Below are 57671 nucleotides of genomic sequence, written 5' to 3'. Positions count from 1 at the left end.
CGACACGAGCCGGCCACCCGCCGAAAGATTTATGGAAAAAATGCCTCCAGCCCCTCCCGGACAAGCGCAAGCAGCTCCTGAAAAGATAGCAACTAACGCGCCGACCGGTGCTGCAGGGACCCGCGCCGTGATGCCCATGCTGCAAAAAAACGCCTGCATTGCCTGCCATGGCATGGACAGCAAGATGGTGGGTCCCTCGTTCAGGGATATAGCCAACAAATATAAAGACCACGCTGACGCGTTGAATTACCTGTCGGGCAAAATCAAGGCTGGCGGACAAGGCGTCTGGGGCAATATCCCGATGCCGCCGCAGGCCCTGAGTGAGGCGGAATCCAGACGGCTGGCCCAATGGCTGGTCAAGGATTTTTGACATGGAACAGGTGTCTGGCGTGGTTGCGGCTCGGATAAATACCTGTCCTCGACCCGCGTTTTTGTTTCCAATCGTGTTCAAGTTTTAAATAAGCTGAAGTTATATTCAAAGGAGTTCAGACCATGGAACGTCGTCATTTTCTAGCCACTGGTTCAGGCGCCACTGCACTGGCCCTGGCCGCCTCGGCCGGGCTGTCGCCGGCCCAGGCGCAAACCGCTGCCGCCTGGAACAAGCTCGCATTTGAGAGCAAGACGCTGGCCGAAGCCGCCAAGGCCATGGGCGCGACAACTGCGCCGGTTGAAAGCAAGGATCTGATCCTGCAAGCGCCGGAAATTGCCGAAAACGGCAGTGTGGTGCGCGTCGGCGCGCAGAGCAACATCGCCGGCACCACGCAGCTGGCGCTGGTGGTCGAGAAGAACCCGAATGCTCTGGCCGCTTTGTTCGACATTCCTGCCGGCACCGATGCCAATGTGTCGACTAACGTCAAGATGGGGCAGTCGTCCAATGTGTATGCGCTGGCTAAGGCTGGCGACAAGTTCTTCTACTCGGTCAAAGAAGTGAAAGTGACTTTGGGCGGTTGCGGCGGCTGACCGGCTGCGCCTGCAAGTGCTTTAACTCAAACTTCAAGGAAAAATCATGTCAGATCCAATGAGAATCCGGGCCCAGGCCCAAGGCGACAAGACCACCGTTCGCGTACTGGTCAGCCACGAGATGGAAAGCGGTCAACGCAGGGATGCAGCCGGGAAAATCGTGCCGGCCTGGTTCATCCAGAACATCACTGCCACCCACAATGGCAAGACCGTGATGAGTGCCCAGTGGGGGCCGGCTGTGTCGAAAAATCCGTTCATGCAGTTTGCCTTCAAGGGTGCCAAGGCGGGTGAAAAAGTCATTGTTAGCTGGACCGACAGCAAGGGCGAAAAACGCACCGACGAAGCCGTCATTTCCTGAACGGCCGTTGGTGCGTTCATAACAACACGAGGAGCAAGCGATGAAATGGAAACTGGTGGGTCTGGCTGCCTTGGGCCTGCTGCCCATGCTGGCGGTAGCGCAAAAAACCACGGCCGAGGGTATTGCCGAATACCGGGCCATGCTGGCCGATGGCAACCCGGCCGAGCTTTTTGAGGCCAGGGGCGAAGCCCTGTGGAAACAGGCCCGCGGTCCCAAAAACGCCAGCCTCGCGCAGTGCAACCTCGGCAAGGGCCCTGGCGTCGTCAAGGGCGCTTTTGTTGAACTGCCGCGTTACTTTGCCGACACGGCGCGGGTGCAGGACCTGGAGTCGCGTCTGCTGACCTGCATGGAAACCCTGCAGGGCTTCAGCGCCGAGACCGTCGCCAAAACGCCGTTCGGCAGTGATGAGCAAAAAACCATCGAGTCGCTGGTGGCTTTTATTTCCGGCGAATCGCGCGGCATGAAGTTCAACCTGCCGCAAGCGCACTCCCAGGAGAAGCTGATGTACGCGGTCGGCAAGCAGGTGTTTTACCAGCGCGGCGGGCCCTATGACTTCTCCTGCGCGTCCTGCCATGGCGAAGACAACAAGCGGGTGCGTTTGCAGGACTTGCCCAACCTGACGAAGAACCCCGGCGCCGGCGATGGTTTTGGCGCCTGGCCGGCCTACCGGGTCTCAAGCGGTGACCTCTGGAGCATGCAGCGCCGCCTGAACGATTGTTATCGCCAGCAGCGTTTTCCGTTCCCCGGCTATGCCTCGGACGTGACCATTGCGCTGGGCGTGTACATGGGTGTGAACGGCAAGGGCGGTGTTTCCACCGCGCCCGCCCTCAAGCGTTGAATTGAGCAGGACATCATGATGAAAAAATCTTATCAACAAACGGGCTTGCTGGCCCTGACGGTGCTGCTGGCCAGTTGCGCCACCGGTCCTTCGCCGCAGGATGTGGCCGACGCGACGCAAAAAGTGCTGAAGTCTTCGTTCCGGGACCAGGGCATCGCCAAAACTGCCTGGCTGGACCAGGACGCCTCCAACAAGAACTGCTCGGAAGCCCAGGGCGCTGCGCTGGATGAAAAACTGGCCAAGGCCATTGAAGAAGCCAACTTCAAAACCTTGAAGATGCCCTCTGATGGCAAATTTATCGGCGACTGGCGAGAGGGCGAAAAAATCGCCCAGAACGGCCGTGGTATGACCTGGAGCGACGCCGCCGGCTCGGCCAACGGCGGCAGCTGCTACAACTGCCATCAGATCAGCAAGGAAGAGCTTTCCTTCGGCTCAATCGGCCCCAGCCTGTACAACTACGGCAAGTTGCGTGGCGTAGCGGACCCGGCGGCGGCGGCCAGCAAGCCCATTGTCGATTACACCTGGGGCAAGCTCTGGAATGCCAAGGCCTACAACGCCTGCTCCGGTATGCCGCGTTTTGGCCATGCCGGTATCCTGAATGAAGCCCAGATGCGCCATGTGATGGCGCTGCTGCTGGACCCGCAATCACCCGTGAACAAGTGATTATTACGGGAATTTAGTGCTCATATCTGCCTGTAGCCCATGACCAGCGGGCTTAGGTGGCTATCAAATTTATAGTAATTCTATATGCCTGGCGTGCCGGGCAGGATCGGCATCGCCATGAATCTGTCCCGCCGCGAGTTTTCTTCTGTCCTGACTGCTGCTGCCGTTGCTGGTTTCCCATTGATGCGCGAGGCCAGCGCCAAAGAGGCTGAAAATCTTTACAACGTGCCTAAAACGGGCAACGTGCATTTGCTGCACATGACCGACTGCCATGCGCAGTTGTTGCCCATTTATTTTCGCGAACCCAATGTAAACCTGGGCGTAGCGGGCATGCGTGGCAAGGTGCCGCATTTGGTGGGGGAGCATTTGATCAAATATGCCGCGCTCAAAGCGGGCAGTCCGTTAGCACACGCACACACCTACGTAGACTTTGAAAAAAGTGCTAGGCAGTACGGCAAGGTGGGCGGTTTTTCCCATCTGTCCACTTTGGTCAAACAGTTGCGTGCCAGCCGCCCTGGTGCCTTGTTGCTCGATGGGGGTGACACCTGGCAGGGAAGCGCCACCAGCCTGTGGACCAACGCGCAAGACATGGTGGATGCCTGCAAACTGTTGGGTGTGAACGTGATGACGGCGCATTGGGAATTTACTTATGGTGAAGAGCGCGTCAAAGAGATTATCGAAAAGGACTTTGCCGGCAAGATAGATTTCGTTGCGCAAAACGTCAAAACCAAAGACTTTGAAGACCCGGTGTTCAAGCCCTACGTCATTAAAGAAATGAATGGCGTGTCGGTGGCCATTGTTGGGCAGGCCTTCCCCTATACGCCCATTGCCAACCCAAGCTGGCAAGTGCCCAACTGGACTTTTGGCATCCAGGATGAGCAGATGCAAAAAGTCGTCAACGAGGCGCGTGCCAAGGGCGCACAGGCCGTGGTGGTGCTGTCGCACAACGGCATGGACGTGGACTTGAAAATGGCCTCCCGCATCACAGGCATTGATGCTATTTTGGGTGGCCACACGCACGATGGCGTGCCAGTGCCGACGATGGTCAAAAATGCAGTCGGCCAAACCTTGGTCACCAATGCAGGCAGCAATGGCAAGTTCCTGGGTGTGCTCGACCTGGATGTGCGAGACAAAAAAGTTGTCAACATCAACTACAAGCTTTTGCCTATCTTTGCCAACTATTTGCCCGCCGACAAAGAGATGGCTGCATTGATCGACAAAGTACGCGCACCTTACAAAAGCAAGCTTGAAGAGAAACTGGCTGTTACCGAGGGCTTGCTGTACCGTCGTGGGAACTTCAACGGCACGTTCGATCAGCTCATCACTGATGCGCTCATCAATGTGCGTGGTGCGCAAATTGCGTTCTCGCCCGGCTTTCGCTGGGGTACATCGCTGCTGTCTGGTCAGGCCATCACACGCGAGCATGTGATGGACCAAACGGCCGTTACCTATCCTTGGACAACGCTCACCGATTTGTCGGGCGAAACGATCAAGATCATCTTGGAAGACGTGTGCGACAACCTGTTTCACCCCGACCCTTACTACCAGCAAGGCGGTGACATGGTGCGCACCGGTGGCATGAGTTATACCTGCGATCCGACTGCCAAGGCCGGTGCCCGCATCAGCGACATGCGCTTGGGCGGCAAGTTGATCGAAGCGAGCAAAACCTACAAAGTAGCAGGCTGGGCTCCCGTGCAAGAAGCCAGCAAAAACGCAGGCCCCCCCATCTGGGATGTGGTGGAGACCTACCTGAAGGACAAGAAGGTCATCAAGCCGATCAAGCTCTACAACCCCAAGTTGCTCAATCTCGATGGCAACCCCGGAATTATTCTTTGACGCTTGCGCGAAAAATTCCAGACCTCTATTTCCCTTAATGAAATTACGATGTATTCATTTTCAGCACTGAGAGTTTTGACCACCACATTTGCCGTTTTGGCTCTGCACCTCAGCGTCTCTTTAAGCGCACTGGCGCAAGTCGATGAAAGCAAGTTGGTGCCCGAGAAAAAGACCAAATTGGAGCTTTATCTGGATGCCAAATCCACACCTGATTTTTTGAAAAAAATGCGGGCCGTGTATTGTTTATTGATGTGCGTACTCGAACCGAGGCAATGTTTGTTGGTATGCCTAGCGCAGTAGATGCTTTGGTTCCCTTTGTAGAGACGGAAGACCTCATGACGACATGGGACAACGCAAGATCCGCATACAAATTGGAACCGGTACAAGATTTTGTGCCGGAGATAAATCGCCGCTTAAAAGAAAAGCAGCTCACCAAAGAAGACATTGTGGTTTTGATTTGCCGCTCTGGCGATAGAAGCTCACGCGCAGTCAACCGCTTGGCAGAAGACGGATTCAAGCGCGTGTATACCGTGGCTGATGGTTTCGAGGGTGACATGTCTAAAGATGGCCGTCGCAATGTCAATGGATGGAAGAATGCCGACCTCCCTTGGTCTTACAAGCTGGACAAAAGCAAAATGTATTTTGCAAAGTAAAGAGGATTCCCTGATTTTTAAACTTGCTACAAGGAGTCAGATATGAAATATTTCTCTAAATTCTTTTTGATGCTTGCGATGTTTGTTGCGAGCACAGGCTTTGCCTTGGCACAGGACAAAGCGGTGTACCACATTGACCATGCAGAGGCACAGGCGACGAAAGGCCTGCGCAATGTACGCAACCACCTGGACGTTGCTCCCGACACGAAAATCGTCGTCGTTACGCACGCCAATGGCGTTGATTTTTTGATGGAAGGGGCTAAAGACAAAGCCAACCCCAACGTCGACTATTCCTCATTGGTGAGTGCCCTGAAGGCGCGCGGGGTCAAGTTTGAGGTGTGCGAAATCACGTTGAAGAACCGCAATCTGAACAAAAACCAGTTCATTTTGGATGCCGAATTCACGCCGTCCGGTGTTGCCAGAATCGGGCAATTGCAGTCACGTGAAAAGTTCGCTTACATCAAGCCTTGATGCTTTCGTTGGAACGTGTTCGATCTCTGGTGATTCGAGCTATTGCAGTCGTTGGCTCTGTGTTGGCCGTAGTACCTGCTTGGGCTCAAAGTGAAAGTGCAGTCAACTTACAACCCCAGAAGGTAAGTCCTTCAGTGTGGTACGTGCAGGGCGCGAGTGCCCTGGGTAGCCAAGCCAATAAAAACTTTATTTCCAATGCGGCCTTCATTGTGGGAAAAACCGGGGTGGTTGTGGTGGATGCCCTGGGTTCCCCCGCGCTGGCGAAGGGGTTGATCCAGGCCATTGCAAAAATCACACCCCTTAAAGTTACCCACGTCATCGTCACTCACTACCATGCTGACCATATCTATGGCTTGCAAGAGTTTAAAAAAATTGGCGCGAAAATTATCGCCCATCCTGCAGCCAAAGAGTACCTTCATTCTGACACCGCCAAGCATCGGCTGGCGGCATCGCGCGCCGAGCTGTTTCCCTGGATTGACGAGAACACCACGCTGATTGAAGCCGACACTTGGATTGACAGAGATGTAGCCCTTAATCTGTCCGGCGTGGACTTGCTTATTAAAAAAGCTGGGCCTGCACACACACCCGAAGATTTGATTGTTTTTTTCGATGGCGAGAAAATTTTGTTTGCCGGTGATTTGGTGTTTCGTGGCCGTATTCCGTTCATTGGGCCTACTGCCGACACCGCACCATGGATTGCCAGTCTTAAAACCATGCAAGACTTGAATGCCAGCGCCGTAGTGCCAGGTCATGGCGCAGCCTTTAAGAGCGCCAAAGAAGACATAGCGCAACTGCAAGATTACCTGATTTACCTTCGTACCATTATGGGCAAAGCAGTCAACGATTTGGACTTGTTTGATGAGGCCTACGCCGCTGCCGACTGGAGTCGTTTTGAGAAGCTACCGTTGTTTCGCTTTGCCAACCGCATGAACGCTTACAACACCTATTTGCAATTGCTTGACGTGAAAAAGCCTTAAGCACACTCAACGTACGAGGCAGCCTATGCGCGACGCAGTTCGTTTTTTTGATAACCAGTTTCAGCACTTGTCCGCGAAGCAAGTGCCTGATCTCAATCCTTTCGAGCAACGCTCTGTGCCCTATCTCAAGGGGCGCGTGCTGGACTACGGTTGCGGTATGGGCAACTTGAGTGTGTTGGCTGCGCGACAAGGGCATTCGGTCTTGGCAGTGGATGCCAGCCCGGCAGCCATAGGCCATTTGCAACGACGCGCGCAGGCAGAAAACCTGCCCCTGCAATGTCTATTGGCTCAGGCGCAAGACACGATTTTTGAAGGTTGTTACTACACCGTTTTGGCGATTGGCCTCTTCATGTTCATGGACTGCCAGCTAGCGCATCAGCAAGTGGAAAAAATGAAATCGCTAACATGCATTGACGGTGTGATGGTGTGCAACGTATTGGTTGAAAGTACCACTTACCTCGAAATGTTCGGTGCAGATGACTACTGCCTGTTTACGCCAGACGCAGTGCGGCTGTGGTTTAAAGGCTGGCGTACCGAAGACTTCCAGATTGAAGAGTTTGCCGCTCCGGGTGACACCATAAAACGCTTTGCCACTGTCATAGCGACGCGCTTGCACTAAGCCGGCACTGTCAGACGGTCTGCCGACTCTTGCAACGAGAGGACTGCCTGGCCAACGAAGGCATGGTTAAAACCACTGGCTGCAAAATAGTCTAACCCTGGCCCTTTGATTTGTGCCAAATGAAATCCGATGCCTGCATCTTTGAGGACTTGCGTAATCTGGATCCAGTTGTCAAGTTCTGCCTGTTCATAAACACGTTTAACAAAAATTTCTGGCTACTCCTGTCGTTGCTGCTACAGCTGCCTTCTTCACGCCCAGAATCCGACGCCAGTTGCATCGAAAATAATAGCTTTTAAGCTAAATAAATCGACGTGATGACTATGCATTAATTTCTCGCCGCACTCACATACAAATGGTCATAGGGGCGGGGCTTGCTGGCTTTGGCGAACTTCAACAGACCCGCGCTGCCCCACACACATTGCCCATCGCCACCACACTGGACGAAGACCTGGCGCGCGTCGTGAAACAAGGCAAACCCTTGGTAGTGATGGTCAGCTTGGACGGTTGCCCGTTTTGCCGTTTAGTGCGGGAAAACTTTTTACCATCGCTTGAGCGTGAGCAGCATTTGACTGTTGTGCAAGTGCATATGCGTAAGTCAACCGCCATCAAAGATCTGCAAGGTCGCCGCACCACGCACGACCAACTCACTAGAACCTGGGGCATCAAAGTAGCCCCTCTTCTATTTTTTGGTAAGAATGGCAGCGAGGTTGCCGAGCGACTGGCAGGAGCATCGATACCTGAGTTTTTACAGCGCCTATTTACAAGAGCGCATCCACAAAGCTCTACTGTCTTTTACCTAGATATTTAAACAAAAAGCCCCGACCGACCTTGTGGGCTGGTTGGGCTTTGAATCCGGGGGCGAGCTTACTTTGCCTGGTCCAGGTATTTGGTTAAGCGGTCTTTGTTCATGGCCAAAGATTTGCTGTAGTTGGCGGCTTCTTTTTTAGCCTCGTCCAGATTGGTGGCCTTGCCCACTTGGATCACGCCGACCATGGCCATTGGCTTGTGCGGGTCGCACTGGTACATGTAGATGCCTTCTTCGCTCAACGTGACAACGACTTCTTCGTCCATCTTGCCCTTCCAGCCCTTGGCTCCTTTAGGGGCAAAAAAGGATGCGCTGTTGTGCGCTGCGTCGGTTTTGATGAATTTGATTGTGTCGCCTTTGGCGGCCTGCACAAAACCTGGTTCAAAAACCATAATGCCGTCTTTGCCGGTGTTCAGCATTTTGATTTGATGCTCTGCTGCGAATGCACCTGAAGCCAGTAATGCGCCAATAGCCAGCGTAACGAGTTTTTTCATGTCCAGTACCTTTGTATAAAGCTTGATAAAAATTGATCTGTGCGATTTTCTAAATCGCACAGCGAACACGCAAAATAACAGTGCTCGCTTATATAACGTCGGACTTATATTAAGTGCCTTTAGTGATTACCCTGTACTGGCAATGGGTGGGGTGTTGGGCGGCCACACGCATTAAGGCGTGCCTGTGTTTGTGAAAAACTTGGATGGTCATACCATCGTCACCAATGCGGGCACCAATGGCAAGTTTTAGAGATTCTGGACTTGAAGTGACCGGCAAATTGATTGAAGCCCATAAAACCTACAAGGTAGCTGGTTGGGTGCCGGTGGCCGAGGGCAGCAAAAATGCCGGACCGCCAGCCTGGGAAGTCGTCGAGACTTACCTGCAGGCTAAAAAAGTCATCAAACCGCCCAAGCTCAATGTGCCGGCCCTGATCGGCGTGGCGGGCAATCCTGGCCGGGCCTGAGACGCTGCAAATCACCGCCAGTTGACGGCCTCGTGACAAAACCCGGACGCCTTTGTGGTGGTCCGGGTTTTGTCGTTGGGGTATTCGGTGGCACAATCAAAGTTGTTTCTGAAGGCCCTTCCTTGCCACAGTCGCATCCGCCAATCGGTCAAGCCGTGTTCGCGGAAGGTTAATCAACCAGCCACATCCTGCTGTGGTCAGCTAATGTTTCCTCAAGGGAAACGGAGGTCAGCGTAATGAGTTCAATCCCGGCGGCATCGTCCGTCTATTCGGCCTATCAGGGCAACACCTATCTCTTCGGCGGCAATGCGCCTTATGTCGAGGAGATGTACGAAAACTACCTCGCCAACCCTGGCAGCGTGCCCGATAACTGGCGCGAGTATTTCGACGCCCTGCAAAACGTCCCCGCCGTTGACGGCAGCAATGCCAAGGACGTGCCGCACCTGCCGGTCGTCAATGCTTTTGCCGAGCGTGCCAAGCAGGGCCAGACCAAAGTGGTTGTCGCCAGTGGTGCCGACTCCGAAATGGGCCGCAAGCGCACGGCCGTGCAGCAACTGATTGCTGCCTACCGCAACGTCGGCGCCCGCTGGGCTGATCTGGACCCGCTCAAACGCGCCGAGCGCGACAATATTCCCGAGCTGGATTCGTCGTTTTACGGGTTCAGCGATGCCGACCAGGAAACGGTGTTCAACACCAGCAACACCTTCTTTGGCAAGGACACCATGAGCCTGCGCGAGTTGCTCAATGCGCTGCGCGAAACCTACTGCGGCACGATTGGCGCCGAGTACATGTACATGACCGACCAGGCGCAAAAGCGCTGGTGGCAGCAAAAGCTCGAAAGCATCCGCAGCAAACCCCACTTCACCAAGGAAAAAAAGCTTCACATCCTGGACCGGCTGAGCGCGGCCGAGGGTCTGGAGCGTTTCCTGCACACCAAATACGTCGGCCAGAAACGTTTTTCGCTTGAAGGCGGTGAAAGTTTCATCGCCAGCATGGACGAGTTGATCCAGCGCGGCGGCAGCATAGGCATCAAGGAAATCGTGATTGGCATGGCGCACCGCGGCCGTCTCAACGTGCTTGTCAACTCGCTGGGCAAAGTGCCAGCCAGCCTTTTTGCCGAGTTTGACCACACTGCGCCGGAAGACCTGCCCAGTGGTGACGTCAAGTACCACCAGGGTTTCAGTTCGGACGTGACCACGCCTGGCGGTCCGGTGCACCTGAGCCTGGCCTTCAATCCCTCGCATCTCGAGATCGTTAACCCCGTGGTCGAAGGTTCGGTGCGCGCCCGCATGGATCGTCGCGCCGACCCCAAGGGGCTGCAGGTGTTGCCGGTTCTCGTGCACGGCGACGCGGCCTTTGCCGGGCAGGGCGTTGTCATGGAAACGCTGGCGCTGGCCGAAACACGGGGTTATTCCACCGGCGGCACGGTGCATATCGTGATCAACAACCAGATCGGTTTCACCACCAGCGACCCGCGCGACAGCCGCTCAACGCTGTATTGCACCGACGTCGTCAAGATGATTGAAGCGCCGGTGTTACACGTCAACGGCGACGATCCGGAAGCCGTGGTGCTGGCCACCCAATGGGCGCTCGAGTTCCGCATGGAGTTCCAGAAAGACGTCGTGGTCGACATCATCTGTTTCCGCAAACTTGGCCACAACGAGCAGGATACCCCCGCGCTGACCCAGCCGCTGATGTACAAAAAAATTGCACAGCACCCCGGTACCCGCCGCCTTTATGCCGACAAGCTGTCGGCCCAGGGCATGGGCGAGACGCTGGGCGACGACATGGTCAAGGCTGTGCGCGCTGCACTTGATGCCGGCAAGAGCACCTTCGACCCTGTGCTGACCAACTTCAAGAGCAACTACGCGGTGGACTGGAGTCCTTACCTCGGCAAAAAGTGGACAGATGCCGGCGACACGGCGATCCCGATGGCTGAATGGAAACGCTTGGCCGAAAAAGTCAGCACCATTCCTGCCACCGTGACGGCGCACCAACTCGTCAAGAAGGTCTATGACGATCGCGCGGCCATGGGACGGGGCGACATCCCGGTCGACTGGGGCATGGGTGAGCACATGGCATTCGCCTCGCTGGTGGCCAGCGGCTACCCGGTACGTTTGTCAGGTGAGGATTGTGGACGCGGCACCTTCACGCACCGCCACGCCGTGATTCACGACCAGAGCCGCGAAAAGTGGGATACCGGCACCTATGTGCCGCTGCAAAACGTCGCCGAGAACCAGGCACCGTTTGTGGTGATCGACTCCATCCTGTCCGAAGAGGCCGTGCTGGCTTTCGAATACGGCTATGCGTCCAACGACCCGAACACGCTGGTGATCTGGGAAGCCCAGTTCGGCGACTTCGTCAACGGCGCGCAGGTCGTGATCGACCAGTTCATCGCCTCGGGTGAAGTGAAGTGGGGTCGCGTCAACGGCATCACCTTGATGTTGCCGCACGGCTACGAAGGCCAGGGCCCGGAGCACAGCTCGGCACGCCTTGAGCGTTTCATGCAGTTGTCGGCCGACACCAACATGCAGGTGGTGCAGCCAACAACGGCGGCGCAGATCTTCCACGTGCTGCGGCGCCAGATGGTGCGCAACCTGCGCAAGCCGCTGATTATCATGACGCCCAAGTCGCTGCTGCGCAACAAGGATGCCACCTCGCCGCTGAGCGAGTTCACCAAGGGAAGCTTCCAGACCGTGATTCCAGACAGCCGCGAGCTCAAGGCCGACAAGGTCAAGCGCGTGATTGCCTGCTCCGGCAAGGTCTACTACGACCTGGCCAAAAAACGCGAGGAGAAAGGCGCGGACGATGTCGCCATCCTGCGTGTAGAGCAGCTTTATCCCTTTCCGCACAAGGCGTTTGCCAGCGAACTCAAGAAGTACCCCAGCCTCACCGAGGTGGTGTGGTGCCAGGACGAGCCGCAAAACCAGGGCGCCTGGTTCTTCGTGCAGCACTACATCCACGAGAACATGTCGGAAGGCCAGAAGCTGGGTTATTCAGGCCGCGCGGCGTCCGCTTCGCCGGCTGTCGGGTATTCGCACCTGCATCAGGAGCAGCAAAAAGCGCTGGTTGACGGCGCCTTCGGCAAGCTCAAGGGCTTCATCCTGACCAAATAAAAACCGGCCGCGCGCCCCGTGGCGCGTGCTTGGTCACTCCCCCCATACCGAAAGAATTTAAATGGCTACCGTAGAAGTCAAAGTCCCCCAACTGTCCGAATCAGTCGCCGAAGCGACCATGCTGCAGTGGAAGAAAAAAGTCGGCGATTCCATCGCCATCGATGAAATCCTGATCGAGATCGAAACCGACAAGGTGGTGCTGGAAGTACCGGCCCCGGCCGCCGGTGTGTTGTCTGAAATCCTCGTGGCCGATGGCGGCACGGTGACTGCCGAGCAGCTGATTGCCCGGATTGATACCGAAGGCAAGGTGGCCGCCGCCGTGCCTGCACCCGCAGCGCCTGTTACCGCTGGAGCTTCAGTGCCGGCACCAGCCCTTGGCGCGGCGGGTGGCAGCATGGCCGGTGTGGCGATGCCTGCCGCTGCCAAGCTGATGGCCGACAACCAGTTGGCCGCCGGCTCGGTGGCCGGCACCGGCAAGGACGGCCGTGTCACCAAGGGCGACGTGCTGGGCGCCGTGGCCTCCGGTTATGCTCCTAAATCAATAGCTGCCAGCTCAATCCCGACAAGGGATTCGGCCACTTCCTTGCCTCAAGTGGCAGCGCCGGCAAAGGCGAACGACCTTGGCGACCGCCCCGAGCAGCGCGTGCCCATGAGCCGCCTGCGTGCGCGTATCGCCGAGCGCCTGCTGCAATCGCAATCGACCAACGCCATCCTGACCACCTTTAACGAGGTCAACATGGCCCCGGTGATGGAGATGCGCAAACGCTTCCAGGAAAAGTTCGAAAAAGAGCACGGCACCAAAATCGGTTTCATGAGCTTTTTTGTCAAGGCGGCGGTGCATGCGCTGAAAAAATACCCGGTGCTCAACGCCTCGGTGGACGGCAACGACATCGTCTACCACGGCTATTTCGACATCGGCATCGCTGTCGGTTCGCCGCGCGGCCTGGTGGTCCCCATCCTGCGCAATGCCGATCAGATGAGTTTTGCGGAGATCGAAAAGAAGATCGCCGAGTACGGCGCCAAGGCGCGTGACGGCAAGCTCGGCATCGAAGAGATGACCGGCGGCACTTTCTCGATCTCCAATGGCGGCGTGTTCGGCTCGATGCTGTCCACCCCCATCATAAACCCGCCCCAGTCCGCCATCCTGGGCGTGCACGCGACCAAGGACCGTGCGGTGGTCGAAAACGGCCAGATCTTGGTGCGCCCGATGAACTATCTGGCGATGAGCTACGACCACCGCATCGTCGACGGCCGCGAAGCTGTGCTCGGACTGGTCGCGATGAAGGAAGCGCTGGAAGACCCGGCACGCCTGTTGTTTGACATTTAAGGAGCCACGCATGTCCAAACAATTCGACGTGGTCGTCATCGGCGGCGGCCCCGGCGGCTACATCGCCGCCATCCGCGCTGCGCAACTGGGTTTCAACGTCGCCTGTATCGACGAGTGGAAAAACGCCAATGGCGGTCCGGCCCTGGGCGGCACCTGCACCAATGTCGGCTGCATTCCGTCCAAGGCACTGCTGCAATCGTCGGAACATTTCGACCACGCCAGCCACCACTTTGCCGAACATGGCATCGAGGTCAAGGGCCTGGGCCTGGACGTGGCGAAGATGCTGGGCCGCAAGGACACCGTGGTCAAGCAGAACAACGACGGCATCGTCTACCTGTTCAAAAAGAACAAGGTCACCTTTTTCCATGGCCGCGGCTCGTTTGCCGCAACCAGGGACGGCCTGTACGACATTCAGGTCACCGGTGCTGCCGAAGAAACCATTTCGGGCAAACACATCATCGTGGCCACCGGTTCCAGCGCGCGCGCCTTGCCCGGCACACCATTCGACGAAGAAAACATCCTCTCCAACGACGGTGCGCTGCGGATCGGCGCGGTGCCGAAAAAACTCGGCCTGATCGGCTCTGGCGTGATCGGCCTGGAAATGGGATCGGTCTGGCGCCGTCTGGGCGCTGAAGTCACGGTGCTGGAAGGTCTGCCAACCTTCCTGGGCGCAGTGGATCAGCAAATCGCCAAGGAGGCCAAAAAGGCTTTTGACAAGCAGGGCCTGAAAATCGCGCTCGGCGTGAAGGTCGGCGAAGTCAAGAACGGCAAGAAGGGCGTCAGTGTCGCCTACACCGATGCCAAGGGCGAAGCCCAAACCCTGGAGGTGGACAAACTGATCATCTCGATCGGCCGGGTGGCCAACACCCAGGGCCTCAACCCTGAGGCCGTGGGTCTGAAGCTCGACGAACGCGGCGCCGTGGTGGTTGATGACGAGTGCAAGGCCAGCCTGCCCAATGTCTGGGCCATCGGCGATGTGGTGCGCGGCCCGATGCTGGCGCACAAGGCCGAGGAAGAGGGCGTGGCAGTGGCCGAGCGGATTGCCGGGCAACACGGGCACGTCAACTTCAACACCATTCCCTGGGTCATCTACACCAACCCGGAGATCGCATGGGTCGGCCAGACCGAGGAACAGCTCAAGGCTGCGGGCCGCGCCTACAAGGCGGGCACCTTCCCTTTCATGGCCAACGGCCGCGCGCGGGCGTTGGGCGACACCACTGGCATGGTCAAGATGCTGGCTGACGCCACCACCGACGAAATCCTGGGTGTGCACATCGTCGGCCCCATGGCCAGCGAACTGATTGCCGAATGTGTGGTGGCCATGGAATTCCGTGCCAGTTCGGAAGACATCGCCAGAATCTGCCATGCCCACCCTTCGCTCAGTGAAGCGACCAAGGAAGCCGCGCTGGCCGTCGATAAACGCACGCTGAATTTCTGAGCTTGCGGGCCAACGCCACGATGTCCGTACAAGCGGAGTACGCGTCTGAACTTAAAACACGGGGCTACACCAGTGACCCGGCTCAGTTGCGTGCGGTGGAGGCGCTTGAACGCTGTGCCACAGAGTGGGCGGCGTTCAAGGAACAACGCTCCAACCCGCTGAAAAAACTGATCAACTGGCCCGACATTCCGCAGGGTGTCTACATGCACGGTGGGGTCGGGCGCGGCAAGAGCTTTCTAATGGACTGCTTTTACAACGCGGTCCCGCTCAAACGCAAGACGCGGCTGCATTTTCACGAGTTCATGCGTGAGGTGCACCGTGAGTTGCGCGATCTGCAGGGCGTGGTCAATCCGCTGGACGAGTTGGGCAGACGCATTGCAAAGCGTTACCGGTTGATCTGTTTTGATGAATTTCACATCGCCGACATCACCGATGCCATGATCCTGCATCGCCTGCTGACGGCGCTGTTCGACAACGGTGTCGGGTTTGTGACCACATCCAACTTTCACCCCGATGATTTGTATCCCAACGGCATGCACCGGGAGCGCATGTTTCCGGCGATTGAGCTGCTCAAGGAAAACCTGGAGGTGCTGAGTGTTGACAACGGCACGGACTACCGGCGGCGCACGCTGGAGCAGGTCCGGCTGTACCACACACCGCTGGGTCCACAGGCCGACGCGGAAATGAAGGAAACTTTTGAGCGTCTGGCCGAGTCTCAGGATGAGTCTCCCGTGCTGCAGATCGAGTCGCGCCAGATCCAGGCCAGGCGCAAGGCCGGGGGCGTCGTGTGGTTCGACTTCAAGACCCTGTGCGGTGGACCGCGTTCACAAAACGATTACCTGGAGATTGCCACCCAGTTTCATACGGTGTTGCTCAGCGATGTACCTTACATGCCGGTTCGCATGGCTTCTGAGGCCCGCCGCTTTACCTGGCTGGTGGATGTGCTTTACGACCGCCGGGTCAAACTCATCATGTCGGCGGAGGTAATGCCTGAGGCGTTGTACACCGTGGGCCCGCTGGCCCATGAGTTTCCCCGCACGATTTCGAGGCTTAATGAGATGCAATCTGCGGAATTTCTGGCGCTGGATCGGCGAGACGTGGATACCACCCTGACATGAAAAAAACACTTCTTTTGCTGCTGGCCTTGACAGTCGCCCCCATGGTTGCGGCGCAGCCCCGGGAGGACCTTTTTTCCCCGGCTGCGCAGATGGAGCGCGAACGCATCAACACTGAAAGGCTTGCGCTGGAGGCCGGCTTCGACGTGGAAGAAGCTGCTTGTTACAAAAAGTTCTTCACCAATAGCTGCCTCAAGGATGTTCAGCCGCGCCGGCGTGATGCCATGGCTTTATTGCGGCAGCAGGAGGTTGCCCTCAATGATCGGGAGCGCAAGGAAAAGGCTGCCGCGCAGATTCAGAAAACAGAGGAAAAATCATCCGCCGAAGCGCAGGCGCAGGCCGCTGAGCGTCGCATCCAGGCCTTGCAGGAAACACGGGAACGGGTTGAGCGTACGCAGCAAAAGGCCGACGAGCGGGGCATCCTCAAGCAAAACGAAGCGCTCAATGCCGCAGATGCCGCGAACCGGGCCAAGGGCTCTCAGGAAAGAGCGCAAGCCCGCGCAGACAAGCAGGCCGCCATTGCTGCCGAAGTCGAAAAATACAATGACAAGCAGCAGGAGGTGAAAGAGCGAAAAGCCAGCCGCGACCAAAAACAGCGCGAACAGACCAAAGCGCCGGCCAAAACCCTTCCCACGCCGCCTTAGGGTCCCTGCGGCTTTATTCGAGGGCTTCGAGCTTGACGATGACCAGCGACAGGTTGTCACCGCCACCATGGGCGCGAGAGCGGGCTTTTTGAATCAAGAATTCCGTCGCTTCGCGCGGTGACAGCATGGACAGCGCAGAACCTATTTCGTTGGGACTGAAGTAGTGCCACACGCCGTCGCTGCAGGCGATCAATGCATCTCCGGGGCGCAACTGCGGTATGAAATGCTGGGTGACGGGCGGGCCTTCTTCGGTCCCCAGGCAGCCCATTAGGATATTCGACTGCGGGTGGACGTTGGCTTCGTCTTCGCTGATCTCACCTTTATCCACCAGCGTTTGTACGTAGGAGTGGTCGATGGTGCGCGTCACGATTTTGGCACCGTGAAAATGATAGACACGCGAATCGCCGGCATGCACCCAATGGCAATCGCCGGCCGGGTTGATCAGAAACGCGGCCAGCGTGCTGTGCGGCTCCTGTTCGGCGGAAATGGCGGTCAGCTTGATGACGGTGTGTGCTTCCTCCACCAATTGCTTGAGCATGAGAGGTGCATCATCGCTGGCCGGTGCATAACGCTCAAACAATTGCTTGGCGGTCATCATGACCTGGTCCGATGCCTTGCGCCCGCCGCTGCGTCCGCCCATTCCATCCGCCACGATGCCGAGCATGCAGCCTGCAATGTGCGGATGGCTGAGCAGTGCAACCTGGTCCTGCTGATAGTCGCGGTCTCCCTTGTGAATACCGGTGGACGCTGTGATTCGATAACCTTTGGACATCTTGACTCGATATATCTCTGTAATCGACGTATTATCAGACGAAGCAGCCTGCGCGGATAAAAAAACCTTGGACACAAATCTACACTCTCCGGAGCGCCATCTGATTGACCTGAGAATCGAACATGCAGACCTCAATGCACTGGTCGACATCACATCGCATGCGGTTCCAATCAATGAGTTGATGCTCAGGCGCCTGAAAAAGCGGCGCTTGCTGCTGCGGGACCAGATCGCCCTACTCGAGATGTCGCTGGAACCCCCTGAACCTGCCTGATGAATCTGGCATCCCAAGTTCTGGCGGCCTTCGCCCCTGAGGGCGTGCTGTCGCGCGCCACCGAGCACTTTGTTCCCCGCAGCGGGCAGACCGAGATGGCGTTAGCCGTGGCGCAGGCGATTGAAGGTGCTTATCCGCTGGTCGTCGAGGCAAGTACCGGGGTTGGCAAGACTTTTTCCTATCTGGTGCCGGCCTTGCTCAGTGGAGAGCGTGTGTTGTTGTCGACCGCAACCAAGGCGCTGCAGGACCAGTTGTTTGGGCGCGATCTGCCGGCTCTCGTCAAGGCGCTCGGTGTACCTGTCAGCACGGCTCTGCTCAAGGGGCGCGGCAGCTATCTGTGCCTGCACCGCATGGAGATGGCTCGCCATGATGCGAGTTTTCCCGAGCGCACGTCGCTGGGCGCACTCGCCAAAGTGGAGAGGTGGGCGCAAGGCACTGCTACCGGTGACCTGGCGGAGTTGCCAGGCCTCGATGAACGCTCACCCGTGATCCCCTGGGTAAGCTCCACACGTGAAAATTGTCTGGGTTCGCAGTGCCCGCGGTTTCGCGGCTGTCATGTCAATCACGCGCGGCGTGAGGCGCTCGCCGCCGATGTGGTGGTTATCAACCACCATTTGTTTTTTGCCGATCTGGCGGTACGGGAATCAGGCATGGCGGAATTGCTGCCCACAGTACGCATCGCCATTTTTGACGAAGCGCACCAGCTCAACGAAACGGGCGTGCAGTTTCTTGGGAAGAACCTGTCGACAGGGCAAGTGCTTGATTTTTCGCGCGATATGCTGGCCACCGGTTTGCAACTGGCGCGCGGGCTGGTGGACTGGCAGGCTTTGTCGGGCGCCACCGAGCATGCGGCCCGTGATCTGCGTCTGACCGTGGGCAATGCTTATCCGGGCAGCAAGCTGCGCTGGAACGATACCTTTCCCGAAGGGCTGAACGCTGCCGAGTGGTCAACCGCCCTGGCAGCGCTCGGCAACTCGCTGCAGGCTGCGTGTGAAGCCCTGGACAGCGTCACTGAAATGGCGCCCGACTTTGTGCGCTTGCATGAACGCGCGCTAGAACTGGCAGAACGTACGCGGGCATTTTCAGCGCCGACCGAGCCAGGCGGAGTCCGCTGGCTTGATGTGGGGACACAGTTGCGCCTGGTGGAGTCGCCGCTGGACATTGCGAAGGCCATCCAGGCACGGGTGTTCACGGACGACAAGGCTGCGGCGAAGTCCTGGATATTCACATCGGCAACGCTGGGCGATGACGAGCGCCTGAGCTGGTTCACCGGGCCTTGCGGGTTGACGCAGGCGTCGGTGTTGCGGGTCGGCAGTCCGTTCGACTATGCACGGCAGGCTGCGTTTTATGTTCCGCGCAACTTTCCCAAACCGGGTGACGCGGCACATACGGCGGCTGTTGCAGCATCGGCGGCGAGCTGGGCGCGTCGGCTGGGCGGGCGCACGATGGTGCTGACCACCACCTTGCGCGCTTTGCGCGCCATTGGTGACGCGCTGCAGTCGACTTTCGACGGTGCGGGTGACATCGAGGTTCTGGTGCAAGGTGCGATGCCCAAACGTGCGCTCATTGAACGCTTCCGTCAGGGCAACGGTGGCGGTGGCCGTGCTTGCGTACTGGTTGCGTCTGCGTCGTTTTGGGAGGGTATCGACGTGCCTGGCGAGGCGTTGCAACTGGTAATCATCGACAAATTGCCATTTCCTCCGCCCAACGATCCCATGGTAGAAGCCAAGTCGCGGGCGCTGGAGTCGGACGGCAAAAGCGCCTTCAACGACTATTTCCTTCCGGAGGCGGCTGTGGCGCTCAAGCAGGGCGCAGGCCGACTCATCCGCCGCGAAACCGATCAGGGGGTGCTGGTGATTTGCGACAGCCGTCTGGCTGTCATGGGTTATGGCAAGCGCCTGCTGCGGGCCTTGCCTGCCATGCAACGGCTGGCATCAGAAGACGAGCTCAACGAACGTCTGGACCTGCTTACCAGAAGCGGTACCACGGCGACTCAACTGACTTGAAACCCTTGGTCAGGTACTCGCTCTTCGGGTAGCTTTTTTCCATCACGCGTTTGGTGTCATCGCGCAACTGGGCCATGCCCAGCGCATCGTAGGATTTGTAGAGGATAAACAGCGCGTCTTCAAGCACTGGCACGTCGCGGTAGTCGGTCAGGGCAGTTTGCGCGCGGTTGATGGCGGAAATATAGGCGCCGCGGGTGTAGTAGTAACGCGCCACATGGACTTCATACTGCGCCAGTGAGTTGACAATATAGGTCATGCGCAGGCGTGCATCGGCTGTGTACTTGGAATCGGGAAAACGATTGGACAAGTCCTTGAAGGCATCGAATGATTCCTTGGCCGCCTTCTGGTCACGCTCCGACAAATCCTGTCGGTACAGAAAACTGAACAAGCCCAGGTTTTCGTTGAAGGTCACCAGACCTTTGAGGTACAGGGCGTAGTCGATGGCCGGGCTGGCCGGGTGCAACTTCACGAACCGGTCCAGCGTGGCCTGGGCCTGGGCCTGCTCGCCACCCTTGTACTGGGCGTGGGCTTTTTCAAGCTGCGCTTGTTGGGCCAGCGGCGTGCCTGCAGCGCGGCCTTCTAGCTTTTCAAACAGCGGAATGGCCTTGTCGTAGGCGCCGGAGCTCGCTTCTTCACGGGCCTCCGCATAAATTTTGTTCGGGCTCCAGTTTGCCGTCGGGTCTTTCACGGTGGAGGAACAGGCCGACAACATGAGGACGCAGGCTAGCAGGGCTGCCGCTGTAAAAGGGGGGGGAGCGGGAACAACCGATAATTTGGTGGAAAACATCGCAATTGATCCTGTAAATGACTGATTCTGAACAAAGCAAATTGATTATATCGAGCGCCAATGCCGGGGACGGTTTGTCTGACGAGATCGCCGACGAACTGGAGACGGGCGCTGGCTTCGAGTTGCGCCAGGTCGTGGTAGCTGCTGCCAGCCACGGTGAGCGTCTGGACCGAACACTCGCACAGGCCGTGCATGAATTTTCCCGCAATTATCTGCAGCAACTGATCGAGGCCGGGGCAGTGCAGCTCAATGGCGTGACGGTCACCAAATCGGCGGGACGTGTGAAGGCCGGCAATGTGTTGCAGGTCGAACTCAAACCCACGCCGCAAAGTCAGGCCTTCAAACCTGAAACGATGGCGCTGGAGATCGTGTTTGAAGATGAACATTTGTTGGTCGTCAACAAGCCGGCGGGGCTGGTGGTGCATCCGGCGCCCGGCAACTGGAGTGGCACGCTGCTCAACGGCCTGCTGGGCCGCGATCCGCAGGCCAGTCTCCTGCCGCGCGCTGGCATCGTGCACCGGTTGGACAAGGACACCAGCGGCCTGATGGTCGTGGCGCGCAAGCGCCAGGTGATGGACCAATTGGTGGCCATGATTGCCGCCAGAACCGTCAGCCGGGAATATCTGGCCTTGGCCCACGGCGACTGGCTGGGGCCGGCCGCGCGTCAGGTGGAAGACCCGATAGGCCGCGATCCGCGCAACCGGCTGCGCATGGCGGTGGTGGACCTGGAGCGAAATTCCGGCAAGACCGCGTCTACCGGTATCTTCAGGCTGGGCAGCGGCGGCGGGTTTTGCCTGGTGCGTTGCAAGTTACAGACGGGCCGGACCCATCAAATTCGGGTGCACATGGCGGCTATCGGCCATCCGCTGGTGGCGGACGAGGTTTATGGTGGAAAGCCCGTTGCCGGACTGGGGCGCCAGGCCTTGCATGCCTGTCGGCTGGCCTTCGAGCATCCCGTCACCCATGAGGCGCTGGAGTTCCTGTCGCCGCTGCCTGCTGATCTGGCGGCCGCCGTGGCCGGCGTGGGGCTGGGATACAATCAAAGCCAGTAGTTTTCTGCTACCCGCACACGGCGCACCCTGATGAAGTGCTTGCGCATGATGTGAGTTGCGCTGCCAGGCGCCTTGACCTCGTTTACTTTCGGAACCAAGACCATGAATACGACGGATGCGAAGCGCGTCCTCGAAACGGCACTGATTTGCGCGCAGCAGCCGCTGGCTGTGCGTGACATGGGTGTTTTGTTCAACGGGGCGCTGACGGCCGACACCCTGAAGCTGCTTCTTGAGGACCTGCAAAACGACTGGTCCGGACGCGGCGTGGAACTGGTGCGTGTGGCCACTGGCTGGCGTTTCCAGAGCCGCCCCGACATGCGCGAGTTCCTGGATCGTCTGCACCCTGAAAAGCCGCCGCGCTACACCCGCGCCACGCTGGAGACTCTGGCCATCATTGCGTACCGCCAGCCGGTGACGCGCGGGGACATGGAGGACATCCGCGGGGTCACCATCAACAGCCTGCTCCTCAAACAACTTGAGGACCGCGGCTGGGTGGAAGTGATCGGGCATCGCGAAACCGTGGGGCGCCCCGGCCTGTACGCGACAACGCGGCAGTTCCTCGATGACCTTGGTGTTCAATCGCTGGATCAGCTTCCGGCCATGGACAACGCGGCTGGCCAGGCGACCATGTTGGAGCAGATCGAATTCGGCCTGGCAGGCCCGCCCGCCAGCAACGACACCCTCGCACTGGAAGCGGCGGGGCATGCTTCTGGCGATGGCGACACTGAAACCCCACTCCCCAATGAGACAGAGGCGGCATTGGCCGCAGCCAGCCCTGCCGAGCCGGCAGACTTTGATAGCTTGCAGGAAGCCCCGGCCAGCAGCCGGGCATCTCCTGATCCCCACGCCTGAATGGCCACCGCATGAACCCCAACGACAATCCGGCCCCGGCCGTTCTGCCCCCCCCCCAGATCGAAGAGTCAAAAATGGTTTCAGCCCATAGCCATAAAGCGCTACCAGCTACTGATTTGATAGCGGATGCCACGCCTGCTGCTGCTGCTGAAGGCGTGGCCGGGCCGACTCGCCAGGCCCAGCCATCAGGCGCACCGGCGAACCGCTTCGACGACGTTGTAACGGGCCAATTCGACGCGGACGAGGAAGATGTCGCAGTGGAACTGGCCAAACGCGTTTTGTTGCCCCAGCCGGAAACGCCGAAATTGCACAAGGTGCTGGCCCAGGCCGGCCTGGGGTCGCGGCTTGAAATGGAGCAATTGATTCTGGAAGGGCGGATCTCGGTCAATGCCGAGCCGGCCCATATCGGCCAGCGCATCCAGTTCGGTGACACCGTCAAGGTCAATGGCAAGCCGATCCGGGTGAGGATCGACCCGCCGCCGCCGCGTGTGATCGCCTATCACAAGCCTTCCGGCGAGGTGGTGTCCCATGACGACCCACAAAACCGTCCCACGGTGTTTCGCAAGCTGCCCAAGCTGTTCCAGGGCAAGTGGCAGTCGGTGGGGCGGCTGGACCTGAATACCGAAGGCTTGCTGCTGCTGACCAGTTCCGGCGAGCTAGCCAACAAGTTGATGCATCCGCGTTTCGGTCTGGAGCGCGAGTACGCGGTCCGGGTGCTGGGTGCCTTGAACAATGAAGAGAAAAAACGCCTGCTCGATGGCGTGCAACTCGACGACGGCCTTGCCCAGTTCAGCACCATCGAAGCCGGCGGCGGCGAGGGCGCCAACTGCTGGTACCGCGTGACCATCTCCGAAGGGCGCAACCGCGAGGTCCGCCGGATGTTCGAGGCCGTTGGCCACGCCGTCAGCCGCCTGATCCGCATCCGTTATGGCGCCGTGGTGCTGCCGCGCGGCCTCAAGCGCGGTGCTTTTGTGGAACTCGACGAACGCGATATCTGGGCCCTGACCAACGCGGTCGGTCGTTCGGAGTCGCGCGCTGATCCGCGCGGACCGAAAACGCAGGCTGAAGCCGGAGACGGCGCGGGTGAGTCCCGCCCTGCACGCGGTCCACGCCGCAACGACAGGTCGCGCGGTGGGCGAGGGCGTACGGATGCCGGCGCGGCCCGACCGCCGGAGCAACAAGCTGCACCTGGCCAGGACGACGGCGAGGAAACGGGGCCTCATGAGTTTCAGCCGCCCATGCCCCGCAACGACGCGCCACGGGATGCCAACCGGCGTCGCGGCGGTGGCGGCAAAGGCCGCGGTCCGGACGGTGGCAACGGCGGGTCTACCCCGCGTTCCGGCCCGCCGGGAAACTTCGGTGGCAATCCAGGCCAGGGCCAGCGCCGCCGTGACGACGGAGGTGGCCGCGGCGATCGTGCCGACAAGGGCCCGGGTGGTGCGCAGCCCGACCCGATGAAAACTTCCTTCGGCTACATCGGTGCTGAAACCTTTACCCGCCAGCGTCAGGCCCAGGGCCAGCGGCGCAGCGGGGGTAATGGCCCCGCTGGCGGTGGTGGGGGCGGCGGAGGTGGCGGTACTGGCCAGCGGCGCGGCGGCCCAGGCGGCGGTGGCGGCGGAAACCGGGGCAATGGCGGTGGTAACCGGGGCGGAAACCGCTGAGTCTTCACGCCCGCCCCACGCGTTTTTCAAACAGGGCGATTGATGGCGGGTTAAAATCAGAGGCTTTATTCGATTTGAATAAATCCAAGAAAATCAAGGTTAAGGAAATCTCATGGCGATCGAACGCACTCTCTCCATCATCAAACCCGACGCAGTGGCAAAAAATGTCATTGGTCAAATTTACGCACGCTTCGAGGCCGCCGGCCTGAAAGTGGTCGCAGCCCGCATGGCGCACCTGTCGCGCGGTGAAGCCGAGGCTTTTTATGCCGTGCACAAAGAGCGTCCCTTCTTCAAGGACCTCGTGACTTTCATGATTTCCGGCCCGGTCATGATTTCTGCGCTCGAAGGCGAAAACGCGATCCTGAAGCACCGCGATCTGATGGGTGCGACGGACCCGAAGAAAGCCACTGCCGGAACCATCCGTGCCGACTTTGCCGACAGCATCGATGCCAACGCCGTGCACGGCTCCGACGCCGTTGAAACTGCCCAGGTGGAGATCGGCTTCTTCTTCGCGGGCATGAACATCTATTCGCGCTAGATATATGGCCCCCACGCTTGTCGCTTCGTGTACTGCGCTGCCCCCCGAGGGGGTGCTGCGCCTGCGGCCCGGCAAAGCCGGTTCCGCGGCCCCGGCTGGTGAAGAGGGAACCCCTAGGCGTGTCGTTTTGCGTACTTTGCTGCCCCCCGAGGGGGCTGTGCTTTCTCGGGGCGGCTCGTCGCTACTCTAGCGCGGAACTCCCTGCCATGACCACCAACCTGCTTGATCACGATCTGGAGGGGTTGGCTGCGTTTTGCGAAACGCTGGGAGAAAAACGCTTCCGGGCCACGCAGCTTTTCCGCTGGATTCACCAGAAAGGCGCAACAAATTTCGACCAGATGACCGATCTGGCGAAGTCGCTGCGTGAAAAACTTCCCGCTTCCGCCCACATCCAGAGCCTGAAGGTGGTGTCGCGCCACGATTCGGCTGACGGCACCATCAAATGGCTGTTCGATGTCGGCGCCGGCGATGTGATCGAGACGGTTTTCATCCCCGAGTCTGACCGCGGCACTCTGTGCATCTCCTCACAGGCCGGCTGCGCGGTCGGCTGCCGCTTTTGCTCGACGGGTCACCAGGGCTTCAGCCGCAACCTCACCACCGCCGAGATTATTGGTCAGCTCTGGTTTGCCGAGCACTTCCTGCGCCAGCACCTGGGCAGGAGCGAACGGGTTGTTTCCAACGTCGTGATGATGGGCATGGGCGAGCCGCTCCAGAACTATTCGCAGCTACTGCCGGCCTTGCGTGTCATGCTTGATGATCATGCCTACGGCCTGTCGCGCCGGCGTGTGACCGTGTCGACTTCGGGCGTGGTGCCCATGATGGATCGCCTTGCTCAGGATTGCCCGGTGGCGCTGGCGGTGTCGCTTCACGCGCCGGAAGATGCCCTGCGCAGCAACCTGGTGCCGCTCAATAAAAAATATCCGATTGCGGAGCTGCTTGATGCCTGCAGTCGCTATCAGAGCGCCGCACCGCGTGACTTCATCACCTTTGAATACTGCATGCTCGATGGCGTCAACGACCAGGCCGAACACGCGCAGCAACTGGTGGAGTTGATGAAAAAACATTCCGTGAGCGGTTTGTCGTGCAAGTTCAACCTGATCCCGTTTAACCCGTTCCCGGCTTCGGGACTCAAGCGCTCCAGCATGCCGCAGGTCATGGCTTTCGCGAAAATCCTGATCGATGCGGGCATGGTGACCACAGTGCGCAAGACACGTGGCGACGATATCGATGCGGCTTGCGGCCAACTGGCCGGCGACGTGCAGGATCGCACCGGCGTGCAACAACGCATGGCGTCACAGCGGCAGGGTATGCTCAAGGGCATCAAGATAGTCTCCAGAGAGGTCGGCGTATGAAACTTGTCCGTGGCGTGATCTGGTTTTCCGCCTGCTGGGTTGCGGTGTTGATGGCCGGCTGTGCCGCCAATCCGGGTGCCACGTCTGGGTCTGGCGGGCGGGCCGAGATTATGACCGAGTCGGACGAAACAGATGGCCGCAGGCGTGCGCGCATTCGCCTGGAACTTGCCGCCAATTATTTCCAGCAGGGCCAGACCAACGTGGCGCTGGATGAACTCAAGCAGGCGCTGGCGGCCGACCCGACCTTTGCCGATGCACACAACCTGCGTGGTCTGGTCTATATGCGCCTGAACGACAGTGCGCTCGCCGAAGACAGCTTTCGTAGAGCGCTGGCGCTGAATCCCCGTGACGGTGGCGTGTTGCACAACTATGGCTGGCTCCTCTGCCAGCAAAACCGGTATAGCGAATCAGTTGCGCTGTTTGGTCGAGCTATCGCCATGCCCCAGTACGGCGGGCAGGCTAAAACGCTGATGACACAGGGCATTTGCCAGCTCAGTGCAGGGCAGGTGGCCGAAGGAGAGCGCAGCCTGTCACAGTCCTATGAGCTTGATGCCGGGAACCCGATCACTGCCTACCACTTGTCCAGGGCGCTTTTTCAACGCGGTGACCTACCACGGGCGCAGTTTTATATCCGTCGCGTCAACAACAGCGATCTGGCCAGGGCTGAAACGCTCTGGCTGGGTATCAAGGTGGAGCGCAGCCTGGGTAACCGTGAGGCCATGTTGCAGTTGGCTGACCAGTTGAAAAAACGCTATGGGGCGTCGCGTGAAGCGGCAGCTTATGACAAAGGTGCCTTCAATGAGTGAATTTGACGGCCAAGCGCCGGGCAGCTCAGGCATGCCGATGGAGGAATCTGCGCGAGCCGGATCGCCAGCGCCTGCCGAAAGTGCAGGAGCCTTGCTCAGGCAGGCACGCGAGGCGGCTGGCCTGCACATCGCTGCCTTGGCTGTCGCGCTGAAGGTGCCGGTGAAAAAACTCGAAGCACTTGAGGCTGACCGGCTGGACTTGCTTCCCGATGCGGTTTTTGTGCGTGCACTGGCGTCAAGCGTTTGCCGCACGCTCAAGATGGATGCTGCCCAGGTGCTGGCGCTTTTGCCCCAAACCGGCAAGCCGCGCCTTGGTTACCAGCAGACCAGCATCAACACGCCATTTCGCTCCCCGAGTGATGGACCTGGCCCCTCCCTGTGGGCGCAGGTGTCCCGGCCAGCGGTTCTGGCCGGGCTGCTGCTGCTGTTGGGTGCGCTGGTGCTGATCTTTTTTCCGGCTGTGCAGCAGCAGGAGATGGCGGTTCAGCCCTTGGCCAGTTCGGCTGTGGGCGCTCCACAACCGGTACCCGGCAGTGTCGAGGCAACTCCTGCGCAATTGCAGGAAAGCCCCCGCCCGACCGTGTCGGAAAGTCCGGTTGCTGCGGCTGCTGCGGGGGGCGTCCTGCCTGCCGCAAAGGCGATCCCCACCGGTTTGCCGGCAGGTTCCGCGCTTTTAATGCCGGCGGCGAGCCCCGCCGACGCACCGGCCGCCATAACTGCGCAAGCAACTACAACGCCCTCCGCGGCGGTAGCCGGGGGACTTATCGTGTTCACGGCCAAAGGTACGTCCTGGGTGGAGGTCACCGATGCCAAAGGGGTGGTGGTGTTGCGCCGCACCCTGGCCCCCGGTGAGGTGGCCGGTGCGTCAGGTGTGCTGCCGCTGGCTGCTGTGGTCGGCCGGGTTGATGCCACGCAGGTCCACGTGCGTGGTCGCCCCTTCGATCTGGGCGCGGTCGCCAAAGACAACGTCGCACGTTTTGAGGTGAAATAGTGGCTGCCTGTTTACCGATTGACTCGGCAGCGCCCAAGGCACGTGTGTCCGCTCAGGCGCGGGTGGTCTGGGGTTCGCGCGTGGTCACAGTAGGCGGCGATGCGCCGGTGCGTGTGCAGTCCATGACCAACACCGACACCGTCGATGCCATCGGCACCGCCATCCAGGTCAAGGAACTTGCGCTGGCCGGTTCGGAAATGGTCCGGATCACCGTCAATACGCCCGAAGCAGCCAAGGCCGTGCCTTATGTGCGTGAGCAGCTCGATCGCATGGGCATTGACGTGCCGTTGGTCGGCGACTTTCACTACAACGGCCACCGCCTGCTGACCGATTATCCGGCCTGTGCCGAGGCCTTGTCCAAATACCGCATCAACCCCGGCAATGTGGGCAAGGGCGACAAACACGACAGGCAGTTTGGCCAGATGATCGAGGCGGCTGTCCGTTGGAATAAGCCGGTTCGCATCGGTGTCAACTGGGGCAGTCTTGACCAGGAGTTGCTGGCCAGCCTTATGGACGAGAACAGCCGACGCCGCCAGCCCTGGGACGCCAAACAGGTGATGTACGAGGCCCTGATTACCTCGGCCCTCGACTCCGCCATGCTCGCTGAACAGCTGGGCATGGACAAAAACCAGATCATCCTGTCGTGCAAGGTCAGCGGCGTCCAGGATTTGATCTCGGTCTACCGCGAACTGTCCAAACGTTCGCGTTACGCGCTGCATCTGGGCCTGACCGAGGCCGGCATGGGCACCAAGGGTACGGTGGCCTCCAGCGTGGCCCTGGCGGTGCTGTTGCAGGAGGGCATTGGAGACACCATCCGTGTTTCGCTGACGCCTCAGCCTGGTGAAGCTCGCACCCAGGAAGTGGTCGTTGCCTCGGAAATCCTTCAGGCGCTGGGACTTCGCAGCTTTGTGCCCAGCGTCACGGCTTGCCCCGGCTGCGGCCGCACCACCAGCACCACTTTCCAGGAACTGACCAAGGAAATCGACGACTTCCTGCGCGCCCAGATGCCGGTCTGGCGCGAACAGTATCCTGGCGTTGAAAAACTCAGGGTTGCCGTGATGGGCTGTATCGTCAACGGGCCAGGTGAAAGCAAACATGCCGATATCGGCATCAGCCTGCCGGGTTCCGGTGAAGCGCCGGCTGCGCCGGTCTACATCGACGGCGAAAAAAGTGTGACCTTGCGCGGCGACCGCATTGCGCAGGAGTTCCGGGTCATTGTCGAAAACTACATTGAAAAGCGCTTTGGCACGCAAGTCGCCGAAGCCGCTTAAAAAACGCCATGGCTGAAAAACTGACTGCCGTCAAAGGCATGAACGATATATTGCCGCCCGATGCGGCGCGCTGGGAATGGTTTGAGGCCAAGGTGCGTGCGCTGATGGCGCGTTACGCCTATGCCAACGTGCGCACGCCGATCGTCGAACCGACGGCGCTGTTCGTGCGTGGCCTTGGCGAAGTGACCGATATCGTGGAAAAGGAGATGTACTCCTTTGTGGACTCAATGAATGGCGACAGGCTCACGCTGCGTCCTGAGGCTACCGCCGGCATCGTGCGTGCGATGGTCGAGCACAACGCGCTGTACAACGGGCCGATGCGGGTCTGGTCGGCCGTGTCGCTGTTTCGCCATGAGCGGCCGCAGAAAGGGCGCTACCGCCAGTTCCACCAGATTGATGTCGAAGCGCTGGGCTTTGCGGGGCCGGATGTGGACGCTGAGCAGATCCTGATGTGCCGCGCATTGCTGCGCGATCTGGGCATCCCGATGGAGCATGTGCGACTCGAGTTGAACAGCCTGGGTCAGCCGGGCGAGCGTCTGGCGCATCGCGCGGCGTTGATTGCGCATTTCGAAGCGCATGCCGATGTACTGGACGAAGACGCGAAGCGCCGGTTGCACAGCAATCCACTGCGGATCCTCGATACTAAAAATCCCGCACTTCAGGCGGTCGTCGAAGCAGCGCCTCAACTCATGGGTTTTCTTGGTGAGGCTTCGCTTGCGCACCTGAGTGCTGTGCGCGCAGTGCTCGACGCAGCGGGACTGGCCTACCGCATCAATCCGCGCCTGGTGCGAGGCATGGACTATTACAACCTCACCGTGTTCGAATGGATCACGGACAAGCTCGGTTCGCAGGGCACGGTTTGTGGCGGTGGCCGCTACGATGGCCTGTTCGAGCAGCTTGGCGGGAAACCCACCCCGGCGGTGGGTTGGGGCATGGGCGTGGAGCGTATGCTGCTGCTGCTCGAAGCAGTCGGCGTGTCACCGCCCGAGCGAGCGCCCGACGTTTACGCCATCGTGCCATCCGCAGAGCTCATGCCAACCGCCATGGCAACCTGCGAAACTCTGCGCGCCGAAGGTGTCAGTGTGCAGATGCACGCCGGCAGCGCGGACGGCATGGGCAGCATGAAGTCCCAGTTCAAAAAAGCCGATGGCAGCGGGGCGCGTTTTGCGCTGATTTTTGGACAGGCCGAGCTTGCAGAAGGCTGCGTGGCAGTCAAGGCTTTGCGTGGAGACAAGGGCGACCTTGCGCAAGCCCAGGTCCTGCAGCCGCTGGACGCCGTTCCCTCCTGGGCGCAGGGCTTGCGCAGCGCTAGCTGACCCGCACCCTACAATCGACATTCCTTGTTGGGCATCAACATACATCATCGGACAGAACAAGAAGCGCTTTATGGCAAAACATCTCGATTTGGAAGAACAGGAGCAGCTTGACGAGCTCAAGCACTTCTGGAAGCAATACGGCAACCTGATTACCTGGGGCCTGATTGTTATCTTCGGCAGCTTTGCCGCATGGAACGGTTACCAATACTGGCAGCGTAGTCAGCAGGCGCAGGCCGCCATCATGTATGACGAGGTGGAACGTGCAGCCACGTCCGGGGACGCAAGCCGTCTGGATCGCTCGCTGGCCGACATGAAGGACAAGTTCGGTGGCACGGCATTTGCGCAGCAGGCCGGGCTGCTGGCTGCCAAGACCTATTACGACAAGGGCAATATCGATGGCGCCAAGGCGGCCCTGGCCTGGGTGGCCGGCAAAAGTGCTGATGAGGGTTACCAGGCAATTGCAAAACTGCGCCTGGCGGGAGTGCTGCTTGAAGCCAAGGCCCATGACGAAGCGCTGCAGCAGCTATCTGGCACCTTCCCCAAGGATTTTACGGCGCTGGTGGCAGACCGGCGTGGCGACATATTTGCTGCGCAAGGCAAAAAAAGCGAAGCCAAAGCTGAATACGAAAAAGCCTACAAAGGCATGGACGAGCGCACCGAGTACCGACGCCTGGTCGAAGTCAAACTCAATGCGCTCGGAGTCAATCCGTCAGCGGCATTGTCCGTCCCTGCAGCAGCCGCTGCAGTTTCTCCCGCGTCCGCCCCGGAGGTCAAGCAGTGATTTTCAAGTCTTTTAGGCCTCTGGCCCATGCTGGTAAAGCGCCAGTAACTATTGTTTTAATAGCACTGTTGTCCGGTTGTTCGATGTTCAGCGGATTCTTTGGCGGCTCTGTCAAGAAACCGCAGCCGGCCGAATTGCAGCCGGTGGTTGCGCTGGTGCCGGTTCGCCAAGCCTGGACCGCCCGCATTGGTGAAGTCGGCTTCCCGCTCGAAGTCGAGGTGGCTGGTGACGCGGTGGTGGTCGCCAGTGCGGACGGCACGGTGGCTTCGCTGGACGCCCGAACCGGGCGCGACCTCTGGCGTACCAACATCGGCACGCCGATTGCCGCCGGTGTCGGCAGCGACGGTCAACTGGCTGCTGTGGTCACACGCGCCAACGAAGTGGTGGCCCTTGCCGGTGGCCGCGAAATGTGGCGCCAAAAACTGGCGGCGCAGGCTTTCAGCTCACCTTTTGTCGCTGGCGGAAGGGTCTTTGTGCTGGCCGCCGACCGCTCGGTCAATGCCTTTGACGGCCAGACCGGGCGTAAGCTCTGGACCCAGCAGCGTCCGAGCGAGCCGCTCGTGCTGCGGCAGTCCGGCGTCATGTTGGCTGTCGGCGACACGCTGGTGGTCGGGCTAGCCGGCCGGCTGACCGGGCTGAACCCTCTCAACGGCAGCATCCGCTGGGAAGCACCGATTGCTTCGCCGCGTGGCATCAATGATGTGGAGCGCCTGGTGGACCTCGTGGGTACCGTCAGCCGCGACGCCAACACGGTGTGCGCCAGGGCCTTCCAGGCCAGCGTCGGCTGCGTCGACGCCGGGCGCGGCACCTTGCTGTGGAGCAAACCCGCCAACGGCGCCCAAGGCGTGGACGGCGACGACAGCCTGGTGTTTGGCACCGAAGCCGACGGCAGGGTGCTGGCCTGGCGCCGCGCCGATGGCGAAAGTGCCTGGAGCACGGACCGTCTGCGTTACCGCAACCTGACCTCACCGGTGGTGGTGGGACGCTCCATCGCCATTGGCGATTCAGCCGGTTTCATCCACCTGCTGTCGCGCGCCGACGGCTCCGTGATGAACCGCCTCAGCACCGACGGCTCGCCAGTGGCGGCTTCGCCGGTGCTGGCTGCCAACACCTTGATTACCGTGAACCGATCAGGCGCCGTGTACGGTTTTGCCCCTGAGTAAATGGTGGCCCCCATGCTTGTCACTTCGTGCGCCTTCGGCGTTGCGCTGCCCCTTGCACAGGAACAAGGGGCGCTGCGCCTGCGGACCGGCGAAGGCGGATCCGCGGCCCCGGCTTGGGAAGAGCTGACCCGCGCGCTTGTCACTTCGTTTCTTTCGCTGCCCCGAAGGGGCTGATCTCTCCGCCTTGAATGCCCATTTAGTGAAACCTGTTCTCGCCCTGGTCGGTCGCCCCAATGTGGGTAAATCGACGATTTTTAACCGGCTGACCAAGTCGCGCGACGCAATTGTGGCCGACTATGCCGGTCTGACGCGGGACCGCCATTACGGCAACGGCCGTCTGGGCTCACAAGAGTTCATCGTCATCGATACCGGCGGCTTTGAGCCCAAGGCCATCGACGGTATCTACAAGGAAATGGCCAAGCAGACCCGGCAGGCGGTGGCCGAGGCCGACGTCGTCGTGTTTGTGGTCGATGCACGCGCTGGCGTGAACGCCCAGGACCATGAAATCGCCAGGTATTTGCGCAAGCTGGGCAAACCGACGGTGCTGACGGCCAACAAGGCCGAGGGCATGACTGAAGGGGTGCAACTGTCCGAGTTTTTCGAGCTCGGCCTCGGCGAAGTTCTTGCCGTGTCCGCCTCCCATGGCCAGGGCATGCGCACCCTGGCTGAGCTGGCTCTGCAGCCGCTGAATCTGCCGGATCCGGACGAGGAGGGTGAACCCGCCGACCCGACCGTGATCAAACTTGCGGTTGCCGGCCGTCCCAATGTCGGTAAATCGACGCTGATCAACACTTGGCTTGGTGAGGAACGGCTGGTGGCGTTTGACCAGCCGGGCACGACGCGCGACGCGATTTCGGTGCCGTTTGAAAAAGCCGGCCAGAAGTTCGAGCTGATAGACACCGCCGGGCTTCGCCGCAAGGGCAAGGTGTTCGAGGCGATTGAGAAATTCTCCGTGGTCAAGACCTTGCAGGCCATTGAAAGCGCCAATGTGGTGCTGCTGCTGCTGGACGCGACCCAGGGTGTGACCGACCAGGACGCCCACATTGCCGGCTACATCCTGGAAAGCGGTCGTGCCGTGGTGCTGGCGGTCAATAAATGGGATGCGGTGGACAGCTACCAGCGTGAAACCCTTGAGCGCTCTGTCGAGACGCGCCTGTCTTTTCTGAAATTTGCGTCCATCCACAATATTTCAGCGATCAAGCGTCAGGGTCTGGGCCCGGTCTGGAAATCCATCGTCCAGGCCCACGCCTCGGCCAACCGCAAGATGTCCACCCCCGTGCTGACCCGCCTGTTGCTGGAGGCGGTGCAGTTTCAGAGCCCGCAGCGCGCCGGCATGTTCCGACCCAAGCTGCGTTATGCCCACCAGGGCGGCATGAACCCGCCCATCATCATCGTGCATGGCAATTCGCTGGAACACGTGACGGATTCCTACAAGCGCTTCCTGGAAGGGCGCTTTCGCAAGGAGTTCGAACTGGTTGGCACGCCGCTGCGCATCCAGATGAAATCGTCGAGCAACCCTTTCGCCGACAAAGATTCAGCTTAAACCTACATTTGCGGCGGATGGCCTGTGGTAAGGTGAAGTTCTATCAACTCTTGAACACGGAAAATATCGTGAGCAATAACAAAGGTCAGCTGTTGCAGGACCCGTTCCTCAACACTTTGCGCCGTGAGCATGTGCCGGTTTCGATTTACCTCGTTAACGGCATCAAGCTTCAAGGCCAGATCGAATCTTTCGATCAATACGTTGTGCTGCTGCGCAATACCGTCACCCAGATGGTTTACAAGCACGCGATTTCGACCATTGTTCCCGGTCGTGCCGTCAACTTCGCTGCGGCTGAAGCTCCGGAAAGCCCAGTCAGCTGAGGCCTCTGGACACTCCCGCTACATCGGCCCCCCTGGCCATCCTGGTCGGGGTTGATTTAGGTGTTCCCAATTTTGATGCCGGCCTGGAAGAGCTGGGCTTGCTGGCCCAGACGGCCGGCCTGCAGCCGGTTGCGTGCGTGGTTTGCAAGCGCCGCGCGCCCGATGCGGCGCTGTTCATCGGCAGCGGCAAGGCCGACGAAATCAAAATGCTGGCACTGGAAACCGGTGCCAGCGAAATCCTGTTCGACCAGTCCCTGAGCCCCGCGCAGCAGCGCAACCTGGAGCGGGTGCTGGGTCTTCCGGTCAACGACCGCACCTTGCTGATTCTTGAAATTTTTGGCCAGCGCGCGCGCAGCCACGAGGGCAAGCTGCAGGTGGAGTTGGCGCGCCTGCAGTATTTGTCCACACGCCTGGTCAGGCGCTGGTCCCACCTGGAGCGGCAAACTGGCGGTGCCGGCGTACGCGGTGGCCCCGGCGAGAAGCAGATCGAACTCGACAAGCGCATGATCGGTGAGTCCATCAAGCGCACCAAGGAACGCCTGGTCAAAGTCAAGAAGCAGCGGCAAACCCAGCGCCGCCAGCGCGAGCGGCGCAATGCCTTCACGGTCTCGCTGGTCGGTTATACCAACGCCGGCAAATCCACGCTGTTCAATGCGCTGGTCAAGGCCCGCGCCTACGCAGCCGACCAGTTGTTTGCCACGCTGGACACCACCACGCGCCAGCTCTACCTGGGTGATGCGGCGCGTTCGGTCTCGCTGTCCGACACCGTGGGATTTATCCGGGACCTGCCGCACGGATTGATTGATGCGTTTGCTGCCACCTTGCAAGAGGCCACCGATGCGGACCTGCTGATCCATGTGGTCGATGGCGCCAACCCGGACCATCTGGAGCAGATCGAGCAGGTGCAGCGCGTGCTGGCTGAGATTGGTGCTGCCGATGTGCCGCAGATCCTGGTGTTCAACAAGCTCGATGCCCTTGAAAAATCACGCTGGCCGCTGCAATTGAGTGACAGTTTCGAGGTCAAGGATGCGTTTTCCGATACCGGTAAACGCGTCGAGCGCGTGTTTGTCAGTGCCCAGAGCGGGGAAGGCTTGCCCCTGCTGCGCGAGTTGCTGGCCCGGCATGCAGCGCTGCCGCCGGCCGAAGATACCCCCCAAATCAGTGAGGCTGTCTCGTGATTGGGCACAATGTCGGAGTAATGAAAAAAAATGAGCCTGATTCCATGAACCTGAACCCTGTGCTACAGACACTGACGACCCTACCGGCCCGACTGGGGCAACGCCTGCGGGGGATGTTCAATTTGAATGACCCCCGCTGGGGCCGCGACGACGACAACAAGGCGGGTCCGGACGAAAACAAGCCAGAGGCTGGACGCGATGAGCCGGCGCCCCCCAAGCCACCGGCACCCAACCGCCCTCCGCCGCAAGGCCAGGGCCCGAACCAGGGGCCGCCCGATCTGGATGAGTTGTGGCGTGACTTCAACCGCAAGCTCGGCGGCCTGTTTGGCGGCAACAAGTCCGGCCAGCGCACCCGGGGACTTGGCGGTTTGGGTGGCGGTGGTGGCAGCGGCGGCCCTGGCGGTTTCCAGCCTGACATGAAAAGTGCTGGTATCGGTGTGGGTTTGATCGCGCTGGTGGCCGTACTGATCTGGCTGGGCACCGGGTTTTTCATCGTGCAAGAGGGCCAGCAGGCCGTGATCACCCAGTTCGGCAAATTCAAATCAACGCAAGGGGCCGGTTTCAACTGGCGCTTGCCGTATCCCATACAACGACACGAAACATTGGTGGTCACCCAGACCCGGTCGGTCGATGTCGGCAGGGACAGCATTGTCAAATCCACCGGGCTGCGTGAGTCGGCGATGTTGACAGAAGACGAAAACATCGTGGAAATCAAGTTCGCCGTCCAGTACCGCCTGAGCGACGCGCGCGCCTATTTGTTTGAAAGCAAAAATCCGGCAGATGCGGTGGTGCAAGCTGCTGAAACCGCCGTGCGTGAAGTGGTCGGAAAAATGCGCATGGACGCAGCACTCGGGGAAGAGCGTGAGCAGATCGGTCCGAGGGTGCGCAAATTGATGCAGACCATTCTGGACCGCTACAAGGTCGGTGTCGAGATCGTGGGCATCAACATGCAGCAAGGTGGCGTGCGGCCACCCGAGCAGGTCCAGCCCGCCTTCGATGATGTGCTCAAGGCGGGCCAGGAGCGCGAGCGTGCCAAAAATGAAGCCCAGGCCTACGCTAATGACGTGATTCCGCGGGCTGTGGGTTCGGCCTCGCGCCTGAAGGAAGAGTCCGAAGCCTACAAGGCCCGCATCGTGGCACAGGCTCAGGGTGATGCACAACGCTTCCGCTCGGTGCTTGCCGAGTACCAGAAGGCGCCCCAGGTGACCCGCGATCGCATGTACACCGACGCCATGCAGCAGGTGTACAGCAACGTCACCAAGGTACTGGTCGATTCCAAACAGGGCTCCAACCTGCTGTATTTGCCGCTCGACAAGATCATGCAGCAGTCGGCCCAGAGCGGACCTGCTGCTAGCAGCGATGCCGCCACTGTGCCAGGGGTCGCCAGCGTGCCCTTGAACTCCGGCGTGCCTGCCAGCACCGTTGATCCACGCGTCCGGGATGCAGCACGCACCCGCGATCGCGAAACCCGTTAAGAGGACAAGATCGTGAACCGAGTTGGATTTATTGCCTCATCCCTGCTGGTGCTGCTCGCACTGGCCAGTTCCATGCTGTTTGTGGTTGATCAACGCCAGTATGGTGTGATTTACGCACTTGGCCAAATCAAGGAAGTCATCACCGAGCCTGGCCTCAACTTCAAGTTGCCGCCGCCGTTTCAGGACGTCAAATACCTGGACAAGCGTTTGTTGACGCTCGACAGCACCGACACGGAGCCTGTTTTGACCGCAGAAAAGCAGCGGCTGGTGATCGACTGGTATTTGCGCTGGCGCATCTCCAATCCGTCTGAATACATCCGTGCGCTGGGGGCAGACGAAAAAGCCGGCGCCAACCAGCTCAGCAGGGAGGTACGCAACGCTTTCCAGGAAGAGATCAGCAAGCGTACGGTTCGTGAGCTGATCTCCACCAAGCGCGAATCCCTTATGGTCGAGGTTCAGCGCCAGGTGCAGGAAAACGTCAAGAGCAAGAGCTGGGGAATTGAGATTGTCGACGTGCGCCTGACCCGCGCGGACTATGTCGAAGCCATCACCGAGTCGGTCTACCGCCGCATGGAAGCCGAACGCAAACGCGTGGCCAACGAGCTGCGCTCCACCGGTGCCGCCGAAGGCGAGAAAATCCGCGCCGATGCAGACCGCCAGCGCGAGGTGACGATTGCCAACGCCTATCGCGATGCCCAGAAGATCAAGGGTGAAGGCGACGGCCAGGCCGCTTCGGTCTACAACGACGCCTTCGGCCGCGACCCGCAGTTCGCCCAGTTCTACCGCAGCCTGGATGCCTATAAGGCCAGCTTTGCGAAGAAAAGCGACGTGATGGTGATCGATCCTTCGTCCGAATTCTTCAAGGCCATGCGCGGCGCCGGCGCGGGCAGCGCCCCGGCGAAGAAGTAGGTTTTTCCTGGACAGCAGCACGCTCTGGCTGGCTTTGGCCTGCCTGCTGGTCCTGGAGGGCCTCTTTCCTTTTCTCTCACCGGGCGGCTGGCGCCGCATGTTTGAGCAAATCCTGACCATGAGCAACGGCCAGATCCGCTTCTTCGGCTTGTGCAGCATGGGCGCTGGCCTGGCCTGGATGCTATTTCTGCTTTAGGGCGCCGCATCAAGTTGCAGCTATTTGCGCCCACACGGTGCATCCGGTCACCGCCCGGCCGAAAACCGGGCTCAAGCCCGGTAAAATCCTGTTTTTAACAGCGCACGATAAATACATGCCCGCCTGGTCGTCATCATGGCAATTGCCGGATCAAATTGCCGATGTCCTGCCCTCCGAGGCGCGTCACATCGAGGAGTTGCGCCGTTTGTTTCTCGACACGGCTCGCAGCTACGGCTACGAGCTGGTCATGCCGCCGCTGCTCGAACACCTCGAATCCCTGCTGACCGGCACCGGTGAAGCACTGGATCTGCAGACCTTCAAGCTGGTGGACCAGCTCTCCGGCCGCACCCTGGGCCTGCGCGCCGACACCACACCGCAAGTGGCGCGCATCGATGCCCACCTGCTCAACCGCCAGGGTGTGGCCCGCCTGTGTTACTGCGGGCCGGTGCTGCACACCCGCGCCGACCGGCCGCATGCGACGCGCGAGCCGCTGCAGTTCGGCGCCGAGATTTACGGACATGCCGGGCTCGAAGCCGATCTGGAAGCCCAGTTGCTGGCACTCGAAGGTCTAAGCACCGCCGGGGTCACGCAACTTTCTGTCGACATGGCCGATGTGCGCATCGTCAGCAGCCTGCTGGCTGGCGCCAGGATCAGTCCTTCCATGCTGGCGCGCATCCACGCCGCCCTGGCCGCGAAGGATGCCAGCGAACTCGCCAGCCTGATGGCCAGCCTCAACGGCGAGCTGCCTTCTGCAGCACGTCAGGGCCTGCTGATGTTGCTGCAGATGTATGGCGACGACAAGGTGCTGGCAGAGGCTGAAAAGGCCTTCAAAGCGGTACCCGAAGCGCTGAGGGCGCTGCAGAACCTGAAATGGCTGGCGACCCATGTGCAGGCACTGGCCGGACCCGTCCGCATCGCCTTCGACCTGGCCGACCTGCGCGGTTATGCCTATTACAGTGGTACACGTTTTGCCATCTACGGCCATGGCCAGCGAGACGGCGGTCAGGGCGCCGAGCTGGTGCGCGGCGGCCGCTACGACGAGGTCGGCGCGGTGTTCGGGCGCAATCGCCCGGCGGCCGGCTTCAGTCTGGACCTGAAGGAGCTGGTCAGCGTGCTGTTGCCCAAACCGCTGCGGCCTGCGATTCGTGCGCCCTGGGGTGAGGATGCCGGCCTGCGTGCTGCCATTGCCAAACTGCGTGCCGGCGGCGATACCGTGGCCTGCGTGTTGCCCGGTCACGAGCATGAAGTCGACGAATTCGATTGCGACCGCGAGCTGGTCAGCCTGGCCGGCCAGTGGCAGGTCCGGCAACTCGCCAAAACGCCCGCCTGATCGGCGTACGCGTCCGCATTTCCCCATCCATTCTTAACGAGTAAACGAAGATGACAAAGACAACTGCCGCAACCGCCGGCCGCAACGTGGTGGTCGTGGGTACTCAGTGGGGTGACGAGGGCAAGGGCAAGCTGGTGGACTGGCTGACCGAAAGCTCGCAGGGCGTGGTGCGTTTCCAGGGCGGCCACAACGCCGGCCACACGCTGGTCATCAACGGCATCAAGACCGCGCTGCACCTGATCCCCAGTGGCATCATGCGTCCGGGCGTCAAATGCTACATCGGCAACGGTGTGGTGCTGTCGGCGGCCAAGCTGTTCGAGGAAATCGAGGGCCTGGAAAAAGCCGGTGTCGAGGTGCGTTCACGCCTGCGCATCAGCGAAGCCTGCCCGCTGATCCTGCCCTTCCACGTGGCGCTCGATGTGGCGCGCGAGACCCGCCGCGAAACCGGCGGCACCGGCAAGATCGGCACCACCGGCCGCGGCATCGGCCCGGCCTACGAAGACAAGATCGCCCGCCGCGCGCTGCGCGTGCAGGACCTCAAACACCCCGAGCGTTTTGCCACAAAGCTGCGTGAACTGCTGGATCTGCACAACTTCGTGCTGACCGGTTACCTCCATGCGCCAGCGGTTGAGTTCCAGCCGGTGTACGACGAGGCCATGCGCCACGCCGAACTGCTCAAACCCATGATGGCCGACGTGTCGCGCGAACTCAACGACGCCAATGCCGGCGGCGCCAACCTGCTGTTCGAGGGCGCGCAGGGCACGCTGCTCGATGTGGACCACGGCACCTACCCGTTTGTGACATCCAGCAACTGCGTGGCCGGCAATGCGGCCGCCGGCGCCGGTGTCGGGCCGGGCATGCTGCACTACATCCTGGGCATCACCAAGGCCTACTGCACCCGCGTGGGCGGCGGTCCGTTCCCCACCGAACTCGACTGGGAAACACCGGGCACGCCGGGTTATCACATGAGCACCGTGGGTGCCGAAAAAGGCGTGACCACCGGTCGCAGCCGGCGCTGCGGCTGGTTTGACGCGGCCCTGCTCAAACGCTCGGCCCAGGTCAATGGCCTGTCCGGCCTGTGTATCACCAAGCTGGACGTGCTGGACGGCATCAAGACTCTGGAGCTGTGCACCGGCTACGAGCTGGACGGCCGCATCACCGACATCCTGCCCATGGGCGCCGAAGAAATTGCCAGTTGCAAGCCGATTTACGAAAGCCTGCCGGGCTGGACCCAGAGCACGGTTGGTGTCACCGATTACGACAAGCTGCCCGCGGCGGCCCAGCGTTACCTCAAACGCATCGAGGAGGTCACCGGCGTGCCCATCCACATGATCTCGACCAGCCCGGACCGCGACCACACCATCCTGCTGCGCGATCCGTTTTCGGCCTGAGCCACCTTGCAAAAATCAGTCAAATCGGCCTCCACCCCTTGACGGTCTTGCGTAATCAGCTATCAAATCAGGAGCATTTTCCATGTTGACCGAAGACGGCAAACACCTTTACGTCAGTTATGACGAATACCACAACCTGATTGAAAAGCTGGCGATCAAGATCCACCAGTCCGGCTGGCAGTTCGACACCATCCTGTGCCTGGCCCGCGGCGGCATGCGGCCCGGCGACATCCTCTCGCGTATCTTCGACAAGCCGCTGGCCATCATGTCCACCAGCTCTTACCGCGCAGACGCGGGCATGACACAAGGCAACCTGGACATCGCACGTTTCATCACCACACCCAAGGGTGAAATCGCCGGCAAGGTGCTACTGGTCGACGACCTGGCTGACACCGGTCACACCCTCAACGCCGTAATCCACCAGCTGCGCAACAACTACAAGCCAATCACCGAGTTGCGCAGCGCGGTGATCTGGACCAAGGGCGTGTCGACCTTTCAGCCCGATTATTCGGTCGAGTTTTTGCCGACGAACCCCTGGATCCATCAGCCCTTCGAAGGGTACGACGCGCTGCGTCCGGCGCAGCTCATGGAGAAATGGAAGATTTAAGCCCCCAGGTTTGCCAGCGGCGGCCCGGGCCATAAGGTTCATTGGGTTTGGCTGTCATCCCGGACTTGATCCGGGATCCATCTCCGTTTACCTCGTGCCTTAAGGTTGGTCACCAAGCCGGGTCTCGCCCCGGCGGGCGAGTTACTTTTCTTTGTCTCGCCAAAGAAACCTAACGAAAAGAAAGGCGACCCGATGGTCTGGGTCCCTCCGCTTCGGTACGGGCAACCTGTGGTGCTCGCGAAAAATGGGGTCGAGCTCGAACTCGCCTTCGGCTCAAACAATCGCTCGCCCTGATCCATTTTTCGCTGCGCTCCTCGGCCCAGCCCGACGGGTGGAAAGAAAACAAATACCTGACAGAAATCCGGAGTCCTTGAAGCGCAAAGCGCTTCAAGGACGGGAATCCCAACGAACGGTCATGTTTGCACGCGAGCGCAGCGCACGCGGCCACATGAGGTCCCCCTTCATCGCCCAGCGGGGCGAGGGAGGGGTTAGGGGAGGGAGTGGGGAGTCAAGTTCTGCTGTCTCAGGCATAGCCCGGGTCCTGCAATCTGCCCGTGTTGAATAAGCGCGCTTCCGTCAGGCCATCACACAGGCGCTGACGGCAGAAATCCCCAGCCGTTACCATCGGGCATGAGCGACAAGTCCACCCAATTGATACATCACGGCTACAAGCCGCCCGCCGGTTTTGATTCGGTCCAGCCCGGCATCCACAAAGCCTCCACCATCATTTTCCCCAGCGTTGCGGCCCTGCGCCAGCGCGACTGGAAACACAAGACTGGCTACACCTACGGCCTGCACGGCACGCCGACCACCTTCACGCTTGAGGAGCGCATTTGCACGCTGGAAGGTGGGCAATATTGCACCCTGGTGCCCAGCGGGCTGGCGTCGGTGGTGCTGGTCGATATGGCGCTGCTCAAGGCCGGCGACCAGGTGCTGATTCCCGACAACGCCTACGGCCCGAACAAGGCCTTTGCGCAGAATGAACTGACCGCCTGGGGCGTGAGCTTCGCGTATTACGACGCCATGTCACCGTCCGACCTGGCAGCCAAACTGACGGCCCGCACCCGATTGGTCTGGCTCGAGGCGCCGGGCTCCATCACGCTGGAGTTTCCGGATCTGCCGGCGCTGGTGGCCGTCGTGAAAGCGCATGGCGATGCCCATCCGCAAGGCATCGTGACGGCGCTGGACAACACCTGGGGCGCCGGCATAGCCTTCAACGCTTTTGACCTCGGTGCCGACATCTCGGTGCAGGCTCTGACCAAATACCCCAGCGGCGGCGCCGATGTGCTGATGGGCTCGGTGGTTACCCGCGACGAGGCTTTGCACCAGCTGCTGCACTTCTGCCACATGCGGGTGGGTTACGGCGTCAGCGGCAACGACGCCGAGCTGGTGCTGCGCGGCCTCAACAGCATCGCCCTGCGTTACGCGGCGCAAGACGCCACCACACGCGCGCTGGCCGGTTGGCTGCAGCAGCAACCGCAGATCGAGGCCGTGCTGCATCCGGCGCTGGCCGGCTCACCCGGCCACGCCGCCTGGCAGCGCGACTGCACAGGCGCGGCCTGCCTGATGAGTGCGGTGTTCAAGCCCGGCTACAGCCAGGTCACGCTCGACGCCCTCTGCGACAACCTCAAACTGTTCAACATTGGCTACAGCTGGGCCGGCCCGATCAGCCTGTGTGTGCCCTATGACGTGCCCGCGATTCGAACCACGGGCTGGCCCTATAAAGGCGGTCTGGTGCGTTTTTCTGTCGGGCTGGAGGCGCTGTCCGACTTGCAGGCCGACTTGGCCCAGGCGCTGTCCCTGATGCAGTACAGTTAGAACATATTCCTGAAGAAAGCACGCTGTGGCAACTCCCAATTATTCCTACGAAAAACGCCAGAAAGAGCTGGCCAAAAAGAAGAAAAAAGAGGAAAAACTCAAACGCAAGGCCGAAGGCAAGCCGGACCTGCCCGATGACGACACGCCCGATGGCGATGCCGGCGCGCCGCCCGCCGAACCTGCCGCCTGATTCGTGGAAGGCCAGCAGAAATTTTGAATGAAATCGGGCTCCAGCCCATACCCAGCGGGCGCAGACAGCTAGACTTTTAATAGCAAGCCCCGCCTCCAAGGCTCCGCCGGGACAGCAACCCTGTCCCCCGGAGCTTTTTTCATAGGCGCCGTTTTATGTCGCGAGCAGGCTGCGCGCCAACGTCGTCATGGCGGCTGTACTGTGGTCGCTCGGCGCCAGTACTTGGGCGGTGTCGTATTGCGTGAAGTTGCGCCGCATCGACTGCAGGTAAACCGGGTCGTAGTGCTGCAGCAGCAGCTCGCGTACTACGGAGGCCACATCACCGCTGTGCGCCCGCGCCTGCCAGTCGCTCACCACGTCCTTGCCGCGCGCCTCGGTCAGCGCGCCCAGGCGATCGCAGAAAAATGCAGTGTCCTTCACGAAAAAATCATAGTCTTCCAGCAGCAGCGCAACGCGTTCGTCCTCAGCCAGGTCCAGCCGCAGGCAGGGACTGGCGCGCATGGCGGCGATCAGGCCTTCCGGCACGGCCACATTGCCCACTTTTTTGCTTTCGCTTTCGATGTAGACGGGGCGCGCCGGGTCAAAGCCGCGCAGGGCCGCCCAGACCAGACTGTCAAAAGCCTTCTGGCTCGGTTGCGGCACACCGGGAATCATGCCCAGCACCGAACTGCGGTGGTTGGCAAGGCCTTCCAGGTCCAGCACCTGCGCGCCCTGGGCGGCAAGCGCATGCAACAGCCGGGTCTTGCCCGCGCCCGTGGGGCCGCAAACGACTTGGTACTGGTGCCGCGCCGCCAGTTGCGGCAGGTCGGCCACCAGTGCGGCGCGAAAGGCCTTGTAGCCGCCGTCCACCAGCGTCACCTTGAAGCCGATCTGGTCCAGAATCAGCGCCAGCGAACCGCTGCGTTTGCCGCCGCGCCAGCAGTAGACCAGTGGTTGCCACTCTCGCGGCTTGTCCAGCACCTCGCGCTGGATGTGTGCCGAGATATTTCTGGCGACCAGCGCGGCGCCCAGCTTTTTGGCTTCGAACTGGCTGATCTGCTTGTAACGCGTGCCGACGATCTTGCGTTCCTCGTCATTCAGGCTGGGCCAGTTGACGGCGCCGGGCAAGTGGTCTTCGGCATATTCGCCTTCGCTGCGGGCATCAATCACGGCGGAATAGTCAACCAGGCTGGCCAATGCCTGTTCGGCGGAGATCCGTTCCAGGCTCACTTGAGGAGTTTCTTCAGGTCGGGCCAGACGTTGGCCAGCATTTTGGCCTGTGACTGCTCATTGGGGTGGATGCGGTCCGCCTGGAAGTTGCCGACCGCGTCATCCACGTCCGCCACACCCTTGAGGAAGAAGGGCAGCAACGCGGCTTTTTCGGCCCTGGCGACCTTGGCGAACAGCCCGGAGAAGGTCGCGCCGTAAGCACCGCCATAGTTCGGCGGTACCTGCATGCCCAGCAGCAGCACTTTGGCGCCGATTTTTTTCGCGGCCTGCGTCATTGCCCGCAGGTTGGCCTCGGTCATGTCCAGCGGCAGGCCGCGCAGGGCGTCGTTGCCGCCCAGCTCGATCACTACGACTGTGGGTTTGTGCTGGGCCAGCAGCGCCGGCAGGCGCGAGCGGCCGCCCGAGGTGGTGTCGCCGCTGATGCTCGCGTTGATTACACGAACATTTTTCTTCTCGCCAGCAAGCTGTTTTTCGAGCAGCGGCACCCAGCCGGTGCCGCGCTTGAGGCCGTATTCGGCGCTCAGGGAGTCACCAACGATCAGCACCGTGTCTCCGGCAGCGACTGCGGTCTGGGCTTGCGCCAGCAGCGGCAAGGCGGCGACAACAGCCAGCAGCAGTGCGCCCAAAGGTTTTACCAGCCGGGCGGCCGCGGCGCGGACAAGCTTGGTAAAGTCTGTTCTCAAGTTTTCTGACAAGGCTGACATGTTTGAACCTGCGGTTAGTGTGCTGAACGACGCTGTTTCCGCGTCCACGAGCTCTTCAATTATTTCCGTGGAGCACGTTTTCAAGAGCGTGAGCGACTCGACCGGCACGCTGACCATTTTGCGCGATATTCATTTCGCACTGGCGGCCAGGGAGACTGCGGCGATCGTCGGTGCTTCGGGGTCGGGCAAAAGTACCTTGCTGTCCATCATCGCCGGGCTGGACACGCCGACCCAGGGCACGGTGCAACTGGCCGGTCAGGACCTGTTTGCGCTCAGCGAGGACGACCGCGCCGCATTGCGCGCGCAAAAAGTCGGATTTGTGTTCCAGAGCTTTCAGCTCATGGGCAATCTGACAGCGCTGGAAAACGTCATGCTGCCGCTGGAGCTGTCCGGCGCCAAAAATGCCCGTGCGCAGGCGACCGAGATGCTCAAACGCGTCGGCCTCGGTGAGCGGCTGGGTCACTATCCCAAGGTGCTATCGGGCGGCGAGCAACAACGGGTCGCGCTGGCCAGGGCTTTTGTGGTGCAGCCGGCGCTGCTGCTGGCCGACGAGCCGACCGGCAGCCTGGACTTTGCGACCGGCGAGACTGTGATGGCGCTGATGTTCGAGCTCAACAAGGAACTCGGGACCACTTTGGTGCTGGTGACACACGACCGCGGAATCGCCGCACGCTGTGAGCGCCGGATCACGCTGGAAGGCGGGCAGGTTGTTGGAAATTAAGAGTTAAACAGGGCTCTAGCCCATAGCCAGTCCGGCCAATCGGCAGGCAGATCGCGGTTGCAGCATTAGCAGTTGGGGCGGAGTTGGAGCATGGCAATCCGATGCAGTGTGTAGGGTTGAACGTGCTTGAATTTCGCAGCCTGGCGCCACATGTTACTGTTTCCTGGCTGTCTTTCGAGGCGGCTTTCGCCCACCCACAAGACCCCTGCCATGACTACAGCCGCGCCAGTTACCCTGAAAATCGATTTTGTCTCCGACGTGTCCTGCCCCTGGTGCGTGATCGGCCTGAAGTCCCTTGAAGAGGCCCTGGACCGGGTCGGCGACAGCGTAAAGGCCGAATTGCATTTCCAGCCCTTTGAACTGAACCCGAAGATGCCGACCGAAGGTCAGGATATTGGCGAACACCTGGCCGAAAAGTACGGCTCCACACCCGAGCAGTCGCAGCGCAACCGCGAGATGATTCGCGCGCGCGGACAGGAGGTGGATTTTACCTTCAGCATGGACAAGCGCGGCCGCATCTACAACACCTTCGATGCGCACCGGCTGCTGCATTGGGCCGGCGAAGAGGGGCAGGGCCTGCAGCAAGCGCTGAAGGAGGCGCTGTTCACAGCCTATTTCACGGATGGCGAGAGCCCCGGTGCACACGAAGTTCTGGTTCGTGTGGCTGGCGAGGCCGGTCTGGACGTGGCTCGCGCCAAGGCTATCCTCTCCTCAAGCGAGTATGCGGATGCAGTGCGCGAGCGCGAGCAGTTTTACCTGGGACAGGGCATCCACTCGGTGCCGGCCGTCATCATCAACGACAAACATCTGATTTCCGGCGGTCAGCCTGCCGAGGTGTTTGAGCAGGCCCTGCGCCAGATCGCTGCTGCCGGCTGACAGCCGCTCAGGACTTGAGCGTGGCAGTCAGCGTGATCTCTGCCACGCTCGCCAGTGCCTTGGACAGCGGGCAGCCGCGTTTGGCGGCTTCGGCGATCTGCTGGAATTGACCGGCGGCTATGCCCGGCACCTTGGCTTCCAGCGTCAGCGCGATGCGGTCGATCACAAAACCGTCGCCTTCGGGCACCAGCCTCACTTTGGCCTGGGTGTCCACTTGCTCGGTGGCAAAACCGGCCTTGTCACAGGCAAACGAGAAAGCCATGGTGAAGCAGGCGGCATGCGCCGCGCCCAGCAGTTCCTCTGGGTTGGTGCCTTTGCGGTCGTCTTCAAAACGGCTGCCAAACCCATAGGGGTAGGCTTTTAGTGCAGCGGTCTCGGTGCTGATCTGGCCCTGGCCTTTTTTGCCTTGGCCTTCCCAGTGAACGCTGGCGTTTTTTTCAGTCATGGGGTGTCCTTTGTGTGATGTGATGGATGGCGGGCCACGCCGCGCGTGGCCACCTATCCACTCTGCCCAGCCGGCCGGGGGCAGGGCGTGAGACATCATCGCCAGCGGGCGCTGGCGTTCTCCTACGCTAGGGGACGGTGAGCGTTACAGGGGCTTGCGTGCTGATGAATCTCATGCGGATCGCTCAGTCCGAAGTCTTGCCTTCCAAACAAACAGCGGGGGAGCCTCAAATCTGGGACACCTGTGATCATGACTGGGTAGTCTAAAAAGCGCGGTCCACACCAACTGCTACTAGCAATGCACCTATTGCAGCACAGCCAACTGCAAAGGCCCCTAAGACGAAACAGGCAATCAAAATCGCAGGCCTTACCCTTTTTCAACGCTCTTGAATATAAGTACCGTACGGTATAAAGAGCAGCGCAGCGGCGATGGCGCCAATTAGAAAAAGACTTAATGCAGCTACTCCATAGGGTTTAAATCCGATAAGGACTTCGGGTTTCAACACCAGCGCTTGGAAGAAGCCCAGCATTACGGCAACTCCTGCGCTATTTAAAACGGCTAGACCCTTGACGCCGCTGTTTATAACGGTGTGCCGTAATTTTTGGTGACACGCCTGTCGTCTCTTAAAGCTTTTTCCTCGTCAGTTAGCGAGCCTATGTCCTTGCTTTTGGTTTTCCAGCTCTTTTTAATGCCCATAGTCACTCCGTGTTCAACCGATGATAAGAAAGCTGATCATTTCATCGCAACAAGATCCTTTGGCAGGTAACGGAGAGCGCATGACGAAAACCACGCCGCCTGTCTACAGATTCTTCACCAGCACCAAACTCTTGCGATTGAGGTTGTACTTGCGCTTGCGGGCTTCCGGCAGCCAGTCGGGATCAACCTGCACAAAGCCGCGCTTGATGAACCAGTGCATGGTGCGGGTGGTCAGCACAAAAATGCTTTTCAGACCCATGCCGCGGGCGCGCTGCTCGATGCGTTTGAGGATGCGTTCGCCGTCACCCTGGCTCTGGCTGTGCGGTGACACCGTGAGGGCTGCCATCTCGGCGGTTTTGGCCTCGGGGTAGGGGTAGAGCGCGGCGCAGCCGAAAATCACGCCGTCGTGTTCGATCACGGTGTAGTGGTCGGCGTCGCGTTCAATCTCGGTGCGGTCGCGCTTGACCAGGGTGCCGTCTTTTTCAAACGGTTCGATCAGTTGCAGGATGCCGCCCACGTCGTCGGCCGTGGCTTCGCGCAGGCTTTCGAGCTTTTCGTCGATGACCATGGTGCCGATGCCGTCGTGCACATAAATTTCAAGCAGCAGGGAGCCGTCCACTGCAAACGGCAGGATGTGGCTGCGCTCGACGCCGGACTTGCAGGCCTTTACGCAGTGCTGCAGGTAAAACGCGGTGTCGGTCGGCTGGGTCGGGTTGGGCAGTTGTGCCAGCAGCTTCTCGGCGGCGGCGAGCGGCAACTCGGTGTCTATCGGGTTGTCCTCGCTTTCGGGCTGGTCCGGATTCATGCGGATTCCGGGGATTTCGGTCAGGAAGATCAGCTTGTCGGCCTGCAGTTCTATGGCCACGCTGGTGGCGACTTCTTCCATGGTCAGGTTGAAGGCCTCGCCGGTCGGTGAAAAACCGAAGGGCGACAGCAGCACCATGGCGCCAAAGTCCAGCGTGCGTTTGATGCCGGCGGTGTCAACCTTGCGCACCATGCCGGAGTGCTTGAAGTCCACGCCGTCGACGATGCCGACCGGCCGCGCGGTGATGAAGTTGCCTGAAATCACGCGCACGGTGGAGCCGGCCATCGGTGTGTTTGGCAGGCCCTGGCTGAAGGCGGCCTCGATCTCGTAACGCAACTGGCCGGCGGCTTCCTGGGCGCTGTCGAGAGCCACCGAGTCGGTGATACGCATGCCATGGGAGTATTTGGCCTCGTGACCCTTGGCCGCCAGTTGTTCGTTGACCTGGGGCCGGAAGCCGTGCACCAGCACGATCTTCACGCCCATGCTCTGGATCAGCGCCAGATCCTGCGCCAGGTGCTGCAGCTTGCCGGCAGCAATCGCCTCGCCTGCGATGCCGACCACAAAGGTTTTGCCGCGGTGCAGGTGGATGTAGGGCGCCACCGAGCGGAACCAGGGCACAAAGGTGAAGTTGAAGACCGCAGACATGGGCGCGCTTTCGGGTTGCAGGAGGGATAGGAGCCTGCGCGGCAGAAGGAACATCGGCTGCAAAGCGACCGCAGCGGTCCATTTTTCGCCGGCTTTTTGCCCCATAGCTACGGCTATGCGGCTGCAAATCCGACAAAAACTGTCCTCGCTGGGGCCGCTTTTCGCTTCGACGTCTTCTGCCGCGCAGACTCCTAGGGTGGCCAATGGCAGTGAGTGTAAGGGAGGGCGCGGGTTTTCATCGAGGTGAAGCCACTCGCCGAAGCGCCCGCTTCGCCGGATAATCTGGGACGCATGGACAAACTGGCCTATGGGTTCTGGGGGTGTTATTTCGGAACGACCGCACTGATGCTGGCCGGCTCTGCCATGGCGTTTAACCGTTCCCTGCACCGGATATCGCTCAACGCAGCGCTGTCTGCGACAGCGTCCGGTTTTTTTGTGCTTGCGTTTCTCGGTGCGCTGCCGATCCCGGACCCAGACACGCTGGCGCGCTTTTTGGCGCATGTGGCGATAGCGGCCTCGATGGTCCTGGCTTATCTGCTGTTTTCGATTGTGGGCGCTCTGGACAATCGCAAGACTCGCCGACGTACGCAATTAACCTTGGTAGCCCTGGCGCTGGGCGGTGTGGCCCTGGGCTGGCTGCTGCCAGCGGTCCATGCGCTTGCGGTCGGCGTTGGCATCGCCTGGTGGCTGGGACTGGTGGCCCTGGGTGTGGCGCTGCGCAGCGCCTGGCGCGGTGGCCGGCTGGCCTGGCGGGCTTTTTTTGGTGTGTTTTTCATGCTGATTGCCATGATTGGCCTGAGTTTTATTGCTTTGGCGCGTGGGCAGGTGCCGTGGCAGGTGCATGCGGTTAGCGCGCTGGCCGGCACGGCCTACCTGACCTTGATGGCGTCGGCATTGTGGGTGCGTTACTCCTACCTGATCGAGCTGAATCAGATCATGGCCCATGGCCCGAGTTATGACCCAGTGACCCGCATGCGGTCTCACACCGAAACCGGACACATGATCGTCAAGGCCTTCAAACACCAGCGCGACCAGCCCTCGGCGCTGGGCATGCTATTTGTGAGCATAGGCAATTTGTATGCACTTGAAAAACTGCACGGCATCGCAGCGATGAACCATGCCTTGTTTGTCTGTGCGGGGCGCTTGCGGCAGGTGGTGCCTGCCCAGTTTGAGTTGGGGCGTTTTGGCGAGGACGGTTTCTTGCTGCTGCTGCCCCAGTGCAGGGACAGCGGCCAACTGATCAAACTGGCGCACCGGCTCGGGCCGCGTTTGGCCAAGTCGGTGGCCCTGAACACCAGCGTGAACACCACTAAGCGAGAAAGCGAACAAACCCGCTGGCGGGCAGATGTGGGCATTGGCGTGTTGATGGTGTTTGAACCGGCGGCCAAAGTCTCTGTCACGCTGACCACGGCACGCGCCATGTCACGCGCCGCGATGAGTTATGCCAGCCGCGTGGCCTGGTTTGACCATGCCAGCGGCGAAGCGGTGGAGTTGCCGGCGCCCCAGGCTTCCTGAGCGGGCATTTCGTCCCGCCGGCTTGCGGGGCGCTTGTCTGCACCGATAATTGGCAGCTCCCATCCCGGTACCTCTGTACCCCCGTATCCCCGGAAGCCCCACGTCTTGTCGTCTCCCTTGTCCGTGCCCTTGAAGATCGATTTTCCCGAGTCCTTGCCCGTGTCGGGCAAGCGCGTGGAGATCACCGCCGCCATGCAGGCGCACCAGGTGGTCATCGTCTGTGGTGAAACCGGTTCCGGCAAAACCACGCAATTGCCTAAAATAGCGCTGGCCATGGGCCGCGGCAAGCTCAACTACCCGGCAGGCCAGGGCAAGCTGATAGGTCACACACAACCGCGCCGGATTGCCGCCTCCAGCGTGGCCAAACGGATTGCCGAGGAGCTGAAAACACCGCTGGGCGACGTGGTCGGCTACAAGGTGCGTTTTCAGGACCGCTTGAGCCGCGACGCCTCCGTCAAGCTGATGACCGACGGCATTTTGCTGGCCGAGACGCAGACCGACCCGCTGCTCAAGGCCTACGACACCATCATCATCGACGAGGCGCACGAGCGCAGCCTGAACATCGACTTCCTGCTCGGCTATTTGCGCCAGTTGCTGCCGCGCCGGCCCGACCTGAAAGTCGTAATAACTTCGGCGACGATTGATGCGCAGCGTTTTGCCGATTATTTTGCTTCTTCCAAAGGGCCAGCCCCGGTCATCATGGTGTCCGGGCGCATGTTTCCGGTCGAGCAGCGTTACCGGCCGTATGAAGAGTCGCGCGACTATGACCTGAACGACGCGATTGCCGATGGCGTCGATGAGCTTTGGCGCAACCCGCACAGTGCGGGCGACATCCTGATCTTTCTGCCCGGCGAACGCGAAATCCGCGAGGCCGCCGATCACCTGCGCAAACACCTGGCGCACCAGCCGCTGTTTCGCAATGCCGAGGTGCTGCCGCTGTTTGCGCGGCTTTCCCAAGCCGAGCAGGACCGCATTTTCGACGGCCACACCGGCCGGCGTATCGTGCTCGCCACCAACGTGGCCGAAACCTCGCTGACAGTGCCAGGCATCCGTTATGTGATTGATGCGGGCACGGCGCGCGTCAAGCGTTACAGCTTTCGCAACAAGGTCGAGCAGTTGATGGTTGAGCCGGTCTCGCAGGCCGCCGCCAACCAGCGCGCCGGCCGCTGCGGCCGTGTGGCCGACGGCATCTGCATCCGCCTGTACGACGAGCCCGATTTTTTGGGCCGGCCGCGTTTTACCGACCCGGAGATATTGCGCAGCTCGCTGGCCGCAGTGATTTTGCGCATGAAGGCGCTGCACCTGGGCACCATCGAAAGTTTTGCCTTCATCGAGCCGCCTCAGGGCCGTGCCATTGCCGACGGCTACCAGTTGCTGGCCGAGCTCGGCGCGGTGGACGACGACAACGAACTCACGCCGGTGGGCCGCAACCTGGCCCGCTTGCCGCTGGACCCGCGCGTGGGCCGCATGATCCTGGAAGCCAAAGACCGGCAAGCGCTCGACGAGGTGCTGGTGATCGCCAGCGCGCTCAGCGTGCAGGACGTGCGCGACCGGCCCATGGACAAGCAGGCGCAGGCCGACCAGGCGCATGCCAAGTTTGACGACGAGAAAAGCGAGTTCAGCGGCTACCTCAAGCTGTGGAAATGGTTGGGTGATGTGCGCGGTGGTCATGACGCGGTTCATAAGCTGACGAACCGCCAGTACGAAAACCTGCTGCGCGAGAACTACGTCAACATCCGCCGCGTACGGGAGTGGCGCGACATCCACTCGCAACTGCACAGCGTGGTCGGTGAACAAAAGTGGGTCTTGAATGACAAACCGGCCAGTTATGAGCAACTGCATTTGTCGATGCTGTGCGGCTTGCTGGGCAACCTCGGTATCAAGAATGAAGAAGATGACTGGTACCTGGGCGCACGCGGCATCAAGTTCTACCGGCATCCGGGCGCCAAGCTCAGCAAAAAACCTGGACGCTGGATCGTCGCGGCCGAACTGGTCGAAACCACGCGCCTGTTCGGCCGCGGCATCGCCAACATCGAGCCGCAGTGGGTCGAGCAGGTCGCCGGCCATTTGCTGAAAAAGCAGCTGCTGGATCCGCACTGGGAAAAGAAGGCCGCCCAGGTCACCGCGCTGGAGCGCGCCACACTTTACGGCCTGGTGATCTATAACGGCCGGCGCGTCAATTTCGGCCGCGTTGATCCGGTGACAGCGCGCGAGATATTCATCCGCGAAGCGCTGGTGGCCGGCAACTGGGACACCAAACTGCCTTTCCTCGCGGCCAACCTGAAGCTGATCCAGCAGGTGCAGGACCTGGAGCACAAGGCGCGGCGCCAGGACGTGCTGGTGGACGAAGAGCTGATCTACGCCTTTTATGACCAGCAACTGCCGGCCGACATCTGCACCGGCGCCGGCTGTGAGCATTGGTACAAGGACGAGGTCAAGAAGCAGCCCAAGCTGCTGCTCTTGAGCCGCGAAGAACTGATGCGCCATGAAGCGGCCGGCATCACCACGCAGTCCTTCCCGAAAACGCTGAGGTTGGGGGGCGTCGATTGTCTGGCGACTTATTTGCATGAGCCGGGCGATGCCAAAGACGGCGTGACTGTTGACGTACTGCTGTTTGCCTTGAATCAGGTCAACGAGGAGCGCTGCGAGTGGCTGGTGCCCGGCATGCTCAAGGACAAGATCCAGGCGCTGATCAAGACCCTGCATCAGCGGCCACGCTCGCGGCTGGTGCCGCTGCCGGAGACGGCGGCGCGCATGGCGGCGGAACTGTTGCTGCCGGAAAAGTTTGGCGCCGGCTCGCTGACCGATGCTGTGCTCAAGCTGGTCCGCGATGCGACCTCGCTGGACATAAAGCGCAACGACATGAAGCTGGAGATGCTGCCGCCGCATCTGTTCATGAACTTCCGCGTGGTTGATGAACACGGCCGCCAGCTCGGCACTGGCCGCAACCTGGGCACACTCAAGGGCGATCTGGGGTCGCAGGCGCGCGGAGCCTTCCAGGCGCTGGCCGGTCTCAAAACACGGCCGGCGTCCGAATCTGCGCAGGATTCAGAGTCAAATCGTCCTCCAGCCCATAGCGGGCGGGTGCAAGCAGCTCCTGAAAACATAGCAAGCCCGGGGCCCCAGCCGGCTCGCACGCCCGAGCGCTACACCAGCTGGAGCTTTGGCGAGTTGCCGGAAATCATGGAAATCAGCAAGGGCAAACAGACCCTGATCGGGTTCCCGGCACTGATCGACCTTGGCGACGCCGTGACCATCGAGGTGTTTGACGAGCCCAACGTGGCGGCCATCAAACACCGCGCCGGCCTGAGGCGGCTGTTCTCTCTGCAGATCAGGGACGCGCTCAAGTACCTCGAGAAAAACCTGCCCGACCTGCAGAAGATGGCCACCGCCTACATGCTGGTGGGTCGCGCTGCCGACAACTCGGGCGGCGGCACGCTGGAAGAACTGCGCGAGCAGATCATCGAAGTCGCGCTGGACCGCGCCTTTCTTCAGGATCCGCTGCCGACCCAGGAAGCCGACTTCAAAAAGCGCATCGACGACGGGCGAGGGCGCCTGACCCTGATCGCCAGTGAAGTCGCGCGCCTGGCTGCCGTCATCCTGACCGAGTTTGCAGCGGCCCAGCGCAAGATCAAGGACACAAAAAACGCTGCCGAAGCCTCTCTGGATGCCGCCCAGCAGTTGCAGCGCCTGGTGCCCAAACGCTTCCTGACGGCCACACCGTATGCGCAGCTGCAGCACTTTCCGCGTTACCTCAAGGCCATCACGCTGCGGCTGGAGAAGTGGCGCGCCGACCCTGCCCGTGACGCCGCGCGCCTGGCCGAGCTGCGGCCACAGGAGCAGCGCTATTGGCGGCTGGTGGCCGAACGCAAGGGCGCAGCCGATGCACGGCTGCAGGAGCTGCGCTGGCTGATCGAAGAGCTGCGCGTCAGCTTTTTTGCGCAGGAGCTGCGCACCCCCCAGCCGGTCAGCATCAAGCGGCTGGACAAAGCCTGGCTGCTGCTCACCCATTAAATCAAGGCCGAAATTTCGATTCGATCTATTCAACCATGAAGCACAAGTCCGGAAAGCCGCCTCAAGCAAAACCCAGCGTCAGGCACCCAACGCAGGTGCAAGCGCAGGCCAGCCTTGCCAGCGGCCTGGCCTTGCATCAGCGGGGGCAGCTCAATGAGGCACGGGCTTGTTACCTGCAGGTACTCGAGCTGCAGCCCCGGCATTTCGACGCATTGCATTTGCTGGGCGTGGTTGCCGCGCAAACGAAAAATTTTGCGCAGGCTCTGGAATTGTTTGACCAGGCCACTGGGATTAATGCGAGTCACGCTTTCGCCTTCAACAACCGTGGCAATGTATTGAGGGACCTGAGGCAGCCCGAGAGGGCGATTGCAAGCTACGACAAAGCCATTGCGCTCAAGGCGGACTACGCAGAAGCTCACAACAGCCGCGGCAGCGCCTTGATGGACCTGGCGAAGACGCAGGACGCGCTCCAGAGTTATGACAAAGCGATTGCGCTCAAAGGGGATTACGCCGAAGCGCATACCAATCGGGGCAACGCCTTGTTGGCCTTGACGCTGCACCAGGCTGCCATAGCGAGCCACGACCGGGCGATCGCCCTGAAACCAGACTATGCCGAGGCTCACAATAATCGTGGCGCGGCGCTTGCGGCGCTTCAGCAGTTCAGCACCGCCATTAACAGTTATGACCAGGCCATCGCATACAGGGCCAGCTATGCGCAGGCTTACTACAACCGCGCCAATGCTTTGGTGGAGTTGAAAGAGCTTGAGACGGCTCTGGAGAGTTACGACAAAGCCATAGCGCTCAACCCGGCGCACGCCGAGGCGCACAACAATCGCGGCAATGCGCTCAGGGGGATGGAGCGTCTGGAGGTAGCCCTTGCGAGCTATGACCAAGCCATCGCGTTCAAGGCAGACTTCGCCGATGCACATAACAACCGTGGCAACGCCTTGAGCGACCTGCGGCAGTTTCGCGCGGCCCTGGAAAGTTATAACCAGGCCATCGCCCTCAAGGCGGACCATGCCGAGGCGTATAACAACCGCGGCAGTGCGTTCAGGGATCTGCAACAGCCGCAAGCGGCGATTGACAGTTACGACCAGGCCATCACGCTTCAGCCCGACTATGCCAAGGCGCACCTCAACCGCAGCCTTTGTCTTTTGCAGATGGGTGATTTCGAGCATGGCTGGGAAGAATATGAATGGCGCTGGGAAGATGAAGCCTTGCAAAAATCCGTGCGCCAGTTCACCCAACCGCTTTGGCTGGGCGCAGAGCCATTGCACGGCAAAACGATCTTGTTGCATGCCGAACAGGGGTTTGGCGACACGCTCCAGTTTTGCCGCTATGCCAGGCTGGTCAGCGATCTGGGCGCACGTGTCCTGTTGGAGGTTCAAGCGCCATTGGCGGGGTTGCTGGCCGAGCTGGATGGGGTGGCGCAGGTCCTCAAGTGCGGCGAGCCGCTGCCCGCGTTTGACTGCCATTGCCCTTTGTTGAGCCTGCCTTTCGCCTTCAAGATAAGGCTCGACAAGCTGCCGGCTGGTGCAAGTTATCTGGCGCCGCTCCCGGACAAGGTGGCGCAATGGGCAGCCCGGTTGGGTGAAAAATCAACACCCCGCGTTGGTTTGGTCTGGAGTGGAAGCGCCACCCACAAAAACGACCGCAACAGAAGTGTGCGCTTGTCGGAATGGCTCAGGTTTTTGCCCGAAGGCTTGCAGTACGTTAGTCTGCAGAAGGAGACCCGCGCCGAGGACAAAGAGACGCTGGCGCTGAATCCGCACATCGTGCGCCTGGACGAGGAAATCACTGACTTTTCCGACACGGCGGCACTTTGCGAAATGATGGATGTGGTGGTCAGCGTCGATACCAGTGTGGCGCATCTTGCCTGCGCCATGGGCAAATCAACATGGATTGCCTTGCCGCTCAACCCGGACTGGCGCTGGCTGCTCGAACGCAGCGATAGCCACTGGTATCCCTGCGCGAAGCTCTATCGCCAGGAAGCGGCTGGAGATTGGGACGGTGTTTTCAGACGCATCGGGACTGACCTGGGTGCACTTGCCGCGCCTTTCTCCCCGCCGTTATCTGCCAAACCCTGAAGTCCGGTTTGGGTCTCTGGCCTGAGGCAAAAAAAGGACCCGGCGTTGAATACCGGGCCTTTTTTTTTGGTGAAAGGCTGGAGCGCTAAATCCGGCCCATCAGCAGCAGCACGATGAGGATGATGACGACCAGACCCAGACCGCCGCTGGGACCGTAACCCCAACTGCGACTGTGGCCCCAGGTGGGCAGCGCGCCGACCAGAATCAGGATAAGCACGATGAGCAGGATGAGTGAAATCGACATGTGAAACTCCTTGTTGTGTGTGCAGTCATTCTCGTCCGCAGCCCGCAGAAAGTTGGCAGGAATGTGCGCTGCGGCACCGTCAGGGAGTTCCTACAGTTGACGAAGGAAAGCGGCTCGCGCTGCCGCGTTACCTCGCGCGTGCCGGAACCGCAGTAACCCGACCTCTACGGAGTGTCATCCCGGACTTGATCCGGGATCCATCTCTGGCTGCTTCGATCGCTGGTAGTTGGTTCCGCACCTGTTGGCCGGGGGTTGCCCGGCGGCAAGTAACTTTCTTTTGCTTCGCTTTATGGACCGGACACATGGTGGACAGGTGTGCGGGGACATGGGTGACACTTTCCGGTCAATTAGCCGGG

General features: G+C 60.4%; 56 protein-coding genes (1 of these 56 running past the window's edge). 47 read left to right on the top strand and 9 right to left on the bottom strand.

What is annotated here, in order from left to right; all coding sequences use genetic code 11:
• The 12 genes from IEX16_RS09880 to IEX16_RS09830 all read left to right on the top strand — a co-directional run.
• A protein-coding gene (locus IEX16_RS09880) for a c-type cytochrome (RefSeq protein ID WP_188708319.1) crosses the window boundary here: on the top strand, nt 1–370 show its final stretch. Its footprint begins 746 nt before the window's first position; the window shows 370 of its 1116 coding nt (coding positions 747–1116); the start codon falls outside the window, past its left edge; it ends in the stop codon at nt 368–370.
• A gap of 122 nt (nt 371–492) precedes the next feature.
• Entirely contained in the window at nt 493–960 is a 468-nt protein-coding gene (gene soxY / locus IEX16_RS09875; protein WP_188708317.1) for a thiosulfate oxidation carrier protein SoxY, read from the top strand.
• A 46-nt stretch (nt 961–1006) separates the two neighbouring features.
• The gene (gene soxZ / locus IEX16_RS09870; protein WP_188708315.1) at nt 1007–1318 is read left to right on the top strand and encodes a thiosulfate oxidation carrier complex protein SoxZ; all 312 of its coding nucleotides are present in this window, start codon (nt 1007–1009) and stop codon (nt 1316–1318) included.
• Between the two features lie 40 nt (nt 1319–1358).
• A complete protein-coding gene (soxA, locus tag IEX16_RS09865) occupies nt 1359–2156 on the top strand; it encodes a sulfur oxidation c-type cytochrome SoxA (RefSeq protein WP_188708313.1) in 798 nt (265 codons plus the stop codon).
• Between the two features lie 15 nt (nt 2157–2171).
• On the top strand, nt 2172–2819 hold the full coding sequence (gene soxX / locus IEX16_RS09860) for a sulfur oxidation c-type cytochrome SoxX (RefSeq protein WP_373288317.1): 648 nt from the start codon (nt 2172–2174) through the stop codon (nt 2817–2819).
• A 117-nt stretch (nt 2820–2936) separates the two neighbouring features.
• Nucleotides 2937–4655 (top strand): thiosulfohydrolase SoxB, encoded by a 1719-nt coding sequence (gene soxB, locus IEX16_RS09855; protein ID WP_188708310.1) that lies wholly within the window; start codon nt 2937–2939, stop codon nt 4653–4655.
• 3 nt (nt 4656–4658) lie between these two features.
• Nucleotides 4659–4955, top strand: coding sequence for a hypothetical protein (locus tag IEX16_RS19980; RefSeq protein WP_229676278.1), 297 nt, complete (start codon nt 4659–4661; stop codon nt 4953–4955).
• On the top strand, nt 4928–5308 hold the full coding sequence (locus tag IEX16_RS19975) for a rhodanese-like domain-containing protein (protein ID WP_308421330.1): 381 nt from the start codon (nt 4928–4930) through the stop codon (nt 5306–5308). The genes IEX16_RS19980 and IEX16_RS19975 overlap by 28 nt, the downstream gene beginning before the upstream one ends.
• Before the next feature lie 42 nt (nt 5309–5350).
• A complete protein-coding gene (locus IEX16_RS09845; protein WP_188708308.1) occupies nt 5351–5779 on the top strand; it encodes a DsrE family protein in 429 nt (142 codons plus the stop codon).
• A 134-nt stretch (nt 5780–5913) separates the two neighbouring features.
• Entirely contained in the window at nt 5914–6756 is an 843-nt protein-coding gene (locus IEX16_RS09840; RefSeq protein ID WP_229676277.1) for an MBL fold metallo-hydrolase, read from the top strand.
• 25 nt (nt 6757–6781) lie between these two features.
• Complete coding sequence (locus IEX16_RS09835; protein WP_188708305.1) at nt 6782–7375, top strand: methyltransferase domain-containing protein; 594 nt, start codon at nt 6782–6784, stop codon at nt 7373–7375.
• 418 nt (nt 7376–7793) lie between these two features.
• On the top strand, nt 7794–8183 hold the full coding sequence (locus tag IEX16_RS09830; protein ID WP_188708303.1) for a thioredoxin family protein: 390 nt from the start codon (nt 7794–7796) through the stop codon (nt 8181–8183).
• 56 nt (nt 8184–8239) lie between these two features.
• Here IEX16_RS09830 and IEX16_RS09825 read toward each other — a convergent pair whose 3' ends face one another.
• Complete coding sequence (locus IEX16_RS09825; protein ID WP_188708302.1) at nt 8240–8674, bottom strand: pseudoazurin; 435 nt, start codon at nt 8672–8674, stop codon at nt 8240–8242.
• A 266-nt stretch (nt 8675–8940) separates the two neighbouring features.
• Between IEX16_RS09825 and IEX16_RS09820 the strand changes: the two genes are divergently transcribed.
• The 6 genes from IEX16_RS09820 to IEX16_RS09795 all read left to right on the top strand — a co-directional run bounded on the left by IEX16_RS09820 (nt 8941) and on the right by IEX16_RS09795 (nt 16778).
• Entirely contained in the window at nt 8941–9138 is a 198-nt protein-coding gene (locus tag IEX16_RS09820; RefSeq protein ID WP_229676276.1) for a hypothetical protein, read from the top strand.
• A 236-nt stretch (nt 9139–9374) separates the two neighbouring features.
• Nucleotides 9375–12254: a 2-oxoglutarate dehydrogenase E1 component gene (locus tag IEX16_RS09815; RefSeq protein ID WP_373288315.1), complete on the top strand. Its 2880-nt coding sequence runs from the start codon at nt 9375–9377 to the stop codon at nt 12252–12254.
• Nucleotides 12255–12315: 61 nt separating this feature from the next.
• Nucleotides 12316–13581 (top strand): 2-oxoglutarate dehydrogenase complex dihydrolipoyllysine-residue succinyltransferase, encoded by a 1266-nt coding sequence (gene odhB / locus IEX16_RS09810; RefSeq protein ID WP_188708300.1) that lies wholly within the window; start codon nt 12316–12318, stop codon nt 13579–13581.
• A 10-nt stretch (nt 13582–13591) separates the two neighbouring features.
• Nucleotides 13592–15019, top strand: a complete 1428-nt coding sequence (gene lpdA, locus IEX16_RS09805) for a dihydrolipoyl dehydrogenase (RefSeq protein WP_188708298.1) — start codon at nt 13592–13594, stop codon at nt 15017–15019.
• Nucleotides 15020–15039: 20 nt separating this feature from the next.
• Entirely contained in the window at nt 15040–16137 is a 1098-nt protein-coding gene (zapE, locus tag IEX16_RS09800; protein WP_188708296.1) for a cell division protein ZapE, read from the top strand.
• Nucleotides 16134–16778, top strand: coding sequence for a hypothetical protein (locus tag IEX16_RS09795; protein ID WP_188708295.1), 645 nt, complete (start codon nt 16134–16136; stop codon nt 16776–16778). The genes zapE and IEX16_RS09795 overlap by 4 nt, the downstream gene beginning before the upstream one ends.
• 13 nt (nt 16779–16791) lie before the next feature.
• Here the strand turns inward: IEX16_RS09795 and IEX16_RS09790 are convergent, their stop codons facing one another.
• Entirely contained in the window at nt 16792–17550 is a 759-nt protein-coding gene (locus IEX16_RS09790) for a PP2C family protein-serine/threonine phosphatase (protein WP_188708498.1), read from the bottom strand.
• 67 nt (nt 17551–17617) lie between these two features.
• Here IEX16_RS09790 and IEX16_RS09785 point away from each other — a divergent pair, with 67 nt between their 5' ends.
• On the top strand, nt 17618–17821 hold the full coding sequence (locus tag IEX16_RS09785) for a DUF465 domain-containing protein (RefSeq protein WP_188708293.1): 204 nt from the start codon (nt 17618–17620) through the stop codon (nt 17819–17821).
• A complete protein-coding gene (gene yoaA, locus IEX16_RS09780; protein ID WP_188708291.1) occupies nt 17821–19827 on the top strand; it encodes a DNA repair helicase YoaA in 2007 nt (668 codons plus the stop codon). Before IEX16_RS09785 ends, yoaA begins: the two co-directional genes overlap by 1 nt.
• Here the strand turns inward: yoaA and IEX16_RS09775 are convergent.
• Nucleotides 19790–20614, bottom strand: coding sequence for an outer membrane protein assembly factor BamD (locus IEX16_RS09775; RefSeq protein ID WP_188708290.1), 825 nt, complete (start codon nt 20612–20614; stop codon nt 19790–19792). The two genes, yoaA and IEX16_RS09775, sit on opposite strands and share 38 nt — an antisense overlap.
• 17 nt (nt 20615–20631) lie before the next feature.
• Here IEX16_RS09775 and IEX16_RS09770 point away from each other — a divergent pair, with 17 nt between their 5' ends.
• The 22 genes from IEX16_RS09770 to IEX16_RS09665 all read left to right on the top strand — a co-directional run bounded on the left by IEX16_RS09770 (nt 20632) and on the right by IEX16_RS09665 (nt 43354).
• Nucleotides 20632–21666 carry an RluA family pseudouridine synthase gene (locus IEX16_RS09770; protein WP_188708287.1) on the top strand — a complete coding sequence of 345 codons (1035 nt, stop codon included), beginning with the start codon at nt 20632–20634 and terminating at the stop codon, nt 21664–21666.
• Between the two features lie 102 nt (nt 21667–21768).
• Entirely contained in the window at nt 21769–22518 is a 750-nt protein-coding gene (gene scpB, locus IEX16_RS09765) for an SMC-Scp complex subunit ScpB (protein ID WP_188708285.1), read from the top strand.
• An 11-nt stretch (nt 22519–22529) separates the two neighbouring features.
• Entirely contained in the window at nt 22530–24179 is a 1650-nt protein-coding gene (locus tag IEX16_RS09760) for a pseudouridine synthase (protein WP_188708283.1), read from the top strand.
• 112 nt (nt 24180–24291) lie between these two features.
• The gene (gene ndk / locus IEX16_RS09755; RefSeq protein WP_188708281.1) at nt 24292–24717 is read left to right on the top strand and encodes a nucleoside-diphosphate kinase; all 426 of its coding nucleotides are present in this window, start codon (nt 24292–24294) and stop codon (nt 24715–24717) included.
• A gap of 206 nt (nt 24718–24923) precedes the next feature.
• Entirely contained in the window at nt 24924–26069 is a 1146-nt protein-coding gene (gene rlmN, locus IEX16_RS09750; protein WP_188708279.1) for a dual-specificity RNA methyltransferase RlmN, read from the top strand.
• Nucleotides 26066–26875, top strand: a complete 810-nt coding sequence (pilW, locus tag IEX16_RS09745) for a type IV pilus biogenesis/stability protein PilW (RefSeq protein ID WP_188708277.1) — start codon at nt 26066–26068, stop codon at nt 26873–26875. The genes rlmN and pilW overlap by 4 nt, the downstream gene beginning before the upstream one ends.
• Nucleotides 26868–27866, top strand: a complete 999-nt coding sequence (locus tag IEX16_RS09740; RefSeq protein ID WP_188708276.1) for a helix-turn-helix domain-containing protein — start codon at nt 26868–26870, stop codon at nt 27864–27866. The genes pilW and IEX16_RS09740 overlap by 8 nt, the downstream gene beginning before the upstream one ends.
• Complete coding sequence (ispG, locus tag IEX16_RS09735) at nt 27866–29137, top strand: flavodoxin-dependent (E)-4-hydroxy-3-methylbut-2-enyl-diphosphate synthase (protein ID WP_188708274.1); 1272 nt, start codon at nt 27866–27868, stop codon at nt 29135–29137. The genes IEX16_RS09740 and ispG overlap by 1 nt, the downstream gene beginning before the upstream one ends.
• 8 nt (nt 29138–29145) lie before the next feature.
• A complete protein-coding gene (gene hisS, locus IEX16_RS09730) occupies nt 29146–30453 on the top strand; it encodes a histidine--tRNA ligase (protein WP_188708272.1) in 1308 nt (435 codons plus the stop codon).
• 70 nt (nt 30454–30523) lie between these two features.
• On the top strand, nt 30524–31234 hold the full coding sequence (locus IEX16_RS09725; RefSeq protein WP_188708270.1) for a YfgM family protein: 711 nt from the start codon (nt 30524–30526) through the stop codon (nt 31232–31234).
• Nucleotides 31231–32397: an outer membrane protein assembly factor BamB gene (gene bamB, locus IEX16_RS09720; protein ID WP_188708268.1), complete on the top strand. Its 1167-nt coding sequence runs from the start codon at nt 31231–31233 to the stop codon at nt 32395–32397. The genes IEX16_RS09725 and bamB overlap by 4 nt, the downstream gene beginning before the upstream one ends.
• 199 nt (nt 32398–32596) lie before the next feature.
• Nucleotides 32597–33940, top strand: coding sequence for a ribosome biogenesis GTPase Der (der, locus tag IEX16_RS09715; protein WP_188708266.1), 1344 nt, complete (start codon nt 32597–32599; stop codon nt 33938–33940).
• Between the two features lie 50 nt (nt 33941–33990).
• A complete protein-coding gene (hfq, locus tag IEX16_RS09710) occupies nt 33991–34260 on the top strand; it encodes an RNA chaperone Hfq (protein ID WP_505810985.1) in 270 nt (89 codons plus the stop codon).
• Between the two features lie 5 nt (nt 34261–34265).
• Nucleotides 34266–35438 carry a GTPase HflX gene (gene hflX / locus IEX16_RS09705; protein ID WP_460885587.1) on the top strand — a complete coding sequence of 391 codons (1173 nt, stop codon included), beginning with the start codon at nt 34266–34268 and terminating at the stop codon, nt 35436–35438.
• A 44-nt stretch (nt 35439–35482) separates the two neighbouring features.
• Entirely contained in the window at nt 35483–36913 is a 1431-nt protein-coding gene (gene hflK / locus IEX16_RS09700) for an FtsH protease activity modulator HflK (protein ID WP_188708262.1), read from the top strand.
• A gap of 12 nt (nt 36914–36925) precedes the next feature.
• Nucleotides 36926–37822 carry a protease modulator HflC gene (gene hflC / locus IEX16_RS09695; protein WP_188708260.1) on the top strand — a complete coding sequence of 299 codons (897 nt, stop codon included), beginning with the start codon at nt 36926–36928 and terminating at the stop codon, nt 37820–37822.
• 34 nt (nt 37823–37856) lie between these two features.
• Nucleotides 37857–38018: a DUF2065 domain-containing protein gene (locus IEX16_RS09690; protein ID WP_308421329.1), complete on the top strand. Its 162-nt coding sequence runs from the start codon at nt 37857–37859 to the stop codon at nt 38016–38018.
• A 115-nt stretch (nt 38019–38133) separates the two neighbouring features.
• Nucleotides 38134–39348: an ATP phosphoribosyltransferase regulatory subunit gene (locus IEX16_RS09685; RefSeq protein ID WP_188708259.1), complete on the top strand. Its 1215-nt coding sequence runs from the start codon at nt 38134–38136 to the stop codon at nt 39346–39348.
• Nucleotides 39349–39398: 50 nt separating this feature from the next.
• The gene (locus IEX16_RS09680; RefSeq protein ID WP_188708257.1) at nt 39399–40739 is read left to right on the top strand and encodes an adenylosuccinate synthase; all 1341 of its coding nucleotides are present in this window, start codon (nt 39399–39401) and stop codon (nt 40737–40739) included.
• An 82-nt stretch (nt 40740–40821) separates the two neighbouring features.
• Nucleotides 40822–41346, top strand: a complete 525-nt coding sequence (locus IEX16_RS09675) for a phosphoribosyltransferase (protein WP_188708255.1) — start codon at nt 40822–40824, stop codon at nt 41344–41346.
• A 630-nt stretch (nt 41347–41976) separates the two neighbouring features.
• The gene (locus IEX16_RS09670; RefSeq protein WP_188708254.1) at nt 41977–43164 is read left to right on the top strand and encodes a PLP-dependent transferase; all 1188 of its coding nucleotides are present in this window, start codon (nt 41977–41979) and stop codon (nt 43162–43164) included.
• Between the two features lie 25 nt (nt 43165–43189).
• Nucleotides 43190–43354, top strand: coding sequence for a hypothetical protein (locus IEX16_RS09665; protein WP_188708252.1), 165 nt, complete (start codon nt 43190–43192; stop codon nt 43352–43354).
• A gap of 153 nt (nt 43355–43507) precedes the next feature.
• Here the strand turns inward: IEX16_RS09665 and mnmH are convergent, their stop codons facing one another.
• Together mnmH and IEX16_RS09655 are read right to left on the bottom strand one after the other, a co-directional pair.
• A complete protein-coding gene (mnmH, locus tag IEX16_RS09660; RefSeq protein ID WP_188708250.1) occupies nt 43508–44563 on the bottom strand; it encodes a tRNA 2-selenouridine(34) synthase MnmH in 1056 nt (351 codons plus the stop codon).
• Nucleotides 44560–45267, bottom strand: coding sequence for an arylesterase (locus IEX16_RS09655; protein WP_188708248.1), 708 nt, complete (start codon nt 45265–45267; stop codon nt 44560–44562). The genes mnmH and IEX16_RS09655 overlap by 4 nt, the downstream gene beginning before the upstream one ends.
• Here IEX16_RS09655 and IEX16_RS09650 point away from each other — a divergent pair.
• Nucleotides 45266–45988: an ABC transporter ATP-binding protein gene (locus IEX16_RS09650; protein ID WP_188708247.1), complete on the top strand. Its 723-nt coding sequence runs from the start codon at nt 45266–45268 to the stop codon at nt 45986–45988. The two genes, IEX16_RS09655 and IEX16_RS09650, sit on opposite strands and share 2 nt — an antisense overlap.
• A gap of 210 nt (nt 45989–46198) precedes the next feature.
• Nucleotides 46199–46864: a DsbA family oxidoreductase gene (locus tag IEX16_RS09645; RefSeq protein WP_188708245.1), complete on the top strand. Its 666-nt coding sequence runs from the start codon at nt 46199–46201 to the stop codon at nt 46862–46864.
• Nucleotides 46865–46871: 7 nt separating this feature from the next.
• Here IEX16_RS09645 and IEX16_RS09640 read toward each other — a convergent pair whose 3' ends face one another.
• The 3 genes from IEX16_RS09640 to argA form a co-directional block, all read right to left on the bottom strand.
• Nucleotides 46872–47309, bottom strand: a complete 438-nt coding sequence (locus IEX16_RS09640; protein WP_188708244.1) for an OsmC family protein — start codon at nt 47307–47309, stop codon at nt 46872–46874.
• 376 nt (nt 47310–47685) lie between these two features.
• Nucleotides 47686–47838: a hypothetical protein gene (locus IEX16_RS09635; RefSeq protein ID WP_188708242.1), complete on the bottom strand. Its 153-nt coding sequence runs from the start codon at nt 47836–47838 to the stop codon at nt 47686–47688.
• 270 nt (nt 47839–48108) lie between these two features.
• A complete protein-coding gene (gene argA, locus IEX16_RS09630; RefSeq protein ID WP_188708240.1) occupies nt 48109–49455 on the bottom strand; it encodes an amino-acid N-acetyltransferase in 1347 nt (448 codons plus the stop codon).
• A gap of 291 nt (nt 49456–49746) precedes the next feature.
• On the opposite strand from argA, the gene IEX16_RS09625 reads away from it, so the two are divergent.
• From IEX16_RS09625 to IEX16_RS09615, 3 genes are all read left to right on the top strand, one after another.
• Entirely contained in the window at nt 49747–50970 is a 1224-nt protein-coding gene (locus IEX16_RS09625; protein ID WP_188708237.1) for a sensor domain-containing diguanylate cyclase, read from the top strand.
• Nucleotides 50971–51162: 192 nt separating this feature from the next.
• Nucleotides 51163–54984 carry an ATP-dependent RNA helicase HrpA gene (gene hrpA, locus IEX16_RS09620; RefSeq protein ID WP_229676294.1) on the top strand — a complete coding sequence of 1274 codons (3822 nt, stop codon included), beginning with the start codon at nt 51163–51165 and terminating at the stop codon, nt 54982–54984.
• Nucleotides 54985–55019: 35 nt separating this feature from the next.
• Nucleotides 55020–57071 carry a tetratricopeptide repeat protein gene (locus tag IEX16_RS09615; RefSeq protein ID WP_188708235.1) on the top strand — a complete coding sequence of 684 codons (2052 nt, stop codon included), beginning with the start codon at nt 55020–55022 and terminating at the stop codon, nt 57069–57071.
• 85 nt (nt 57072–57156) lie between these two features.
• On the opposite strand, the gene IEX16_RS09610 is transcribed toward IEX16_RS09615, so the two are convergent.
• Nucleotides 57157–57315 (bottom strand): DUF3309 family protein, encoded by a 159-nt coding sequence (locus tag IEX16_RS09610; protein ID WP_188708233.1) that lies wholly within the window; start codon nt 57313–57315, stop codon nt 57157–57159.
• Nucleotides 57316–57671 lie beyond the last annotated feature (356 nt).

The organism is Polaromonas eurypsychrophila (assembly GCF_014641715.1).
GTDB classification, from domain to species: domain Bacteria; phylum Pseudomonadota; class Gammaproteobacteria; order Burkholderiales; family Burkholderiaceae_C; genus Polaromonas; species Polaromonas eurypsychrophila.
Note: the sequence above shows the minus strand (reverse complement) of the source record. Positions and strands in the feature narration are given on the sequence as shown.

Coding starts and splice junctions, on each gene's coding strand:
- soxY (WP_188708317.1), top strand. CDS start 493: ATGGAACGTCGTCATTTTCTAGCCACTGGTTCAGGCGCCACTGCACTG.
- soxZ (WP_188708315.1), top strand. CDS start 1,007: ATGTCAGATCCAATGAGAATCCGGGCCCAGGCCCAAGGCGACAAGACC.
- soxA (WP_188708313.1), top strand. CDS start 1,359: ATGAAATGGAAACTGGTGGGTCTGGCTGCCTTGGGCCTGCTGCCCATG.
- soxX (WP_373288317.1), top strand. CDS start 2,172: ATGATGAAAAAATCTTATCAACAAACGGGCTTGCTGGCCCTGACGGTG.
- soxB (WP_188708310.1), top strand. CDS start 2,937: ATGAATCTGTCCCGCCGCGAGTTTTCTTCTGTCCTGACTGCTGCTGCC.
- IEX16_RS19975 (WP_308421330.1), top strand. CDS start 4,928: ATGTTTGTTGGTATGCCTAGCGCAGTAGATGCTTTGGTTCCCTTTGTA.
- IEX16_RS09845 (WP_188708308.1), top strand. CDS start 5,351: ATGAAATATTTCTCTAAATTCTTTTTGATGCTTGCGATGTTTGTTGCG.
- IEX16_RS09835 (WP_188708305.1), top strand. CDS start 6,782: ATGCGCGACGCAGTTCGTTTTTTTGATAACCAGTTTCAGCACTTGTCC.
- IEX16_RS09825 (WP_188708302.1), bottom strand. CDS start 8,674: ATGAAAAAACTCGTTACGCTGGCTATTGGCGCATTACTGGCTTCAGGT.
- IEX16_RS09815 (WP_373288315.1), top strand. CDS start 9,375: ATGAGTTCAATCCCGGCGGCATCGTCCGTCTATTCGGCCTATCAGGGC.
- odhB (WP_188708300.1), top strand. CDS start 12,316: ATGGCTACCGTAGAAGTCAAAGTCCCCCAACTGTCCGAATCAGTCGCC.
- lpdA (WP_188708298.1), top strand. CDS start 13,592: ATGTCCAAACAATTCGACGTGGTCGTCATCGGCGGCGGCCCCGGCGGC.
- zapE (WP_188708296.1), top strand. CDS start 15,040: ATGTCCGTACAAGCGGAGTACGCGTCTGAACTTAAAACACGGGGCTAC.
- IEX16_RS09795 (WP_188708295.1), top strand. CDS start 16,134: ATGAAAAAAACACTTCTTTTGCTGCTGGCCTTGACAGTCGCCCCCATG.
- IEX16_RS09790 (WP_188708498.1), bottom strand. CDS start 17,550: ATGTCCAAAGGTTATCGAATCACAGCGTCCACCGGTATTCACAAGGGA.
- yoaA (WP_188708291.1), top strand. CDS start 17,821: ATGAATCTGGCATCCCAAGTTCTGGCGGCCTTCGCCCCTGAGGGCGTG.
- IEX16_RS09775 (WP_188708290.1), bottom strand. CDS start 20,614: ATGTTTTCCACCAAATTATCGGTTGTTCCCGCTCCCCCCCCTTTTACA.
- IEX16_RS09770 (WP_188708287.1), top strand. CDS start 20,632: ATGACTGATTCTGAACAAAGCAAATTGATTATATCGAGCGCCAATGCC.
- scpB (WP_188708285.1), top strand. CDS start 21,769: ATGAATACGACGGATGCGAAGCGCGTCCTCGAAACGGCACTGATTTGC.
- IEX16_RS09760 (WP_188708283.1), top strand. CDS start 22,530: ATGAACCCCAACGACAATCCGGCCCCGGCCGTTCTGCCCCCCCCCCAG.
- ndk (WP_188708281.1), top strand. CDS start 24,292: ATGGCGATCGAACGCACTCTCTCCATCATCAAACCCGACGCAGTGGCA.
- rlmN (WP_188708279.1), top strand. CDS start 24,924: ATGACCACCAACCTGCTTGATCACGATCTGGAGGGGTTGGCTGCGTTT.
- pilW (WP_188708277.1), top strand. CDS start 26,066: ATGAAACTTGTCCGTGGCGTGATCTGGTTTTCCGCCTGCTGGGTTGCG.
- IEX16_RS09740 (WP_188708276.1), top strand. CDS start 26,868: ATGAGTGAATTTGACGGCCAAGCGCCGGGCAGCTCAGGCATGCCGATG.
- hisS (WP_188708272.1), top strand. CDS start 29,146: ATGGCTGAAAAACTGACTGCCGTCAAAGGCATGAACGATATATTGCCG.
- IEX16_RS09725 (WP_188708270.1), top strand. CDS start 30,524: ATGGCAAAACATCTCGATTTGGAAGAACAGGAGCAGCTTGACGAGCTC.
- hflK (WP_188708262.1), top strand. CDS start 35,483: ATGAACCTGAACCCTGTGCTACAGACACTGACGACCCTACCGGCCCGA.
- IEX16_RS09685 (WP_188708259.1), top strand. CDS start 38,134: ATGCCCGCCTGGTCGTCATCATGGCAATTGCCGGATCAAATTGCCGAT.
- IEX16_RS09680 (WP_188708257.1), top strand. CDS start 39,399: ATGACAAAGACAACTGCCGCAACCGCCGGCCGCAACGTGGTGGTCGTG.
- IEX16_RS09675 (WP_188708255.1), top strand. CDS start 40,822: ATGTTGACCGAAGACGGCAAACACCTTTACGTCAGTTATGACGAATAC.
- IEX16_RS09670 (WP_188708254.1), top strand. CDS start 41,977: ATGAGCGACAAGTCCACCCAATTGATACATCACGGCTACAAGCCGCCC.
- IEX16_RS09650 (WP_188708247.1), top strand. CDS start 45,266: ATGTTTGAACCTGCGGTTAGTGTGCTGAACGACGCTGTTTCCGCGTCC.
- IEX16_RS09655 (WP_188708248.1), bottom strand. CDS start 45,267: ATGTCAGCCTTGTCAGAAAACTTGAGAACAGACTTTACCAAGCTTGTC.
- IEX16_RS09645 (WP_188708245.1), top strand. CDS start 46,199: ATGACTACAGCCGCGCCAGTTACCCTGAAAATCGATTTTGTCTCCGAC.
- IEX16_RS09640 (WP_188708244.1), bottom strand. CDS start 47,309: ATGACTGAAAAAAACGCCAGCGTTCACTGGGAAGGCCAAGGCAAAAAA.
- IEX16_RS09635 (WP_188708242.1), bottom strand. CDS start 47,838: ATGCTGGGCTTCTTCCAAGCGCTGGTGTTGAAACCCGAAGTCCTTATC.
- argA (WP_188708240.1), bottom strand. CDS start 49,455: ATGTCTGCGGTCTTCAACTTCACCTTTGTGCCCTGGTTCCGCTCGGTG.
- IEX16_RS09625 (WP_188708237.1), top strand. CDS start 49,747: ATGGACAAACTGGCCTATGGGTTCTGGGGGTGTTATTTCGGAACGACC.
- hrpA (WP_229676294.1), top strand. CDS start 51,163: ATGCAGGCGCACCAGGTGGTCATCGTCTGTGGTGAAACCGGTTCCGGC.
- IEX16_RS09615 (WP_188708235.1), top strand. CDS start 55,020: ATGAAGCACAAGTCCGGAAAGCCGCCTCAAGCAAAACCCAGCGTCAGG.
- IEX16_RS09610 (WP_188708233.1), bottom strand. CDS start 57,315: ATGTCGATTTCACTCATCCTGCTCATCGTGCTTATCCTGATTCTGGTC.